We start from the raw sequence: 57,671 nt of genomic DNA on the forward strand, positions 1-57,671 counted from the left end.
ATCCAGTCGATTTCGGTTTCTGTCACACGGCGTTCAAACTGCAACAGCTCATCGGATTTACAGGCGTGATAAACCTGCGAAAAACGTTCGCCGAGGTACTTTTTCAGCGCCGGTTGTTCATCAAAATCATACAGGGCATCGCTCTGGCGGATGGGCAGCGGAATACCCTCCTGCTCCAGACCGTTCCCGGTGACCGGTTCCGGCAACGGCAGATCGTTATCAAGCCCGAACAACATGCCCGCCAGCACGGTGGCGACCACTAAATAAGGGTTGGCATCCGCACCGGCAACGCGGTACTCAACGCGATGATCGGCCACGCCGCCGCAGGGTACGCGCAGCGCGACGGTGCGGTTGTTATGCCCCCATGACGCCTGCGTCGGCACATACATGCCCGGCTGGAAGCGGCGGAACGCGTTGACGTTCGGCGCTAAAATCGCCATCGACGCGGGCATCAGTGCGATCATCCCGGCCAGTGAGCGTTTCATCAGTTCTGAATCCTGACCATCCGCATTGGCAAACAGGTTTTTGCCATTGTCATCGAGCACGCTGAGGTGGATGTGCATCCCGCTGCCCGCGTAGTCGTCGTAAGGTTTCGCCATAAAAGTGGCGTCCATCTCATGATTTTCCGCCACCAGGCGCACCAGACGCTTAAGCATCAGGGCGTAATCACAGGCGCGCAGAATATTTTCGCTGTGCTGCAAATTGATTTCAAACTGTCCCGGTGAGGACTCCGCCACGGCACCCGAGGCCGGTAAGCCCTGAATGTGTGCCAGACGGTCAATGTCACTCAGCACATCGGCGAAGTGATCGAGATTATCCACGGAATAGACCTGCGTATGCATGCTGCGCTCTTGCGTACCGGGCGTGCACGGCGGCTGGATATAGCCTTCCGCATCGCGCTGCCTGTCGAGCAGATAAAACTCCAGCTCTACCGCTACCACCGGGAATAATCCCCGCTGGCGCAATGTTTGCCAGATATGATTCAGCACATTGCGGGGTTCAACGTCAAAGGGAGTGCCATCTTCGTCAAGCATGGTCAGCAACAGCTGGCCGGTGTGTTCGGGGTCAGACGCTGACGGCGTTAAGGTGCCGGGGACGGGAATACAGTTACGATCGGGTTCGCCAAGCTCCTGCCCAAGACCCGCTTCTTCCACAACATTCCCGAGAATGTCCATGGCAAAAACCGATGCCGGGAAATAACAGCCTTTTTCAAGTTTGCGCAGGGCGGAGATGGGAACGCGTTTGCCGCGGAAGGAACCATTGAGATCAGTGAGCAGGACGTCGACGTGAAGGGTTTGCGGGTGACGCTCCAGGTACTGAGTTACTTCATCCTGGAACGCGCTACTTCGCTCTTCAATGTGCTTAGCAAGAGAGGTGTTCTCGCTAATCTCTTTCTTAATTTCATTCATCAGTTCAGTCGCTTGCATAGGTTTTCCGCCATTTGCTGGATTCCGGCGTCAACGGCACCACCATGATGCCTGCCGGTTAAGCCTTACCGTTTGGTTGCTCTGTTCAACGCAGTTTTCTCATTTGTCATCTTCTTCTGGTGTGTCTGTTACCCGCCCGGCCATGCTCAAAATATAGGCCATATGATTAACCCTAGCCTTAACATAAATTTTTTGCAACACATACAATTCAGTAACAACTCTGTTTGAAAAGCCATCATGGCGCTGCTAAATTGGACAGGAGAAGGCCATCATCACTGATCAAATGCGTTAAAACAGCGTGCGGGGAGGCACGACCTGTTATTCCATTCACTTACTCAACGAGGCGGGACTATGGGCAATATATTTTCCACGGCATCAGCGGGGAAACAGACCAGCTACAGACCGATCATTGGGGTAGTCATGTGTGAGAATTCTGTTGATGAAAACCCTGCACTCACCGTTCACGAAAAGTATCTGGACGCCATTTTCAACGCCGACGCCCTGCCCGTCTGCCTGCCGCATGAGCTGGCAGCGCGTGAAGGCGCGATAGACCAGATCCTGCAAGGCCTTGACGGCATCTTCCTCACCGGCAGCCCCAGTAATATTGAGCCTCATCAGTACGGTGAAGAAGGTGTCGAGGAGCTTGCCGATCCGGGGCGGGATCGCCTGAGTCTGCAACTTATCCGCGCCACACTGGATAAGAAGATCCCGCTGTTCGCGGCCTGCCGCGGTTTGCAGGAGTTAGTGGTGGCCACCGGCGGCACGCTGCATCGCAAGGTACAGGAGGTGCCGGGATATATGGATCACCGCGAAGACACCACCCTGCCGCATGATGATCAATACAACGTTGTGCATCCGGTTCACATTGCGCCGGGGGGATTACTTTCGGAATTGTTACCTGATTATCAGCAGTTTCAGGTGAATTCCCTGCACGGTCAGGGGGCGAAAAGTCTGGGCGCAGAACTGAATGTGGAAGCCCGTGCGCCGGATAATCTGGTGGAAGCCGTGAGTGTGCGCGACCATCCCTTTGCTCTGGGTGTGCAATGGCACCCTGAATGGCACAGCCTGACGGACCCGGTGTCCCGTCAGTTGTTCAACGCATTTATCAATGCCTGCCGCAAAGGCCATCAGGCCCGGAGCGCTCGCGAGGAATAGACGGATGAGCGAAGTCAGTCTGGCGCCTGGTCGCCGGCTTTCTGAAATTCGTCAGCAACTCGGCATGTCCCAACGTAAAGCCGCCGAGTTGTCTGGCCTGACGCACAGCGCCATCAGCACCATCGAGCAGGATAAAGTCAGCCCCGCCGTGAGTACGCTGCAAAAGTTATTACGGGTATATGGGCTGTCGTTATCGGAATTTTTTGCTGAAAAACGGGAAAGTGACAAACCGAGAATTGTCATTGATTCGGCGGAATTGATTGAAATCGGCAGCCGGGGAGTGTCCATGAAAATGGTGCACAACGGCACGCCAAACCACGCGGTTGCCATGCTGCTGGAAACTTATCAGCCCGGCAGTACCACTGGCGACAAAATCAAACATCAGGGAGAAGAAGTCGGTACGTTGTTAGAAGGAGAAATCATTTTAACCGTCAACGGTCAACGTTATCCGCTGCGTGCGGGGCAAAGCTATGCCATTAACACCGCTAACCCCCACAGCTTCAGTAATATTTCTACGCGGATTTGCAGGATAGTCAGTGCACATACCCCTAATACCTTCTAGTTGTCACCGGCTCCGGGCGTGGCAACGGGAACCCAAAGAAGGATGTCATTATGAGTGCTCAAACAGGAAGTCCCCGCGCCGTCGGCGCGCCTCACACCGACAGCTACTACGCCAGCTCCGTCAATGCGCATGCGCCCTGGCCGGAGCTGACTGACAATATTGAATGCGATGTCTGTATTGTCGGCGCCGGTTACACCGGCATCTCTTCCGCCTTATACCTTTGTGAAGCCGGTTATGACGTGGTGGTGTTAGAAGCCGCCCGCGTCGGCTGGGGCGCCAGCGGGCGCAACGGCGGCCAGGTGGTCAATTCCTACAGCCGTGATATTGATGTGATTGAAGATCGTTACGGGCGGCAGACCGCAGATATGCTCGGCAGCATGATGTTTGAAGGCGCAAACATTATCCGTCAGCGCATCGACCAGTACGCTATTGACTGCGACTATCGCCCCGGCTGCGTGTTTGCAGCGCTGAGTTCACGCCAGCTGTCAAAACTGCGTGACCAGCAAAACCTGTGGAACCGTTACGGGCATACCGAATTAACCCTGCTGGATGAAAGTGCCATCCGCCGCGAGATCGCCACCGACCGTTACGTCGGCGGGCTGCTGGATAAAAATGGCGGCCATATTCACCCGCTTAATCTGGTGCTGGGCGAAGCCGAAGCGGTGCGCCGTCACGGCGGGCGTATTTATGAAGGCTCGGCGGTAACGCGCATCGATCACGGCGACCCGGCGTTGGTCCACACGGCGAAAGGTCAGGTCAAAGCCAAATATGTGATCCTGGCGGGCAATGCGTATCTGAGCCAGCAACTGGCCCCGCGCCTTACGCGCCTCAGCATGCCGTGCGGTTCGCAGATTGTTGCCACCGAACCCCTGTCGGACGATATGGCGCTCTCCCTGCTGCCCAATAATTATTGCGTGGAGGACTGCAATTATCTGCTGGACTATTTCCGCCTCACTGCCGACAACCGCCTGTTGTATGGCGGAGGCGTGACCTATGGCGGCAAAAATCCGCCGAATATTGATTCAGTGATCCTGCCCAAGCTCAACCGCACCTTCCCGCAGCTCAAGGGCGTGAAGATTGATTACCGCTGGGGCGGCAATTTCCTGCTGACGCTCTCGCGCCTGCCGCAGTTCGGACGGCTGGAAAATAATATCTACTATATGCAGGGAGACAGCGGGCACGGGGTGACGCTCACGCATCTGGCCGGAAAGCTCATCACCGAGATGTTGCGCGGCGACGCCGAGCGGTTTGACGCCTTCGCCCGTCTGCCGCACATGCCCTTCTTCGGTGGCCGCAACTTCCAGGTGCCGTTCACCATGCTTGGTGCCGCTTACTATTCACTGCGTGACCGTTTAGGCGTGTAAAAAAGGCGTTCCCCGCGCGTGCGCGGGGCGGGGATTCAGCCTTTGCCGGATACCGGAAATTCCTCAGAGGTGCCCACTTCGGGCAACTCATCGAGTTCCGGCTGGATCCCTTGCGAAATGTAATCTTTTGCGGCCATTGCCTGCTCATTGCCCGCTGCATCACGGATAACCACATGTTTGATGCTGCCATCTTCCAGCACTTCACGGTGTACGCCGGTAAATTCACTCATTTGCTGCTCCTGTTGGCTGATTGCAGATAGACTTCTCTCATCATTAAGCATAGTTTTTTATTCTTAAGTGCAACTAATAAAAATCCGAAATGACCCCAGCAAGGGGCTCATTTTCCTGATAAATTAGTCACCTCGTCACTGATGATGAAACCGCACTTCCCCCGCGCCACTCATGCTTTACAAGGAGAACACTCTTGGACGCCAGCACGATCAACACACTTTTCTTTATTGGCGCCCTGTTAGTCGCAGCGAGCATTTTGCTCAGTTCGTTCTCTTCTAAGCTTGGCATCCCTATTTTAGTCATTTTCCTTGCCATCGGTATGCTGGCGGGGGTGGACGGCATCGGCGGGATCGCATTCGATAATTATCCGGCAGCGTATCTGGTCAGTAACCTGGCGCTGGCGGTGATCCTGCTCGATGGCGGGATGCGCACACGGGCCTCGTCGTTTCGTGTTGCGCTGTGGCCAGCCCTGTCACTGGCCACCGTCGGCGTGCTGATCACCGCCGGGCTGACCGGCATGGCGGCGGCGTGGTTGTTCCACATCGATCTGATGCAGGGCCTGCTGATTGGCGCGATTATCGGCTCGACCGATGCCGCCGCCGTGTTCTCACTGATTGGCGGTAAAGGCCTCAACGAGCGTGTCAGCGCCACGCTGGAGATAGAATCCGGCAGTAATGACCCGATGGCGGTGTTCCTGACCATCACCCTGATCGACATGATTTCCAAAGGTGAACACGGGCTGAGCCTGATGTTTATCGTGGATGTGGTGCGCCAGTTTGGCCTCGGCATTGTGTTTGGCCTCGGCGGCGGCTGGCTGCTGCACAAACTCATCAACAAAATCACCCTGGCCGCCGGTTTATACCCGCTGCTGGCCTTCAGCGGTGGCCTGCTGGTTTACGCCGCCACCATGGCGCTGGAAGGCAGCGGCATTCTGGCGGTTTACCTGTGCGGGCTGATGCTGGGTAATATGCCGATCCGCAACCGCCACGGGATTATGCAAACCTTCGACGGGCTGGCGTGGCTGAGCCAGATTGGCATGTTCCTGGTGCTGGGATTACTGCTGACGCCAAGCGATCTGTTGCCCATCGCCGTCGCTGCCCTGGCGCTCTCGCTGTGGATGATCCTGCTCGCGCGGCCGCTGTCGGTTTTCGTCAGTCTGATCCCGTTCAAAAACTTCACCCTGCGCGAACGGTTCTTTATCTCGTGGGTAGGCCTGCGCGGCGCGGTGCCGATCATTCTGGCGGTGTTCCCGATGATGGCCGGATTGCCGAACGCCACGCTGTTCTTCAACGTCGCCTTTTTCATCGTGCTGGTTTCCCTGCTGGTGCAGGGGACGTCGCTGGGTTTTGCGGCGAAAAAGGCGAAGGTACTGGTTCCGCCGCAGCCGACGCCCATTTCCCGCCTCGGGCTGGATATCGATGTGTATAACGACTGGGAACAGTTTATTTATCAGCTGGGCTCGGAGAAGTGGTGCGTCGGCGCAGCGCTGCGTGATCTGCAAATGCCGAAGGAAACGCGAATTGCCGCCCTGTTCCGTGGCAAAGAGATGTTGCACCCCACCGGCAGTACGCGGCTCAAAGAGGGCGATATTCTCTGTGTCATTGGTCAGGAAAAGCACCTGCCGGAGCTGGGTAAATTGTTCAGTGACAGCAATAAAGTGGTGCTCGACGACCGGTTCTTCGGTGATTTCATCTTGCAGGCCGATGCCCCTCTGGACGCGATTTCACAGCTTTACGGGCTGAATCTGGAAGACACGGTGGATCAGTCGCAGTCGCTGGGGCACTTCGTGATCAGGTTACTGGGCGGTGAGCCGGTGATCGGTGACCATATTGAATGGGATGGTCTGACGTGGACGATTGCCGAAATGGACGGTCATCAGGTGAGTAAAGTCGGTGTGAGGATTGTGACGGAGAAAGCCTGATGTCTGATTCTTTCCCCTCTTGCGAGGGGAAAGCCGGGATGGCCGGTGAGCCTTCCCAGATAATTCAAAGCAGATTACTGAGCAGCTTGCGGGTCTTTGTCGTAGTCAGAACAAGACTGGTAGCCTTTGTTCATGACATGACCGGTGTCGTTATAGCTGACGAAGTAAGTCTGTGCTTTACCATCACGCGGAGCCACTGCATACGTCTGGCAAGTGCCTTTCGCATGGATAAGCGTCGCTTCTGTTGATGGTGGCCCTGCAATAGCGCGAACCTGAGTTTTCGTCATACCAACTTTCACATCGCTGACCACAGGCTCTTTAACGTAGCTCGCTGCGCGGTCGTAAGTCTGACACCCTGCCAGTACAGAAACGGCTGTCGCCACCACAAGTAACATTTTCTTATTCATAACATCTCCTCCTGAGTACTTTTTCTATTTTTGTATAAGCAAGTTAAGCATAGAAGAGATAAGGCATTTATCCACTGAATATGACTTCTATTTGTTGAAAGCTACAGTTTTTAAGTTTTATCTGATAAGCCGCCTGCGGGTTTCCCCTCTTAAATCTGTCTGACGAAGATGATTTTCAGACAGTTATGTTCTATACATGAAAGAGGTAAGCCATTGAGAGAAAAGGAGCCCGGCCTGATGCCTGTGGATCGACGTCGGTTTGTCACGTTGCTGGGTGTCATCGCTCTGATGCCACTGCCGCGTATTGGATTTGCCACCCCACGGGAGGTTGCGATGGAGACTTTGCTGATTGATAAGCCGTCAGGCGGCGTGCCTAACAACCGGCTGCCGGTGATGATTTATCATCGCGTTATTCCGCCAAATGTTGCCGATAATGCCGACTATCTCGAGCACCTGTTCCGTTCCAACGGCTGGCCACCCCAGTGGCGCTACCCGGTCTACACCTTCACTCACTTCCATTCGAATACCCATGAGACGCTGGGCGTGTTCGCCGGTTCCGCCACGCTGCAACTTGGCGGGGAAAAGGGAAAACTGATTGAGGTGAAAACCGGCGATGTGTTGCTGCTACCGGCAGGGATCGGTCATAAACAGATTTCCGCCGACGAGGATTTTATGCTGGTAGGCGCCTATCCGCCCCAGGTGAAAGCCGATCTCTGCCATGATGAGCCGTCACAACTGGCGGCGCGCACCAAAGCGGTCAGCGCCGTACCGCTGCCCGCCAGCGATCCGGTGACCGGGCACAGTGAAGGCAGCATGATTACCTGGCACACGAAATAAGCGGAATGTGCGCGCGGCAGAGGCTTATCCGACTGCCCCCAGCGCAAAGCGCGCCACGGCTTTTTCCAGCCGTTGCGACTGACTCAGCAGTTGCCGCGAAGAGGCCGCGGCGTGATCGGCCAGCTTACCGTTTTGCAAAGTGACCTGATTGAGCGCGGAAATGCGTTCGGAGACATCGTGAACACTTTGCCCCTGATACAGGGTGGCGGCTGAGATCTCTTCCACCAGCGCGCTCAGGCCGTTAAAGATCGCGATAATTTCTTCCAGACTTTTCCCCAGCACCGTCACCGAGGCCGAACCGCGCCCGATTTGCTGCACGGAGTCATCAATCAGCTGATGAATGCCGCGTGTTGAATGGCTGCTTTTCTGCGCCAGCAGGCCAATTTCTTTCGCCACCACCGCAAACCCGCGCCCGTGCTGCCCGGCGTGCGCCGCTTCAATTGCGGCGTTCAGCGCCAGAATATTGGTCTGAAACGCCACGTTATCGATCATCGAGACAATTTCACTCATCTGTGAAGACTGGCTGACGATCTGCCTCATCGCCGTGTCTACCTGCCCCATCACCTCACCGCCGCGTGTCGCCACGTTTTTGGCCTGCCCTGCCCGCTGGCTGGCCTGTTGTGCGTGGGCGGCGTTTTCTTTCACCCGTTCATTAAGCTGGGTGATATGCCCGGTGGCCGCATTCAGCTCCTGGCTCTGGATCGCCGCCTGTGCCGACAGCGCCTCGTTACCCTCGGCCATCTGATTGATGTTCACTAAAATATGCGCTGACGCATCGCGCACTTCGCTGACCAGCTTTTGCAGGCCGCGTTGCATATCGCGCAGGCTCACGCCCAGTTCGCGCATTTCGGTGACCCGCGAGTGATCATCTTTCACCTCGCGGGATAAATCCCCGGCGGCCAGCACGCTGATGTGGCCGATCATCCGCTGTAACGGGCGGATAACCCAGGCGGAAACACCGCGCCAGACCAGCACGGCGATCACCGCCAGCACGGCAAGGGCAGCCATAAACAGGGTTTTCGCCTGAGTCAGCGCGTTAAGCAGCCGGTCGCTGAGTGAAACGGCGGTGTGCTCGTTCACGGCCAGATAGGCGTAATACTTCTGGCTAAAATCGTCCTGAAATGCCTGAACCGGCACTTCAAAGAAGGCATCAATATTGTTGTTTTTTTGCAGTCCGTCCGACTGTTCGCGCAGCCCGTCGTAGAACATCTGATAGCTGGCTTTCAGTTCTGTCGCGGCCTTGTCACTCTCTTTCGTCATCTTGCCGAAGCGGGCGAAGGCTGTCCGGGAGGCGCTGAGTGACGCGAGAGATTCCTCCAGCAGGCTGTTCCAGCTGCCCACTGAGCCGCTTTCTTTATCCTGCATGTAATAAATACCGGCGCGGTTCAGCTTGTCGCTCGCCATCAGCAATTCCATACGGGCTTTGTCCATCACGGCTTGTTGCTGACGCAGACTTTCGGTGGCAATGACGTTGTTACGGGCATCCCTGAGGATGTTGGTGAGCACCAGCGTGGAGAATATTTGCAAAGCAGAAAACAGGGTGATAACGCAAATTACCCCGAAAAGTATGCCGCGCGGACGCTGAGTGAAAACGGATCGAAATAATCTGCTGAATCTGGCTTTGCCAGGCAAAGAGCTGAGCGTTAATATCATGATTATTCTGCATTATTTTAAGGAAGTGGCAGAATTTTACGCTCAGGAAATGACAGAAATATTTCACGGACAGCAGGAGACTGTCCGCAGAAGAAAGCAGGCAGCCGTCAGTTCAGAGGGCGCTGCATAATACTGACCCGCTCGCCGTTCACTTCTCGTTGTTCCACTTCCTGCCAGCCGAGACGCCCGTATAATCCCTGCTGATCGGGGGTATACAGCCACAGCGTATCAATGCCGGCCGCGCGTGAACGCGCAATGCAGGCTTTCACCAGCGCCGTGCCGATGCCTTTTCCGCGCAAATGATGACAGGTAAACACTTCGCCCAGCCAGTATTTGCGTTCCGCGACATCGCTGAGTTCATAACGCATCACGCCCGCCGTGCCCACCACCTGCTCTTTCTCATCAAGTGCGATCAGCACGCACTGACGGCCACGGCTGCCAATCCGTTGCACAAGGCGTTGGCGGATATAATCTTTTTGTGCCCAGTGTGCGAAGTCAGACCATTCGCCGTGCAGATATTCGGTGACCGTCTCGAGGTAGTGCGGAACATCGGCAAGGCTGGCGATTTTTACGGTGTCGTTGCCGTCGGGAGAGGTGTTTTGAGTCATGGAGAAACCGTTTTAAACAATCAGGGGGAACCAATTTGCGGATTCCCCCTGAGCCTGTCAAGTCGTTGGCTTAAGTTAACTCATTAAACTTTAGGGAAGATCCACACATGCTGTTCCGGTAAGGCCAGATGGCAATGCTGCGGATCGCGCACTTCCGCACCGTAGGCGCGGATAACGAAGTCATCTCCGGCAGTGCGGAACAGATACTCCCAGCGGTCACCGAGGTACATGCTGGTCAGCAGCGGTAATTCCAGCTGATTATCCCCCGGCCCGCCGGCCAGCACCACGCGCTCGACGCGGATCACTGCCGTCCCCTCCTGCCCGCTTTGCACCCCTTCGCCCGCCTGCCCCCATAATACCCAGCCTTTCCCTTCTATCCGCGCTTTACCGTCGCGGACTTCGGTCACTTTGCCGTGCAGGCGGTTGTTGCTGCCCATGAACTCGGCGGTAAACAGCGTTTTCGGCGAACCGTACATTTCCTGCGGTGTGCCCTGCTGTTCGATTTTGCCGTTATTGAGCAGCAGAATGCGATCCGAAATCGCCATCGCTTCGTTCTGATCGTGGGTCACCATCAGCGCTGACAGCCCGAGTTTGATGATCAGTTCGCGCAGGAAAACCCGTGCTTCTTCGCGCAGCTTGGCATCGAGATTCGACAGCGGTTCATCAAGCAAAATCACCGGCGGGTTGTAAACCAGTGCGCGGCCAATCGCCACCCGCTGCTGCTGCCCTCCGGAAAGCTGATGCGGATGGCGTTTGCCCAGATGCCCCAGCCCGAGCTGATCCAGTACCGCCTGCACGCGCCGGGTAATTTCCCCGGCAGAGACTTTGCGCAGCTTCAGCGGATAGGCCACATTCTCAAACACGGTTTTGTGCGGCCACAGCGCATAAGACTGAAAGACCAGCCCGAGATTGCGCTCTTCGGCAGGAATTTCGCTGCGCGGCGTGCCGTCGTAGACTCTGTTTTTGCCGATGATAATGGTGCCCTGCGTCGGTTTTTCCAGCCCGGCAACCGCACGCAGTAAGGTGGTTTTGCCACTGCCGGAAGGCCCGAGCAAGGACACCACTTCGCCACGCTTCAGATCCATCGACACGCCTTTGAGCACCGGATTGTCGCCGTAGGTTAAGTGCAGATTCTCGACCGATAATTCAATCATGTAATTTGACTCCAAAACGAAGGGCAATACCCAGACCTAACACCACCAGCAGGATGTTAATAAAGGAGAGCGCGGCGACGATATCAATGGCACCGGCCGCCCACAGGGAAACCAGCATCGAGCCAATGGTTTCGGTACCCGGCGAAAGCAGATACACACCGGTGGAATATTCACGCTCAAAAATCAGGAACATCAGCAACCACGAGCCGATCAGCCCGTAACGGGACAGCGGAATGGTGACGTGGCGGGTGATTTGTCCGCGGGTTGCACCGGCACTGCGCGCAGCCTCTTCCAGCTCCGGCCCGACCTGCAACAGCGTCGAGGAGATAAGCCGCAACCCGTATGCCATCCACACCACGGTATAGGCCAGCCAGACGCTGAAAATGGTGCTGCGCAGCGATCGCAACCAGACCACCAGATTGTCACGCAGCCACTGCGACCACGGCATACCGGAAAGCCAGCCGGATTTGAGGGCGTTATCGAGCCACATCGGCAGGAACAGGAATACCCACAGGAAAGCCAGACCGGCCAGCAGGCCCGGTACGGCACGCGGCACCAGTACGCTGTAATCGAGGAAGCGGGTGACACCGTCCGGTTTACGGTGCATGGCGATGCCGATAAACAGGTAACAGGCCACCGCCAGCGCGCCGCCGATAACACCAATTGCCATTGAGTTGACGATGGCGCGCAGCAGGTTCGGCTGCTCCCAGATGGTACGGAAAGTATTGAGCGACAGCTCATCCCACAGCGACACGCCAACCCCCCAGTTGGAGATAAACGCGCGCAGAATTACACCCAGCAACGGCACGCCAATGGTGACCGTCAGCCAGAATGCCACCACCGCACCGGCCACCCAGCGCCATTTACCGAGCGGCAACGCGCGTGCCTGCGACGCTTTACCTTTCACGGTGACAAAACGGTTGGCGGTGCGCATCAGGCGGCGCTGCAACATCACCAGCGGAATAGTGATGCAAATCAGCACGACCGCCACGGCAGCCATCAGGTGATAAGACGGCGTCCCGAGCTTGTTGGTCAGCTGATACAGGTAGGTCGCCAGCACCATGTTGCCTTCCGGATCGCCCAGCACCAGCATCAGGCCGAACACTTCCAGCCCGAGGAAAAACAGCAGCACGGTGGCGTAAAGAATCGACGGGCGCACCATCGGCAGACTGACGGCGGTCATCACCTGGAGCGGCGAAGCACCGGCGGTTCGCGCGGCTTCCTCGACATCCGACCCGACGCTGCGCAGCGCCGAGGATATATAAAGATAGGCGTGCGGCACGTGCGTCAGACCCGCAATCACCACGATGCTCGACATGTCGTAGATGTTCCACGGCACGAAACCGAGGATCGCCTGCGCCCACAGCGAGAAGAACCCGACCGGCCCGGCGGCAACCACGTAACCGAAACCCAGGACCATCGGCGAAACGAAAATCGGCACCAGGATCAGCGGCTCAATCAAACGTCTGCCGGGGAGATCGGTACGCACCATCAAAAACGCCAGGATGCCGCCGAGTGGAATGGCGATCACCACCAGCCCGAACGCCAGAATAAAGCCACTTTTCAGCGCCTTATAGAAATCAGGATCGGTGAAGATAAATTCAAAAGACTCAAGGCTCCATTCTTTGGACGGGGAAAAGAACGGCGCGGAGAGAAAACTTTGTATCACGATGAACGACAACGGAATGTAGATAACCAGAGCGGTTATCAGCACCACGATGCCACGCGGCAGGCTTTGCCACTTTCTGCGCAATGCATTCATGTTACTTCCCTTCGGTTAGCAGCGAAATCAGGCAAGAGAAAGGGAGGCGCGCAGAGCTGATGCGCGCCCCAACTGCTATTTTTGGGCAGCGGCGCGCCACTCTTTGATGTAATCGAGGCGTTTTTTCTGTTGCAGGTATTCCAGCAGGGTTTCGTCCACCGGAATGGGCTTGAGGGCGTTGCCTAACATTTTGGTCATGCCGTCGATGTCGTTTTTACCTTCGATATCGTTACGGATGGACGGAATGTCGGCCTGATTCGCCAGAATGCTTTGGCCTTTTTCCGACAGCACATAATCCAGCCACAGTCTGGCGGCGTTACTGTTTTTTGATTCCTGGCTGATGAAGGAAACGCGGGAAAGCACCAGGGTGTAATCCTTCGGATAGGAGATGCCGAGCGACGGATCCGTTTTGGCGCGGGCTTCTGCGTAAGAACCGAGGATGTTAAAGCCGATCAGGTTTTCGCCGGAAGAAACGCGCTCCATCATGGTGCCGGTTGACGACTGCACCGCTAAACCGCCTTTGGCGACGTCAGCCAGCGTTTTGAAATAGTTCGGATCGGCTTTGAAATCCTGCACGGAGAGCATGAAGCCGAGGCCGGATTTCTCGATGTCGTACGTCGTGACCTTTTTCCTGAATTTATCGGTCTGGCTGGCAATCAGTTTCGCCAGCGCTGCGTGGGAATCAGGCACGTCACCGGCCGGGATCAGGCGCTTGTTATAGATAAACACCACAGGTTCGTAAGTCGTGCCGTAGGCTTTGTCTTTCCACACCGCCCACTTCGGCAACTGCCCCTGTTCCGGCGATTTATATTCCTGCGCGTAATCGGTGGCCAGTTTCAGCGCGGTGTCCATGGAGGAGCTCCAGACCACATCGCCGCTGGTACCGCCCGCCGCCTGTTCGCTGATATAACGGTTGTACAGTTCGGTGCTGTTCATGTCGTTATATTCAACTTTAATGCCGGGATAGGTGGCCTCAAAGCCCTGAATCAGCGGGCCTGCCGCTTTGGTATCGGTGGTGGAATACACCACGACTTTGCCTTCTTTGGTCGCCGCATCGACGATTTTTTGATAGTCGGCAGGGTAGCCCTGAGGTAATGCAGACATGGCAGAGGAAGACATCATTACAGCCGCAGCAATCAGAGAGAATCGTAATTTGTTCGTCATTATTGTTAACCTCTAGTTACATTTGGGAAACTAAAAATCAACATAGCGCATAACATCTGGCAGGCAATAGGGTAAATTTTTTATCTTCCCGAAGTGTGATTCGGGGCGTTTTTTAGGCAATTAACTCCATTAACACCACGACAAAAAACACAAACAGGTCAGCGGCGTGACCTGTTTGCGTGGCTGTAAAATACGATTATTTGAAATAGCCGGCGGTGTCGATATCGGTCAGGAGATCCTGATGTTCAGGTTTCCAGCCCAAAACCTCGCGGGTGATCTGGCTGGAAGTCGGGTTGTTCAGCGAGGCGAAATGGGTAAACCAGCCAAAATGTTCTCCCGCCTCCTGCGCATTTTTACTCACCACCGGCAGGTTAAGGTGTTTGCCAATCAGGGTGGCGATCTCACGAAACGGCACGCCTTGTTCTGAATTCGCGTGATAAATGGCGTTCGACGCGCCCTTTTCCAGCGCCAGCACAAACACGCGGGCGGCATCCAGCCGGTGAACGGCTGGCCAGAGATTTTGCCCTGCATCGATATAGGCGGATTCGCCCTTTTCCCGCGCCATGGCAATGATCATCGGCACAAATCCGTGGTCACCCGCGCCATGCACCGACGGCGGCAGACGCACCAGCGAGACGTGCACGCCCTGCTCTGCCAGCGCTGCGGCCGCCCTATCTGACGCTATGCGCGGGTTTTGCCCCTGCGGATCGGGTAAATCGTTTTCCGTCGCCAGGTGACCGTTACTCACCAGCGCAGTGCCCGAGGTCACGATCAGGGGTTTATCTGTGCCTTTCAGCGCGGCGCCTAACGCGCCAATCGCCAGCCGGTCTTTTTCGCAGTTCTCCAGAAATTGTGAAAAGTCATGGATAAACGCGGTGTGGATCACGCCGTCTGCCTGCGCTGCGCCTGAGGCCAGACTCTGCAAATCTTCAATACTGCCGCGATGCACGTCGGCACCCGCGTTGATCAGCGCCTGCGCCGAGGCTTCCGAACGCGCCAGCCCCAGCACCTGATGACCGGCCTGCAGCAATGCCTGCACGACCGCAGAACCGACAAAACCTGTTGCACCTGTAACGAATACACGCATCTCGAATTCCCCTGTTATTGGCTAAATTTGCTGTGGCTGAAAATGGGTATGCCTGAGTGAGCAAACTATAGGCGCTGGAGAAAAGACGATCTATGCGCTAATGTCCGCATTATCTTTGCAATCGTCCGGAGCCGCTGATGGATCCTCTTTCTGATGTGTTGTCACTGCTGAAGCCACGCAGTTATATGTCCAAAGGTTTTGAAGCCGGTGGCGCATGGTCGGTGCAATTCCCCGATCATTATCAGTCGATTAAATGTAACGCGATCATTACCGGTGAATGCTGGCTGGCGGTCGACTCCGTGCCAGGCGCCGTGCATCTGAAAGCCGGGGACTGCTTTGTGTTACCGGCCGGCCGCCCGTTCCGGCTCGCCAGCGATCTGTCTATTCCGCCCGTCGATGCCGGGCCAATTTTCCAGCAGGCGCGGGATGGCGGAACGGTTTCCTGCAACGGCGGCAAAGATTTTTTCCTCACCGGCAGCCGGTTTGCAGTCAGCGGCACCCACGCCTCTACCCTGCTGGCGATGCTGCCGCCGGTGGTGCACATCTCGAAAGAATCTGACAAAGCCAGTTTGCGCTGGGCGGTTGAGCGGATGATGGAGGAGTTGCGTGAGCAGCGGCCAGGCGGATTGCTGATCGCGCAGCATATGGCGCACATGATGCTGGTGCAGGCGCTGCGGATGCACGTCGATAACGCAGCGGAAGGGGAAAGCAGCGGCTGGTTTGCCGCGCTGGCTGACAGGCAACTCTCCAAAGCGCTCAATGCAATGCATGAAAACCCGGCACAGCGCTGGACGGTGCAAACGCTGGCGGAGCAGGCAGGCATGTCGCGCTCGGTGTTCTCGCAGAAATTCAAGCTGGCCGTCGGCAGCGCGCCGCTGGAATACCTGACCCGCTGGCGGATGTTGCTGGCCGGTGACCGGCTGACAAACAGCAAAGAACCGGTATCGGCGGTAGCGTTGTCGCTGGGTTATGAATCAGAAAGCGCCTTCAGTACGGCGTTCAAACGGACACTCGGGTGTTCACCAAGGCAGTACGGGCAGCAGCAGGCGGGCTGACATACTGCTAAGACAACGGGAAGTAACGAATGGATGTGCCGGATTACAGGCACAAAAAAAGCCGCTAATTGCTTAGCAGCTTTGATGTGTTGTTTATGGCGGAGGAGGAGAGATTCGAACTCTCGAATGGTTTCCCATCGCCGGTTTTCAAGACCGGTGCCTTCAGCCGCTCGGCCACCCCTCCGTAAACAACAAGCACTTTGCGACGTCAGTCGTTCAGTACGGAGCGTAGTATACAAGACCGGAAAAAAGATGCAAACATTATTTTCAGGCTAGTTTGTTGATTTTATGAGCATTTAAAACGCATGCCCTGACGCGTGCCTGAATAACAGGCACAAAAAAAGCCGCTAATTGCTTAGCAGCTTTCTTGTGTTGTTTATGGCGGAGGAGGAGAGATTCGAACTCTCGAATGGTTTCCCATCGCCGGTTTTCAAGACCGGTGCCTTCAGCCGCTCGGCCACCCCTCCGCAACGAAGCGAACTATAAACAGTGCCGATCCGCTTGTAAAGCCTGATTCTGTTCGTTTGCCTGAAAAACAGGCATTCTGTTCATAAGCGGCGATTTAAGCATCATTTCGGTGATTCTGACGTCAGGAAACCGCGCCCCGCACGCCCTGAGCAGGTAAAGAAGGGTAAAACGTCTTTAATGACGCGGCGCAACTACTTACACTCCAATCTGACTGTATTTTCACCGACTCCAATCCTTTTATAAGAGTGAGAATTTTATTATGGATCGTTACGTTGCCTCTTCGTCATCGCGCGCAGGCTCGTTGTTAAGCACACACCGGGTATTGCGTAACACCTATTTCCTGTTAGCCCTGACTCTCGGCGTTTCGGCGATCACTGCGACGGCGAGTACGGTGCTGAGATTGCCTTCTCCCGGCTTTCTGCTGACGATCGTCGGGTTTTATGGCCTGATGTTTCTGACTTACCGCACGGCTAATAGCCCGGCAGGTATTCTTTCCGCTTTCGCGTTGACCGGCTTTATGGGTTACACGCTGGGGCCATTGTTAAGTTCACTGCTGGCCGCCGGTGCCGGTGACATTATTATGCTTGCCCTGGGCGGTACGGCGCTGGTGTTCTTCTGCTGTTCGGCTTACGTGCTGACCACGCGCAAAGACATGTCATTCCTGTCAGGCATGATGATGGCGGGCTTTGTGGTGCTGCTGGTGGCGGTTGTCGCCAACCTGTTCCTGCAAATTCCGGCGCTGTCTCTGGCGATCAGCTGCCTGTTCATTCTGTTCTCCGCAGGCGCGATTTTGTGGGAAACCAGTAATATCATTCATGGCGGCGAAACCAATTACATTCGCGCTACCGTGAGTTTGTATGTCTCGCTGTATAACGTGTTTGTCAGCCTGCTGAGCATTCTGGGTCTGTCATCCCGTAACTGATTGCTTTTCTTTGTTGTGGTCCGATGTAAGTTGCAGCCCCGCCTTCCGGCGGGGCTTTTTATTTTTTCAGGCAGACCTTTTTTGCTAAACTGCCTGCTGCATTTTTACAGGTTTGAGGTTCTATGCTGGAGTTTGACGGTCAGGTTATTGAAACCGACGCTCAGGGTTACCTGAAAAACAGTAAAGACTGGCAGGAAGGCATGGCGCCACTGCTGGCAGAAGAAGAAGGGATCGTGCTGACGGATGCCCACTGGGAAGTCGTGCGTTTTGTGCGGGACTTTTACCTGGAGTTTAATACCTCGCCCGCCGTGCGGATGCTGGTCAAAGCCATGGCGCAAAAATATGGCGAAGAGAAAGGCAACAGCCGTTATCTCTTCCGGCTGTTCCCGAAAGGCCCGGCCAAGCAGGCGACAAAAATCGCGGGCCTGCCTAAACCGGTGAAGTGCCTGTAACCCCCGCGCCTCAGTATTTGATTTTGAACTCTTTATAATTGCCGGGTGCGGTCGGCTCACTGAGCACACGATCCACCCGCGCATGTGTCGGCCCGCCGGCTTTCAGCCAGACTAACAGCTGTTCCACCTTTTCCTGCTCCCCGCACGCCACCACTTCGACGCTGCCGTCATCAAGGTTTTTGGCGTATCCGGTCAGCCCCAGCGCGGTGGCCTGATGTTGTGTTGAAAACCGAAAACCGACACCCTGCACCATGCCGTAGACCCAGGCGGCTATACTGACTGTTGACATAATTATCTCTCCGTTAGCGGTATGGTTCGTTGCAATTTCACCTGCATGACCGGACAATGTCGCTCTTTTTTGTCTCCGAACCGACAGAACCTAATTTTATGACTGCACGTTTAATTCTGGCCAAAGGCCGCGAAAAATCTCTTCTGCGCCGCCATCCGTGGGTGTTTTCCGGTGCGGTTTCACGCATCGAAGGTAAAGCCAATTCCGGCGACACTATTGATATTGTAGACAGTCAGGGGAAATGGCTCGCGCGCGGCGCTTATTCTCCGTCGTCGCAAATCCGCGCCCGTGTCTGGACTTTCGAACCGCAGGAAGAGATCGACATCGATTTCTTTATCCGCCGTCTGCAACAGGCGCAAAGCTGGCGTGATTATATCGCCAAACGCGACGGGCTTGACGGTTACCGCCTGATTGCCGGTGAGTCTGACGGCCTTCCCGGCGTGACGATTGACCGCTTCCAGAATTTCCTGGTGTTGCAATTACTTTCTGCCGGGGCTGAATATCAGCGCGCGCCGCTGATTGCTGCCCTGCAACACTGCTACCCGGAATGCGCTATCTGGGATCGTTCCGACGTCGCGGTGCGTAAGAAAGAAGGCATGGAAATGGTGCAGGGTCACGTGCTTGGCGATGAGCCGCCTGCCCTGCTGCCTATCCAGGAGCATGGCATGAGCCTGCTGGTGGACATCAAAGAAGGTCATAAGACCGGTTTCTATCTCGACCAGCGCGACAGCCGCCTGGCTGCACGCCACTATGCGGCAGGCCGTGAAGTGCTGAACTGCTTCTCCTACACCGGCGCCTTTGCCGTGTCAGCGCTGATGGGCGGATGCACGAAAGTCACTAACGTTGATACCTCGCAGGCAGCGCTTGATGTGGCGCGTCAGAACGTTGAGCTGAATAATCTGGATCTGTCGAAAGCAGAATTTGTGCGTGAAGACGTCTTCCAGCTGCTGCGTAAATACCGCACCGAAGGCAGACTGTTCGACATGATAGTGATGGATCCGCCTAAATTCGTAGAGAATAAAAATCAGCTGGCGAGCGCGTGTCGCGGTTATAAAGATATCAATATGCTGGCGCTGCAACTGCTGCGTCCGGGTGGTATCTTGCTGAGCTTCTCCTGCTCCGGTTTACTGCCCACTGACCTGTTCCAGAAAATCCTGGCCGATGCCGCGCTGGATGCGCATCGCGAAATTCAGTTTGTTGAGCAGTTCCGACAGGCGGCCGATCACCCGGTCACGGGCGCTTATCCGGAAGGTCTGTACCTGAAAGGTTTTGCCTGCCGGGTGACTCACTGATTGATCACGGTGTGCCCTGACAGGCGCACACCGGAGAATCTTTAGCGGATTAAGTGGTCAAAACTTGAAACAGCGCGTTTTATCTCCATATAGAAGATAAGACGCTAATTTCAGGAGATGACTATGATTGCCAGTAAATTTGGTATCGGCCAACAGGTCCGCCACAGAATGTTGGGCTATTTGGGTGTGGTAATCGATGTCGATGCGGAGTATTCGCTGGACAAACCTGACGTCGCTGAACTTGCCACTGACGACTCCCTGCGTGCGGCCCCCTGGTACCACGTGGTGATGGAAGATGAGGAAGGCCAGCCAATCCATACTTATCTGGCCGAAATACAGATCGATCACGAAGCGGCGCGGGCGCATCCGGAACAGACGTCTCTGGATGATTTAGCTGCCTCGGTGCGCAGTCAGCTGCAGGCCCCTCGCCTGCGTAACTGATTTCTTCGATTACAGATGTGAAAAACCGGCCTTTGCAGCCGGTTTTTTTACGCCATATGTTTGTGCGTTACCGCTAAAAATCTATTTAATCCCCAGTCGCGGGATTTCAATTTTCGGGCAACGATCCATAACCACTTTCAGCCCGGCTTCTTTCGCCAGAACCGCAGCCTGTTCGTTGATGACGCCGATTTGCAGCCAGAGAACTTTGGCTTTTATCGCGATCGCTTCCTGCGCGACGCCGTAAGCGGCTTCAGCATTGCGAAATACATCGACCATATCCACCGGATGCGCAATGTCAGCCAGCGTGGCGACCACCTTCTGCCCCAGCAACTCTTGCCCTGCGAGTTTTGGGCTGACAGGCGTCACCTGATAACCCTGCGAAAGTAAGTACGCCATGACGCCATAACTAGGACGACCCGGATTATCGCTGGCGCCGACCAGCGCGATGGTTTTCACATCCTGCAGAATGTTGCGAATATCATTATCTTGCACGGGATTTCTCCTTTGACCTGTCTGAGCTAAGTGTAACTCAGCATTGTTATTCCGGCAGGCTGGCGGACAAAAAAGCCAGAAGACCGTCGTGGCGCGCCGTGTGAATTTAAAACATTTTGTAAAACTTTGACACACAATCACCGTTACTGAATAATAGAGGATGAACAACGTTGTGTTTGAGGAGAGAAGAATGAAAGTCTGTCATGCGCTGGTCGCATTAGCGAGTCTCAGCCTGATGGCGTCAGCTTCGGCGACCTCACTCAAACTTTCCCCAGACGTTGACCTGCTGGTGATCGACGGCAAACTGATGTCAGGCGCCATTCTCAAGGGGGCGGAAAGCCTCGAACTCGACGGCGGACAGCATCAGATACTGTTTCAGGTCAGTAAAAATATTCATACTGCCAGCCCGCAGCCGCCTCAGCTTTATCACTCTCCGGCCTTTATTGTGACCTTCAGCGCACATGATAACCGCTCAGTCTCCTTTGTTCTGCCATCGCTAAGTAATGAAAAAGAGATGGCGCAGTTTAGCCACGCGATGAACTACCAGCTGGTGAATGAACAAGGACGTCAGATTAAAACTCAGCGTGATGTGCTGAATATGTTTAATGCAGAACGCCTGGCTGACGCTGAAAAATTGATGATGACCTATAACCTTTCCGGCGCACGCGCCGCGGTGCCTGCTTTTGCCAAAAATAATTCAGACAGAAAAACGGCAATGACGCACGAACGCCCTTCACAAATCGAAATGACCTATCTTCATCCGCTCTGGACCCGTCTCGCCGCCAATGCGGGTATCGAACAGTTTCTGCTCTGGTTCAGACAACCAGAAAAACAGGAACGGGCGTAGTAACGTCATCTGCATCACGCATTTTCTTCCTTAACGCCAAATTCTTGCCCCCGCGCTATGCAGTAAAACCCAGTTTCAGTATTCTGTGAGCCACTTTTACTTTCGCGTTGAAGGGAATTAGATGGAATTCACAACCCGCACGATCGCCAGCCAAAAGCATATTGCGCTGGTCGCCCATGACCACTGCAAAAATACGCTGATGAAATGGGTGGATAAAAACGTCGCTGAGCTTTCAAAGCACATTCTTTATGCCACTGGTACCACCGGAAATCTGGTTCAGCGTAACACCGGAATTAACGTCAAAAGTATGCTGAGTGGTCCGATGGGTGGCGATCAGCAGGTCGGCGCGCTGATCGCGGAAGGCAAAATTGATATGCTGATTTTCCTGTGGGATCCGCTCAATGCCGTTCCGCATGACCCGGATGTGAAGGCGCTGCTGCGTCTGGCGACGGTATGGAATATTCCTGTGGCGACGAATATTTCTACCGCTGATTTTCTGATTCAATCGCCGATGTTTCAGTCGGAAGTTGAAATCACCATTCCTGACTATCAGCGCTATTTGTGGGCACGCCTGAAAGGATGAAGGATAAAAGGCCCGGAGCCAGTTCGCCGGGCCTTTACGTTCAGGGTTTTCTCTGCACCGGTACGCCGATGTCTTCAAGCTGCTCAACAAACACCGAAGGACGCGCTTTATCCTGCAGCAACCAGACCTGATGTTTCGCGCGGGTCATCGCCACATACAGCAAACGCCGCTCTTCCGCGTCCATGAAGTTCTCAGGCTCGGGCAGTAAAACCTGCTCCAGCACCGACTCGCGGGCCGGTGCTGGGAATCCATCATTGCCTTCATGCAACCCGACGATAACCACATAATCTGCCTGCTGACCTTTGCTGGCATGGATAGTCATAAACTCAAGATTGAGTTTCGGCCAGCGCGTGGCGGCTTTCTCCAGTATTTGCGGACGCAGATGGTGATATCGCGCCAGCACCATAATCTGCTCCTGCGCCGTGACGTACCCGCTGAGTTTATCCAGTAATTTTTCCAGCTGGTCCTCAGGAAGAATAACGACATTTTTCTTGTTCCCCTTCGTCAGGCTGTTTAATGGTTTTTTCAGCTGATAAGGGTTTTGCTGGACAAATTTATTCGCGATTTCACCAATACGATCATTGAAACGGTAGGTGGTATCGAGCGCACATTGCGCGCCTTCACCGAAGTTTTCAGCAAATGCGGTAGTCAGCGACAGCTCAGCACCACTGAACCGGTAAATGGCCTGCCAGTCATCGCCAACGGCAAACAGGCTGGTGTGCTTGTTGAGTTTACGCAGGGCAGAAAGAAGCAGCGCACGCTGTGGCGAAATGTCCTGAAACTCATCCACCAGAATGTGTTTCCACGGGCTGACAAACCGCCCTTTCTCCAGAATATTGACGGCCTGATGAATCAGCCCTGAGAAATCCACTGCGCCCTCTTCTTTAAGCGCTGTTTTCCAGGCTTTCAGAAAAGGTGCCATCAGGCGAATACGCTTCTGGAAAAGTTCTTTTACCTCTTCAGGGGCGGCGTCGATCATCTCTGCCTGGCTGCCGCCATGCATACGCATCAGGCCTAGCCAGCGTTCAAGACGGCTGCACAATCTCTCGGCCAGCGCTTTGTTCTTCCAGTAATCCCCCTCCGGAACGGTCCATTCAAGCTCATCGGTCATCCACTGCCGCCAGCCGCTGGCCTGGACTTTTTTCTCTGCACATTGCTGCTGCCAGGTTTTGATCAGTAAACTGCGGCGCGCTTTGGCATCCGTCTCCAGTTTGCTGATTTTCGGCGCTTTTTTGCTGCCTTCCGAAATAATCTGTAATGCCAGCGCATGGAAAGTCTTGGCTTTGATGCCCTCGGTATGCAGACGCTCTTTTATACGGGTGTTCATTTCATCGGCGGCCTGACGTCCGAACGCCAGTAGCAGGATTTGCTCCGGTTGCGCTTCCTGACGCCTTAACAACCAGCCAGCGCGCGCCACCAGTACCGAGGTTTTGCCGCTGCCCGCACCTGCCAGCACCAGCACAGCATCTTCCCCGTTGACCACTGCCCGGCACTGGCTGTCATTGAGCGGAGACACTTCGACGGTATCGAAGAAGTCACGATTACCGGCAATCACCCGATCAGTCCACGCCAGATTTCGTCTGTCGACGCTGCGTTTACCCTGCTCGAGCCAGCGCAGACAGGTCTGATAATCGTCGCGGCAGTTTTCAAATTCATTCAGGCGCTCAACCGGAACCGGTATCGCGGCAAAAGCGTCGGCGATGTCTTTCTGCACATCAGCCAGATCAACACGCTTGAACCATTTGTCCTGCTCTTCAATGCGCTCGATTTTTTCCACCTGCCCGTGCAACACGCCGGCACTGACGTCGCTCATTTCATCGCTCCAGCTCTGCCAGGCTTTAAGCAAATGCTGATAAAAACGCTGAGTTTCCTGCCACTCCGTGCCATGCAGACGCACGACTTTCTCTTCAGGAAGCTCGAATTCAAGCTCCCCCCAAACAATGCCGCGTTTGCAGCGGATCTGGATCAGCTGATTGAAAGGGATCAGGTAGTGATGTTTGTCGCCGCTGACTTCAACGCCCGCGTTAAGCATGCGCACCCGATTGTAAGGGTGCTGAGCCAGATGTTTCCCGAAAGAGGTCGATTTCAATTCCATATCATCACACCGTGTCTTTTCTTGATTCCTGACGGAAAAATAGTATGCGTTATTTTACATGTTCGGATTCGAAAGAGTATTTAGGAGTTCACCTTTGATAACCAGAGGCGATCCGGCCCACGAAACAAGGTAGAATAAAGCAGGTGTTTCCATTTAGTGAACATGAAATCTTTTAACATTTTTAATAACTTCGGGAAGATCCCAACATGCGCACAGTGCTCAATATTCTTAACTTTGTTTTAGGTGGCTTTTTCACCACTCTCGCCTGGCTGTTTGCCACGCTGGTCAGTATTGTGCTGATTTTCACTCTGCCTCTGACCCGTTCATGCTGGGAAATCACCCGTCTGTCATTGCTGCCGTTCGGTAATGAAGCAGTACATGTCGATGATTTATATCCTGAGAGACGTAACGCGCTGCTTGCCGGTGGCGGTACTCTGCTGAATATCTTCTGGCTCATTTTCTTCGGCTGGTGGTTATGTATTTCCCACATTGTGGCGGGGATTGCTCAATGTATCAGTATTATTGGTATTCCAGTGGGCATCGCGAATTTTAAAATCGCCGCTATCGCACTTTGGCCGGTGGGCCGTCGGGTAGTTTCCGTTGAGCTGGCAAAACAAATGCGTGAATCCAATGCTGCACGCCAACTTAATGACCGTCGCAATCGCTGAGCAACCTCGTTCGGCCAATTTTTTTAATCACTGATTATGTTTAACGTGGGGTTTTCGTGCTCTCTATTGCACCAGGGTTAAGGCGTTATGCTTATAACAGCAATGTTCTTTATCACATCAGGATTTTCATTGCGCTGACCGGTGCTGCTGCGGTGCCGTGGTGGCTCGGCCAGACAACGCTGACTATTCCGCTGACGCTGGGTGTGGTGGCCGCTGCGCTGGCCGACCTTGATGACCGGCTGGCAGGGCGTCTGCGTAATTTGCTGATCACCCTGGTATGCTTTTTCATTGCCTCGGCATCAATAGAGTTGCTGTTTCCCCATCCGTGGCTGTTTGCGCCAGGACTGATGCTCTCGACGTGCGGATTCATTCTGCTTGGCGCACTGGGACAACGTTATGCCACTATCGCGTTCGGCGCGTTGCTGATCGCGATTTATACCATGCTCGGCACCAGCATGTATCACATCTGGTATCAGCAACCCTTGCTGCTGCTGGCAGGGGCAATCTGGTACAACGTGCTGACACTTGCCGGGCATTTAATTTTCCCCATCCGCCCGCTTCAGGACCAGATTTCCCGCTGTTTCACCCAACTGGCCGCCTATCTGGAAGCCAAGGCAACGTTGTTTGATCCCGACCAGGAAGATAACAATCAGCAACTGGTGGAACTGGCAATGGCCAACGGTCAGCTGGTTGCGACGCTCAATCAGACCAAGAATACGCTGCAGACCCGGCTTAAAGGCGACCGGGGTCAGAAAGGAACGCGACGCACCCTGCACTATTACTTTGTCGTACAGGATATTCACGAACGGGCCAGTTCCTCTCACGTGAAATACCTGAAGCTCAGCGAACAGTTCCATCACAGCGACATTTTGTTCCGCTTCCAGCGCCTGATGAGTATGCAGGCGCGTGCCTGTTTACAGCTTTCTCAGTGCATTCTTTATCGGCAACCCTATACGCATAACAGCCAGTTTGAACGCGCCTTTGCACGGCTTGAAGAGGCACTTAAGCGTCTGGAAACGCAGGGGGAACACCGGGAGATGTTGCAGGCGTTGCGCCACCTTTTGCGCAATCTGCATGCGATCGATGCGCAGCTGGCGAATATTGAATCCGAGCAATCGTTGCCGGAAAATCAGGCAGGAAAAAGCCCGTTTGTTGAAGACCGCCTCACCGGCCTGGATGATATCTGGCTGCGAATTTCACGTCACTTCACGCCGCAATCGGTATTATTCCGCCATGCAATCCGTATGTCCGTCGTGCTGTTTGTCGGATATGTATTCATCCAGGTCAGCGGGCTGAATCACGGTTACTGGATTTTGCTGACCAGCCTGTTCGTATGCCAGCCTAACTACAGCGCAACGCGCCGGCGGTTAGCGCTGAGGATTATCGGGACCCTGGCCGGTATCGCGCTGGGAATACCCATCCTGTATTTCGTTCCCTCAGTGGATGGTCAGATGATCCTGATCGTAATCAGCGGGTTGCTGTTCTTCGCGTTTCGCACCGTGCAATACGCCCAGGCCACCATGTTTATCACCCTGCTGGTCTTGCTGTGCTTCAATTTGCTGGGCGAAGGGTTCGAAGTCGCGATCCCGAGGATTATTGATACGCTGATTGGCTGCGCCATTGCCTGGGCCGCCGTGACATTTATCTGGCCTGACTGGAAATTCCGCCAGATTGACCGGGTAGTCAGTAAAACCTTTCAGGCCAACTGCCGGTATCTTGATGCCATTCTGGTGCAATATCATCAGGGCAAGGACAACAGTCTTGATTATCGCCTTGCGAGACGCGATGCGCATAACTGCGATGCTGAACTGGCGTCCGTTGTCTCCAATATGAGCTCGGAGAAAAACAATGAGACGGCGACGCTTGAGGCAGCCTTTCGCCTGCTGTGCCTCAATCACACCATGCTCAGTTATATTTCAGCGTTGGGTGCCCACCGCGAAAAACTCCAGGATGCCGAAACGCTGCGCTTACTGGATGATGCTGCATGCTGCGTGGATGGCGCCCTGAATCATATGACAACGGAGACAGACCGGGTACAGCGAGCACTTGATCACCTGACCTCGCGGATTCAGATGCGTACGACAGAATCAGACAGTAAAGAGCAACTTGTACTGCAGCAAATCGGATTGCTGGTGGCTCATTTACCTGAGCTCACCAGCCTGAATAACAAGATTTCGCCGGAACAGCATCACTCCTGATACCGCTAAGCGCCGGGCATTCACTCCAGCCCCATTAATGTGGATCCTGGAGTGGGTGTTCCGATTGCTCTTGCTGATGCCTGTACCATTGAATTAACGACTCACGGGATGACATCGGCAGAGCAGCCTCATGAAATCCAAGAATTGCCCCTTCCAGCGCCATTAATATGTTAATACCCAGATCTTTTTTCACGGTACAGAGCTTTTTGTACGTCAGACATGATCCCAGCGATTTAAGATCGCCCGAATTTTCAATACCCACCTCCCAGAGTAATTTTTCCAGCGCCAGCGTCAAATTGGGGAGATCTTTTAACCGCCCTGCCTCGTTTTTTTTACGTTTATTGATATCATGCTGCATTCCTGTGAGAGAAAGCATGGCCATCTGGCGCAGTTTTCTGGGTTTCTCCCACTGAGCTTTGCTCACTTTGAAATAACGAAGAAAAACGGGCATTCCGCGTTTACGATAAATCAGCCTTTCCATTCCAAGCTCGCAAAAATATTGCTCAGTTTCATCACTGGCACGCAGGTACAACTCGCCGTCGGACACAAGAGCAAACATCACGCGGTCAGCCGATAAACTGTACCCGCCGAACTGCGAGCGTGCACGTATGTTGCCCAATGAGGCAAAGAGTTCCGTACATTGAAGAATCCGTTTTTTTGACTGGCTTATCATTGCGTTATCCTTTTCATATTCATTCCATAGAACCATTTCTGGGTTAGCTAAACAGCTAAAATCAAAATACGCAATGTGGAGCACTGCGCCAAATACAAAATGCATTTGCAGTCAGTTACCTTCAAAATTTGCGAGATATCTTGGAAAAATTGGGTTGATCTTTGTGCACCGCCAGAGTACTGTACATTCATACAGTAACTCACTGGGGTACATCACTATGCGAACTCAACACCATGCAAATCATCATTTTAGTCAGCTTGCTTTGCCGGTAGATCATCAACAGGTAAATACGTCTGCGTCTCTGAATAATGGTCTGATCACTGAGTTCGTCTATAGTGCGAGCCAACCGGCGTTTGCCCAACTGTTACTGCCTCTGCTTCAACATCTCGGCACGCAATCACGCTGGTTGTTATGGCTCACGCCGCAGCAAAAATTGAGCCGTATCTGGTTATCAGAATCGGGTTTGCCTGTAGATAAGATGGTGCAGGTAAATCAGATCACCGCGATGTCGACGGTGGACGCGATGGAGAAGGCATTACAGACCGGAAATTACAGTGTGGTATTAGGTTGGCTACCTGAATTGAACGATCTTGAGAGGGAAAGACTGCAAATTGCAGCCCGTCAGGGGGAGGCTTACGGGTTCGTGATGAAGCCGACAAATGAGCAGAGTTCAGCCAATGGACATCACTCAACCGTAAAAATTCACTCATTTGTATATCATTAGTTCAAATTAGGAATGTTCCGATGAAAATAATGCGGAACTTAGTGATTTGTGCTGGAACTGGCCCCAAAGCCAGTAAAAATGGGCATTCCTGACGCAGATATCCTCCAAGTTTTGTCAACAAAAGGTCAAACACGTTAAGAAATGTGTACATTTTTCCCTTTTTTTCCACAGCGTTAACACTTCAAGCTTGTAAGTTTCGCGCCACGTTGTAGACTTTACAACGCCAAGGTTGCTCTATAATGCCAACGTAAAGTGGCAAGTTCTTAATTGACGCAATAACCTTGGCGCAAGGATTTTAACCAAGGGCTTACAGCTTAAAGCTCAATTGCCTATTTGGATGATAACGAGGCGCAAAAATGAAAAAGACAGCTATCGCATTAGCAGTGGCACTGGCAGGTTTCGCTACCGTAGCGCAAGCCGCCCCTAAAGATAACACCTGGTATACCGGTGGTAAATTGGGCTGGTCCCAATACCATGACACTGGTTTCGCAAATGCTTACGAAGGTATCGGCAACGGCCCTACCCACGAAAGCCAACTGGGTGCAGGTGCGTTCTTGGGTTACCAAGCGAACCAATACCTGGGCTTTGAAATGGGATATGACTGGCTTGGTCGCATGCCTTCTAAAGGCAGCGTAAACAACGGCGCGTTCAAAGCACAAGGCGTTCAGCTGGCTGCTAAATTGAGCTACCCACTGACTGACGATCTGGACCTGTACACCCGTCTGGGTGGTATGGTTTGGCGTGCAGATTCAAAAGGTAACTTCAACAATGGCGCTGCTGGCCGCATCAGCGACCACGACACCGGTGTTTCTCCACTGGCAGCCGTTGGTGTTGAATACGCAGTAACCAAAAACTGGGCTACCCGTCTGGATTACCAGTGGGTTAACAACATCGGTGACGCAGCTACAGTTGGCGCACGTCCTGATAACGGCATGCTGTCTGTGGGTGTTTCTTACCGTTTCGGTCAAGATGAAGCAGCTGCTCCAGTTGTTGCTCCAGCACCAGCTCCAGCTCCAGTTGTAGAGACTAAGAAATTCACTCTGAAATCTGACGTTCTCTTCAACTTCAACAAATCGACCCTGAAACCAGAAGGCCAACAGGCTCTGGATCAACTGTACAGCCAGTTGAGCTCAATCGATCCTAAAGACGGTTCTGTTATCGTTCTGGGTTACACCGACCGTATCGGTTCAGAACAATACAACCAGAAACTGTCTGAGCAACGTGCACAGAGCGTAGTAGATTACCTGGTATCTAAAGGTATCCCTGCTAACAAGATCTCTGCACAAGGCCAAGGTAAATCTAACCCAGTTACTGGTTCTACCTGTGACTCCGTTAAAGGTCGTGCTGCTCTGATCGACTGCCTGGCACCAGACCGTCGTGTAGAAATCGAAGTTAAAGGCTACAAAGATACTGTTACTCAGCCACAGGCTTAATAACACTCTTTAGCTTTTGCTACAGATACTAAAAACCCCGCCTCGGCGGGGTTTTTTTATGTCCTGATTTAACCATCAGAAGCCAAACCAGAACAAATAACGTTGCTAATCAGAAAGGATATGGAGACAGATCAGCTATCTTGTTTACCCAAAATTTGCTGTAAATCTTCCTTCAGTGATGACATCTGATTCGCATATTTCTCTTTACGTTCAGCATCTTCAAGCAACTGTATAATCGTATCCGACAACGTTGCCCCGCGACGTTGTGCGAGCCCTGCAAGACGCTGCCAGACCAAAAACTCCAGATCGATAGACTTCTTACGGGTGTGCTGATGTTCAGCATTGAAATGGCGTTTACGGCGGGCGCGAATGGTTTGCTTGAGACGATTTTCCAGCGCCGGATTCATATTATTAGCAATCCAGTCCATGACCTTTACCGGTTCATTTTCCAGGCTAAGAAGTTGATTCACTGATTCATGCGCAGCGCTGTTTTCTAAATGGCGGGTGATCCGCTCACCTTCCCGGTGTTTTTTCACCAGATACTTCCATTTCCAACCGCTTTCGAGATTTTCCAGTTGCTGATATTTCATCGTGAACTCTTCTGTGACCACGTAACTTTACTAAGCATAACAGTTTTATTTCAATTTTCACTGCAAATAAACCCGCCGATTTGTTTGTTTTTTGCGCACCTGTTCAGCAATGTGCGTTAACTCGGATTTGGGGGTGACTCTCATTGTATGCAGCCGTGTTTATTCTTGTATAATCGCACTTTCCCTTTTTATAGAAAACAGCTAACACATTGACCAATAACCGACTTGACTGGCAGCTTTTACTGCCCGACTCCGCGCCTTATGAGGCAATCTTTGCAACGGCTGCCCAGTTAGCCCCTGTCGATTTCGCTGGAACTCAGCCTCGGCTGGAAAATGGTTTAACGCTGTTTTGTCATCCCCGCTCGCGCCCCCGCTTTATGGTCCTTAAAGCACAGGAAAACCGTGAGTATCTGTCACGTATCTCGAATGTGGTCAGCGAACTGCTCCCTGAGCCGCAAGAAATTGCCGGTAACCGCTATCATATCGAAGGCAATAAAGTGACGCTGCTGGCGGCAAAATCGGCAGAAGATGCCTTTGCAGCCAAATATACCTGTCAGTACCGTGAGTGGGTTGAGCCGGAACAGCTGTTTGGCTGCGTGCGGATCTATAAAGACCAGATTCAGCTTGAACCTGGATTGGTCCATCATCTGAACGGTGGCGTTCTGATTCTGTCTATTCGCAGCCTGCTCGCGCAGCCTCTGATGTGGTTACGTCTCAAGCAGATGATTACCGAAGGGCAATATCACTGGGTTTCTCCCGATGAAACACGCCCGTTGCCGGCAACCATTCCGCCAATGCCGTTGGATATCCGCCTGATTCTGGTAGGTGACCGCCTGTCTCTTGGCGATCTCAGCGACATGGAACCCGAGCTGATGGATTCCTCCATCTACGGTGAATTTGAAGCCGACCTGCCGTTGACTGAAACCAGCGATATGGAAACCTGGTGTGGTTACGTCAATACGCTGGCAGATGAGCTGGATGTCCCGCGTCTTGCCGCTGATGCCTGGCCAGAGTTCCTGAAGATAGCGATTCGCCAGAGCACCGATCAAGGCAGCCTGATTCTGGATCCGGTCTGGCTGAACACGCAGCTTAGTGAAGCCGCGCTCTACAATGAAGATGAATTGCTGAGTGCGAAAGCATTTGAAGCTGCGACCAGCTCCCGCGCATGGCGTGAGAGTTATTTACAAGAACGCATGCAGGATGAAATCGAACTTGGGCAAATTCTCATCGAAACCGATGGTGAAGTTGTCGGGCAGATCAATGGCCTGTCCGTTCTTGAATATCCGGGCCACCCGCGAGCATTGGGTGAACCTTCACGTATTAGTTGTGTCGTACACACCGGCGACGGTGAGTTTACTGACGTCGAGCGCAAAGCAGAACTGGGCGGCAATCTTCATGCAAAAGGCATGATGATCATGCAGGCCTTTCTGATTTCTGAACTGGAGCTCGACCAGCCTCTGCCCTTCTCCGCGTCTATTGTGTTTGAGCAATCTTACGGAGAAGTCGACGGCGACAGCGCCTCCCTGGCTGAACTTTGTGCACTGGTCAGTGCGCTTTCAATGCAGCCGATCAACCAGCAAATTGCTGTGACCGGTTCTGTTGATCAGTTTGGGAACGTGCAACCTATTGGTGGCGTAAATGAAAAAATCGAAGGTTTCTTCGAAGTTTGTCATCGCCGTGGTCTGACCGGGAAACAAGGGGTCATTCTGCCCACCAGCAACGTGCGTAATTTGTGCCTGCATCCGCAGGTTATAGACGCCGTTCGCGAAGGCCAGTTTCATTTATGGGCAGTTGATAACGCAGCCGAAGCGCTGCCTATCCTGACCGGACTGATTTACTCAAACGAAGGTGAAGTTGAAGAAGAACGTCCGAGTTTGTTGGGGTTGATTCAGCAGCGCATTGCGCTGGCAACATCGCAAGGTGGTCCGCGTTATCCCTGGCCTCTTCGTTGGTTGAACTGGTTCAGTCGCAGCTGATCGGAGTTGTTCAGCTTACAGCTGTAAGCTAATCTTCGTCCTTCATTAAAATAAGGCTTACATAGAACATGGTAGATAAACGCGATTCCTATACGAAAGAAGACCTCATAGCTTCCGGCCGCAGTGAACTCTTCGGCGCAGGCGGTCCTCCGTTACCGTCAGGCAACATGCTGATGATGGATCGCATCGTCAAGATGCAAGAAGATGGCGGCACCCATGGCAAAGGCTATGTAGAAGCTGAACTGGATATCAATCCGGACCTGTGGTTCTTCGGTTGTCACTTCATCGGTGACCCGGTGATGCCTGGTTGTCTGGGTCTGGACGCTATGTGGCAGTTAGTGGGCTTCTATCTGGGCTGGCTCGGTGGCGAAGGCAAAGGCCGCGCACTGGGCGTCGGCGAGGTGAAATTCACCGGTCAGGTTCTGCCTACGGCTAAAGTGGTGACTTATCGCCTGAACTTCAAACGCGTGATCAACCGTAAACTGATCATGGGCGTTGCAGATGGTGAAGTGCTGGTTGACGGTGTCGTGATCTATACCGCAACAGATCTGAAAGTAGGTTTGTTCAAGGACGCTGCTGCGTTCTGATTCGGCAAATACTGCAATTAACAGAACGGCGGGTCTTCGGATCCGCCGTTTTTTTATGCCTGATTTATCTCTGATCTCTGATAAGAGATAATTGTGAGTGAGATAAACGTCTCAGTGATGACTGCCCGCATAAACGAAAACCTCCGCGCGTAGCGGAGGTTGTTCCTTTTTCTGCCAGTGCCGCCGCTTAAGCGGTTACGGCCCTGACCTCCATGGCTTGTCGCCAACCCCCGAGCCAATGTGATCGGGCATCTAATGATTGGTAGGGGCAAATCTCTTTTGAGCGCCCGCCAATACCTGCTTGATATCCACGTGATTGTGCCCGTTCCAGGCGATCGCGTTTTTGTCTCTTCATGCCTTGTATCCCTCATTATTCAGGTCAGGTGGAAAGAAAACAGTGGTGCGCTTCTGCGTCCACCCCTAATAAATAGCGGCTATCAGCAAGGAGGTCAATGCTCAAAATTCACGCCAATGTCATAAATATGAGATATTTTATCGGATTGCGCGCAAATGAATCGCGCCTTAAGAATCACATCTGGCTGATCACAAATAAAAAATCCCGGCATCTGAAAATCAGAAACCGGGATTTTTATTATTTAGCTCAAATTAAATTAAGCTTAAAAAGTTTTTATCTTACCTGAGCCGCTATCTGGCTTGCTTCTTGCTGCCAGCCGGTAGCCAGAGTTCTGACCAGTGCGTCATAACCGTCTTCGCCCTGTTTCAGATTCAGCGCAAAATCACGCTGAATTGTCTGGCCGTTTCGGTTCAGCGTCCAGCTGCCGCTCACCACCACGATGCCATCGTACCGGCCATGGAAACCGGTGACATTAACGTTCAACACGTCCTGATCGTCTGAACTGGCGGGCTGACCGGAAACCAGATACCCCGGTAAATCACGGCGCAGATAGGTCACCAGAGACTGCTGTAGCTGCTGATCCAGCGGGCTGGCCCACAGGTTATTTTGAGTCAGCGTGTATTGCACATCATTGGTCTGATACACCAGCCCTGAACCTGCCAGGTAATCAGCGACACTCACGTGCTCTACCCACAGCTTACGCTGCTCGGTCATGCCGGACGACATTACGCTACCGGCGGCCGTTGTACTGCTTAGCAGCGGCAGCTGGTAGTAGGTCTTCTGATTACTGCTGCTACAGGCAGTCAGGAATAATGCTAAGACGACAGGTATCCATTTTTTCATTATTTGGCCTTCTTCGGCTGAGGATCATCTTGCCCAGGGGCTGCGAAAATCAGAGCGTTACTTTTCTGGTTCAGCGTTTTCAGGACTGGCTGTAGCTCGCGCAAGGTCTTGTCCAGACTTTGCATATCGCCTACCAGATTGCCGTACGCCGGAGAACCAGGCTGGAATCCTTTCAGACTGCGGTTCAGCTGGATTAGCGTCTGCTGCATGTCTTTCGGCAGATTCTTCATCTCTTTGCTGCCAACGATCGCATTAAGAGATTCGATCGTTTTCTGCGTTGCCCGCATCGTTTTCTGACTTTCCGCCAGCGTGCTGGTGGCTTCACGCATCATCGGTTCGATAGGCAGATTGTTGATTTTATCCAGTGTGGCAATGAGTTTCTGCTGGATCTGCGCGAACCCACCGCTCACCGTTGGCAGCAGTTTGTGCCCGGCCAGTTCCAGCGGCCCTTTCCACGGTTTCTCATTAGGATAGAAATCAAGATCGATGTACATCGAGCCCGTCAGCAGGTTAGCGGATTTCATCGACGCACGAAGACCATGAGCAATGCCATCACGAATGTGATCTTCAATATTGAAGTTACTGCCGAGCAGTTGAACAAAGCGATCGGGTTCAATGCGGATCAGTACCGGAATACGATAATCGTCGGACATCTGCTGATTCAGCACATTCATCGGATAAGGAACTTCTGCTACTGTCCCCAGACGTATGCCACGGAATTCGACCGGCGCGCCAGGTTGCAGACCACGAACGGAGTCAGAGAAGAACATCACATAATCCATGTGACGGGTATACAGCGATTCCTGAATACTTTTCTGGTCGTCAAACAGCTGATAGTTATCGCCGTTTTTAGCCGCCTGCCCCTGCGTCCAGCCATTAGGAATATCGAAACTCACGCCACCGCTGAACAGCGTGGTCAGAGAGCCCATTTCCACACGCATTCCGGCAGCTGACATATCAAAATTCACGCCGCTGTCTTTCCAGAAGCGGACATTGTCGGATACCAGCGTGTCGTAGGGCGCACGAATGAACAGCTGATATTTGATATTGCGGGCTTTAGGATCGAAGTGGCTGGTTTCCACTGTACCGACCTGGAATCCACGGAACAGCACCGGGTCACCCGGACTTAGCTGACCGGAGCGTTCACTTTCCAGGACGACACGGATCCCTTTGGCATCCGGTGACGCCAGTGGCGGGGAGTCATCGAGTTTATACTCCGTTTTCTCGCCGCCTTTATTTCCCGGCTGAAGCTGAATATAAGCCCCGGATAACAGTGTCCCCAAACCAGAAACGCCTTCACGGCCGATTTGCGGTTTCACCACCCAGAAGACGGAGTCATCGTGCAGCATTTTTTCCATGCCGGTGTTAAGACGCGCCTTGATAATCACCTGCTGAAGGTCATCGCTCAGGGTGACTGATTCCACTTTGCCGACGTCCACGTTACGGCTTTTGATGGTGGTTTTCCCGCCCTCAATGCCTTCGGCCGTCGCGGTGATGAGCGTCACTTCCGGTCCCTGGTGGCTGTAATGATAAAACAGGATCCATGCCCCGATCAGCGCAGTAACGATCGGGACAATCCACACCGGTGACCAACGTTTAATCTTTTCTACTTTGGCAGTTCCGTCATGCTCTGCCATGTTATTTCCTGCCATCTTGTGGCTCCTTTGTAGACTTCATTCCGGCACGATCCCAAATGAGCCTTGGGTCAAACGTCATTGCAGCGAACATAGTGAGGATGACGACGCCAGCAAACAGCAGCGCGCCGATGTCCGGATAAATACTCATGAGCTGCCCCATTCTTACCAGTGCAGAAAGTACCGCAATCACAAACACGTCAATCATCGACCAGCGGCCAACAAATTCAACAAGTTCGTAAATCACATGCAACCTTTCACGGTCAATTTCTTTATTACTGTTCGCATCCCAGCACAGCCAGGCAATCGCGATCATTTTTAACGTCGGCACCATAATACTGGCGATAAAAATCACCATCGCCACCGGATAAGAACCATCACTCCACAGCAGCACCACACCAGCCATGATCGTCGAAGGCATCGGGGTTCCCAGCACCTGAGTGATCATGATCGGCAACAGATTGGCCGGAAGATAAAGCAGAACCGAGGTGACCAAAAGCGCCATCGTCCATTGCAGGCTGTTTTTACGCCGTGCATGGCCATGGCTCTTGCAGCGGCCGCACTCTTTTTGATCAACGGGCAAAATCGCCATACAGCAGTGACATGAACGCAGCCCCTGTCGCAGGCCGCTTTCGCCCACGCGAACAGGGTGTTCAACCGCCGGAGCAGGCTCGATATGCTGCCATAACCAGAAGCGGTCAGTGCACTGGAACGCGCGTAGTTGCAGTAAACAGAACAGAACATAGGGGATGAAACTGGTCCCGACGCCAACGTCGCCGTAGGCCATCAGCTTAACGAAGCTGACCAGAACACCGGCGAGAAATATCTCCACCATGCACCAGCTTTTCAGCCTGAACAGGGTACGCGCGATACTCACTTTCCAGTGAACGGGGATGTTTATGCCCTGATAGAGAATAATGATAGACACCATGCAGATGGCCGGGAGCAGTTGCACCACGATCATAAACAGTGACGCCATACTGGCGTAATCTTCTGACACCAGCACCTGCGGGATTTGCACCAGCGTAACTTCGCTGCTCAGTCCGGCAACGTTCATATTCACAAAGGGGAAAAGGTTGGCGAGCAACAGCATAAATAACGCGCTGATTGCGTAACCGACAGGACGTCTGCGAGGCTCATTCCAGCGGGTTGTCAGCGTCGTATGGCAACGAGGACAAACGGCCTTTTGCCCGATATTCAAACCAGGTATTGCCACCAGCATGTCGCATTGGGGGCATAAGATGTGCGGACCATGGGCATCAGAACACACAAGCGACTCCTCAATAGCGGAAAGGCCAAAGATATCGGCAACCGGTATTCCCTATAGCCGGTTGCCGATAAGCGTGCAGTGTTAGCCGTTTTTCTGCGCTTCCAGCGCTTCCCAACGTTCGAACGCCTGCTCTAACTCCTGCTCTGCAGCAGCGAAAGCCGCAAGCACTTGCTGAGTTTCTTCATGAGGAAGTGTGAAGAAGTTCGCATCGCTCATCTGCTGTTGCAGTGCTTCAATTTTTTCTTCCAGTGTGCTGATTTGCAGTGGCAATTGTTCAAGCTCACGTTGTTGATTATAGCTGAGCTTGTTCGCCGTGCGTTTGGCCTGTTCTGCTTTCGGCTGCGCAGGTGCTTTGTTTTCAGCTGCCGCAACCTGACGGATTGGCTTCTGATGACGGCGTTGATGCTGCGCGTCATGGTAACCGCCGACATAGCTGTTGATCACGCCGTTGCCTTCGTAAATCCAGCATTCAGTGGCCGAGTTATCAACAAATTCACGGTCATGGCTCACCAGCATTACGGTGCCCTGATAGGAATCGATCATCTCTTCCAGCAGCTCGAGAGTTTCCACATCCAGGTCATTGGTTGGTTCATCGAGAATCAACAGGTTGCTTGGGCGCAGGAACAATTTTGCCAGCAGCAGACGGTTACGTTCGCCGCCCGAGAGTGCTTTCACCGGGGTCATTGCACGTTTTGGATGGAACAGGAAGTCCTGCAGGTAGCCCAGAACATGGCGTGAACGGCCATTGACCATCACTTCCTGCTTACCTTCCGCGAGGTTATCCATCACGGTACGTTCAGGATCCAGCTCGGCACGGTGCTGATCGAAATATGCGACTTCCAGCTTAGTACCGCAGTGAACACGGCCACTGTCAGCCTTAATCTGGCTTAACATCAGTTTCAGCAGCGTCGTTTTGCCACAGCCGTTCGGACCGATCAGCGCAATTTTATCGCCGCGCATCACCTGAGCCGAGAAGTTGCTGACCAGTTGTTTACCGGCCACGCTGTAGTTAACGTCTTCCATTTCAAAGACGATCTTGCCGGAGCTTGCGGCTTCAACCACCTGCATTTTGGCGGTGCCCATCACTTCACGGCGGTCGGAGCGCTCTTTACGCAGGGCTTTCAGGGCGCGTACGCGGCCTTCGTTACGGGTACGTCGGGCTTTGATACCTTGGCGGATCCACACTTCTTCCTGCGCCAGTTTTTTATCGAACTCGGCATTTTGCAGCTCTTCAACGCGCAGCGCTTCTTCTTTCGCCAGCAGATAAGCTTCGTAGTTACCCGGGTAGGAAACCAGTTTGCCGCGGTCGAGATCGACAATGCGGGTCGCCATATTGCGAATGAAAGAACGGTCATGGGAAATGAAGATTATGCTGCCCTGGAATTCTTTCAGGAACTCTTCCAGCCACGCGATACTTTCGATATCCAGGTGGTTGGTCGGTTCATCGAGCAACAAAATCTGGGGAGCGCTGACCAGCGCACGTCCCAGCGCGGCTTTACGCAGCCAGCCGCCAGACAGCGCTTTCAGTTCGGTGTCGGCATCCAGACCCAGTTTCAAGAGCACTTCGTTGATGCGGCTGTCGAGCTGCCACAGGCCCTGGTGATCGAGGATCTCCATCACTTGCGCCAGTTTGTTCAGGTTCTTTTCGCTCGGATCGGTTTCGACCAGATGCGAAATAGCGTGATACGCCTTCAGATGTTCAGCCTGCTCGAAGACGCCTTCAGAGACGAAGTCAAATACGGTACCGGCAACGTTACGCGGTGGATCCTGTTGCAGACGCGCCACAATCAAATCCTGCTCGTACACGATGCGCCCGTCATCCAGCGGCACTTCACGGTTGAGAATTTTCATCAGCGTCGATTTACCGGCGCCGTTACGTCCAACCAGACACACGCGCTCGTTCGGCTCGATGTGCAATTCGGTGTTATCCAACAGCGGCGAGTCACTGAATGACAGCCAGGCACCTGACATACTAATTAACGACATAAACTTTATTTTTCCTCGCCAGCGTGAGAAAGCAGCCAGCAGTTATGAATTTGACGATTACGGGCGAAATCCTGTGACAGGGTTTGGCTGGTGATTTCTTTCGCGCTCAGACCCAGTTTGCTCAGTCCGTCGAGATCCATCTGGAAGCCGCGCTTGTTGTTGGAGAACATGATGGTACCGTTGCGACGCAGGATACGCTTCAAATCTTTCATTAATGAAAGGTGATCGCGCTGCACGTCGAAACTTTCAGCCATACGTTTGGAGTTTGAGAATGTCGGCGGATCGATAAAGATCACATCGAACTGTTCGTCGCACATGCCGAGATAGGACAGGCAATCCGCCTGAATCAGACGATGCTGACGACCGGTCAGGCCGTTAACGCGCAGGTTTTTCTCGGCCCACTCCAGATAGGTTCGGGACATATCTACGGTAGTCGTACTGCGTGCGCCGCCCAGACCTGCATGAACACTCGCCGTTCCGGTATAAGCAAACAGGTTCAGGAAGTCTTTACCGTTACTCATTTCGCCCAGCATTTTGCGCGCGATACGGTGATCGAGGAACAGACCTGTGTCGAGATAATCGGTCAGGTTCACCCACAGCTTAGCGTTAAATTCTTCTACCAGCTGGAACTCACCTTTTTGCGCGAGTTTCTCATACTGGTTAGTGCCCTTCTGACGTTCACGGGTTTTCAACACCAGCTGGCTGGAGGAGACATCCAGCACCGCGAGCGTAGCGTTGATCACGTCAAACAGACGCTGACGGGCTTTTTGCGCATCCACGGTTTTTGGTGGCGCGTATTCCTGCACCACGACTTTACTGCCGTAGCGGTCAACCGCCACGTTGTAATCCGGCAAATCAGCGTCATACAGGCGATAGCATTCGATCCCCTGCTGTTTGGCCCATTTTTCCAGCTTTTTGACGTTCTTACGCAGACGGTTGGCATAGTCTTCTGCCATCTGCACGCCTGCAGCACCGGTTGGGTTTTCCGACAACTGATAGTTTTTCTGCACGCATTCCAGCGGGCCGTTCTTCGCTTTGAACTGGCGATCGGCGCGCAACTGCACACAGCTCAGCAGCTCAGGCGATGCGCTGAACAGGGACAACTGCCAGCCGCCAAACTGCATCTTCATGATGCGGCCCAGCTGATTATGCAAGGCAATCAGCGCCGGTTCACTTTCCAGACGCTCGCCGTATGGCGGGTTACTGATGACAGTACCGGTCGGGCCTTCAGGCAACGGATTAACCAGTTTGCCCACTTCAGCCGCTTCGAAGCTGATAATTTCTGACACACCGGCGCGACGGGCGTTGGAGCGCGCCATCTCGATCACACGGCGGTCGATATCAGAACCGAAGAAACGAGAGGACGTTTCCTGCACGGCGCGGCGGGTACGAACCTGCGCTTCCGTTGTCAGTTCACGCCACAGCTCGGTATCGAATTTGTTCCACCCGGTGAAACCCCAGTGTGGACGGTGCAGACCCGGTGCACGATCGGCGGCGATCATTGCGGCTTCAATCAGCAAGGTGCCTGAACCACACATCGGATCCAGCATCGGCGTGCCCGACTGCCAGCCGGAGCGCATCACGATAGCGGCAGCCAGATTTTCTTTCAGCGGTGCCTGACCGGCAAGGTCACGGTAGCCACGCTGATGCAGGCCTTCGCCGCTCAGATCCAGCGCGACGCTGGCGGTATCACGTTGCAGAAATACGTTAACGCGGATGTCGGGCAACTGCTTCGCCACATTCGGACGTTCATCCATTTTGCGGGTAAAGCTGTCAACGATGGCGTCTTTCACTTTCAGCGCACCGTACTGACTGTTGCGGATTTCGTCGTTCAGGCCGCTGAAATGCACCGCGAAGGTTTTATCAACGCTGAAAATTTCAGGCCAGTCGATGGCCATCACGCCAAGATAAAGATCTAAGTCACTGTGGACTTTAAATTCGTTCAGAGGCAGCAGGATGCGCGAAGCCAGGCGGCTCCACAGCAAGCTTTTATACATCAGGCGATCGTCACCTTCAAAATGCACCCCTCCCTGCACAACTTTGCAGGCTTGCGCACCCAGCGTTTCCAGTTCGCTTTTTAACAGTTCTTCCAGTCCACGCGCCGTGCTGGCAAACAAAGAGTTCATATCGACATATCACCAAAAATAAAATTGTTGCGCATTATAGCTAATCCCGGGCGCTTGTCATAAAGTCTCTGGTTCTCTTTTAAGATCGAAAATCAGAGAGGCGATGTTAAGTGCCCATTCTTTCACGTTTATTTGTTCACCCGATAAAATCCATGCGTGGCCTGCAAGTGTCTCATTCGCTGGTCACCGCAACGGGTCTGGCGTTTGATCGCCAGTTTATGCTGACCGACCCTCAGGGCATGTTTATTACCGCCCGTCAGTATCCGAGTCTGGTGTTGTTCACCCCGGTTCTGTTACCGGATGGCCTGATGATTGTCCCGCCGGAAGGCGAGAGCATCAGCGTCAAATTCAGTGAATTCAACGGCCAGAATCAGCCGACAGAAGTCTGGGGCAATCAGTTTACCTCACTCATCGCACCAGAACCGGTAAATCGCTGGTTGAGTGGTTATTTAAAGCGTGACGTTCAGTTGCGCTGGGTAGGTGACGAACCGACCCGCCGGGTCAAAAAACATCCTGAAGTGCCGCTTTCGTTTGCCGACGGATTCCCGTATTTACTGATCAATGAAGCTTCGATGCAGGATTTACAACGTCGCTGTCCGGGTGGCGTCAGAACGGAGCAGTTTCGCCCTAATATCGTTGTGAGCGGCGCAGAAGCTTACGCCGAGGACACGTGGCAGACGATCCGTATCGGCGAAGTGATCTTCGATCTGGTGAAACCTTGCAGCCGCTGTATTTTCACTACCGTCAGTATTGAGCGAGGGCGTAAACATCCGGGCGGGGAGCCGCTGAAAACCCTGCAAAGCTACCGTACGGCCAGCGACGGCGATGTGGATTTCGGTCAGAACATGATTGCCCGCAATTCCGGCGTGATCCGCGCCGGCGACAGCGTGGAGATCCTGACGACTAAACCGCCCCGCCCTTACGGCGCGGGTCAAGTGATTGAAAGTGTTGAAGCGCCTAAAAACAGCGCACAGACTCTGACCATTAATTATCAGGGCACCGAATTTACCGGCAACAATCAGCAGATTTTACTCGAACAGCTGGAGTTACAGGGGTTACGCATCCCTTATTCATGCAGGGCGGGAATTTGCGGAGCCTGTAAAATGACGTTGAAAGACGGGCAGGTGTCACCGCTGAAAGAAAGTGCGGTAGGTAAAGACGGGACGATTCTGGCGTGCAGTTGTATTCCGGCCTCGGATATCGTGCTCAGCTAGAACTGTTTGAGTTAGGAAATTTGAGATCGGATCGGAAAGAACAGGCGGTTTTATCAGAGCGTCGCTGATAAAGCGATTACACCGCCTGGTCATACACATCGCGGCTGCTGGTTCTGATCGTTGCGGGCATCAGCCGGTCATGCATGATTTTAATCGCATCCCCCAGCACCATGCCGCGCCCTGCCACTGTCAGCCTTTCCTGCGCCAGTAAGCACAAGCTCGCATTATCGCCTGATTCAACAATCAGCAGCGTGGCCTGTTCGCCGCTTTCCATCACCTGCACTTGTGCAAGCTGGCCGTTACCCGGCTGGAACGGACGAACCTGCTGACTGAAATGCCAGCTCTTGGGCATCAGCGGCTTTAAAAAACGAAAAGCGACCAGAGCATTTAATACTAATTCGGCGCGCTGCTCTGCCCCGAGTTTAATCTGTTTACATTGTTCTTCGAAATCGAAATACAGCGCCGCATCATCGACGCAAAAAGTCATTTCGCCAAAAGCATCAGGCGTGAGCATTTTAGCCGGAAAACGGGAACGGAAAATCATGCCATTGGCGAGATCCAACATCAGTCGGTCATGTTCAGCATCAAAATACCAACGCCAATTATCATCTGGTTTGATTTTCATTTCGTCATCCTGTTCACCCTCAATGCCCGCAATCTGACTTCATTACCTGCTATCCCGATAAGAATAGATTTTTTTATAATGAAAAGAAATCAGACAAATCCTGAGCCTGAATTAAACTCAGTGGACAAAATATAGACGAGCCGGGTTAATAAATAAACCCCTGACTCGTCATGAGGAAGAAAAATATTAGATGTGGGTAACAATATCTTTGATCAGACCAGGGCCTTTGAAGATAAATCCGGAATAGATTTGAATTAAGGATGACCCGGCAGCCATCTTTTCACGCGCCGCGGTTAATGAATCAATCCCGCCCACGCCAATAATAGGCAGACGGCCTTGTAATTCATTCGACAACATGCGAATGATTTCTGTACTGCGAAGCTGCACCGGACGCCCGCTGAGGCCACCGACCTGCTCACAATAATTAAGCCCCTGAACGAGTTTACGATCGAGCGTGGTGTTAGTCGCAATTACGCCATCCATATTATGACGCACCAGACTGTCAGCTATTTGGATCAATTCTTCCTGAGAAAGATCGGGCGCGATCTTCACGGCAACAGGAACATATTTCTGATGACGCTGTTGGAGTTCGAGCTGTTTATTCTTGATCGCTGCCAGTAAATCATCCAGCGCTTCGCCGTATTGCAGCGAACGTAATCCCGGTGTGTTGGGGGATGAAATATTCACGGCGATATAGCCCGCATACGGATATACCTTCTCCATACAGGTCAGATAATCGTCTTTGCCCTGCTCGACAGGTGTATCTTTATTCTTACCGATATTAATGCCGATGATGCCGCCAAAATGGGATTTTTTGACGTTATTGACCAGATTATCAACACCGTGGTTATTAAAGCCCATGCGGTTAATCAGGCCTTCCGCTTCCACTATACGGAATAAACGCGGTTTATCATTTCCGTCCTGCGCACGCGGAGTCACGGTTCCGACCTCAATAAATCCAAAGCCCATGGCACCAAACGCATCAATACATTCGCCGTCTTTATCAAGACCGGCGGCCAGCCCTAGCGGGTTTTTAAAAGACAGCCCCATACAGTTCACCGGTTTCGTCGGTACTGACTGGCGGATCAAAAATTCAAGGGGTGTGCCGGAAATACGGCTCAGCTGACGAAAGGTTAACTCGTGGGCGCGCTCTGGATTGAGCTGAAACAGTGCTTTCCTGACAAGAGGATAATACATGGAGACTCCTGGATTCCCGGTGGCTAGACGGGGCAGTATTATCGACTAACCGCCGGTCAATTGGAAACGATAACCGGCCAATTGCAGTAATAAATGCCCACGCGCGCAAACGATTACTTTTTATTTACTTCTGATTCACGTTTTCCTCCGTTCCTGCCCAAGGGTGCCCCTCCCGCTGAGGGCGCTTTATCCGTTTTGCGACTATTGATAGCCAAAATTGAGATTTCCGCTCCGCCGCCTCTGCCTGTTACGTTAATTTCACTTTGTTAATGAAAACAATGGTTCTATAACTATTTGTTATAAGGAATAGAGATGCGCGTTATAACTCTGGCAGGCAGCCCGCGACAACCCTCCCGCTCTTCTTCCCTGCTGGCGCTGAGTCACCAGTGGCTGGCGAGCCGTGGCGTGGAGGTCTTCACCTACAATCTTCAGGATTTTTCCGCCGATGACCTGCTGTTTGCAAATTTCTCCAGCCCGCAGCTGAAACAACTGATTGCCGAGCTGGCTAGTGCGGATGGTTTGATTGTCGCGACGCCGGTCTATAAAGCGTCGTTTTCAGGTGCGTTAAAAACGCTGCTGGATCTGCTGCCGGAACGCGCACTGGATCACAAAGTCGTTCTGCCCCTGGCCACGGCGGGTTCCATCGGCCACATGCTGGCGGTGGATTACGCACTCAAACCGGTGCTCGCTTCGCTGAAAGCGCAGGAAGTTCTGCAAGGTGTTTTCGCCGATGACAGCCTGATCACTGATTATCAAACGTTCCCGGCCACGCTGGACCCGGCACTGGCGGAGCGTCTTAACGAATCGCTGGAAAACTTCTATCTGGCACTCAGCCGCCGCCGTCCGGTTGCCACGCCCGCAGCCTCTCTTTCAGCGCAAGTTCTGCGCGTCTGACAAAAAGGAATTCGCCATGACTGCGTCATTTTCGTTCTCTTTATCGTCTCTTCGCCGTCTGCCGGTGGTCGCCAGCTTGCTCACCAGCCTGCTCCTCAGCGGTCACGCGGTGGCTGACGAAAAGGCGCCGGAGCAACTTCGCATCGCCTATCAGAAAGGCTCGGTTGGTCTGGTGCTGGCAAAATCGCACAAATTACTGGAAACACGTTTTCCGAATACCAAAATCACCTGGATTGAGTTCCCGGCCGGGCCGCAAATTCTGGAAGCCCTTAACGTCGGCAGTATCGATTTAGGCGGCACCGGTGATTTACCCCCGTTGTTCGCTCAGGCGGCGGGCGCCGATTTGCTCTATATCGGTTCGGAACCGCCGAAGCCGAAAGCCGAAGTTATTCTGGTTGATGAAAACAGCCCGATCAAAAGCGTCGCCGATCTGAAAGGTCACAAAGTAGCGTTTCAGAAAGGCTCCAGCTCGCATAATTTGCTGATCCGCGCCCTGCAACAGGCCGGGCTAAAACTCAGTGATATTCAGCCGGTATACCTGACGCCAGCCGATGCCCGCGCTGCCTTCCAGCAACATGACGTGGATGCCTGGGCCATCTGGGATCCCTATTATTCCGCCGCACAGGTACAGGGAAATGTCCGGGTGCTGACCGATGGTTCCTCATTGCATCAGACCGGTTCGTTCTATCTGGCCCCAAAGAAATATACCGAAGCCAATCCGCAGTTTATTCAACAGGTTCTGACGGTGTTAACGCAGGCGAATGCGCTGACCAAAACCGATCGTGAGCAAAGTATCAAACTGCTTTCCCAGTCGATGGGACTGCCCGAAAAAGTGGTTGCGTCATATCTGGATCATCTGCCGGATCTGCCGATTACGCCGGTCAGCGCTGAAACAGAAAAGCGCCAGCAGCAAACCGCCGATCTGTTCTATGAGAATCACATTTTGCCTAAGCAGGTCGAGATCAAAGACCGCATCTGGAAACCAACAGCTCAGGCTAATTAATTATCTGACGACTTAACCGCCATCACGAGCGGAAACAAACGAGAGAGGAGTAACCCTATGAGTCTCAACGTATTCTGGTTTTTACCTACCCACGGTGACGGTCGCTATTTAGGCACGGAAGAAGGTGCACGCGTCGTTGATCACGGTTATTTGCAACAAATTGCGCAAGCGGCTGACCGCCTCGGTTTCGGCGGCGTATTACTGCCGACCGGCCGTTCCTGCGAAGACTCATGGTTAGTGGCTGCTTCACTGATTTCTGTCACGCAACGCCTGAAATTCCTGGTGGCGCTGCGTCCCGGCATTATTTCCCCGACACTGGCCGCCCGTCAGGCGGCGACGCTTGACCGGCTTTCCGGCGGCCGGGCACTGTTTAATCTGGTTACCGGAGGCGATCCGGCCGAGCTGGCTGCCGAGGGGCTGCACCTCAATCACAAAGAACGTTATGAAGCCTCGGCAGAATTCACCCGCATCTGGCGTCGTGTGCTGGAAGGCGAAACGGTGGATTACGAAGGCAAACATATTCAGGTGAAAGGCGCGAGCCTGATGCACCCGCCGGTTCAGTACCCTCGCCCGCCGTTATACTTCGGCGGTTCTTCTGACGAAGCGCAGGATCTGGCCGCAGAACAGGTGGAACTGTACCTGACCTGGGGCGAGCCGCCGGCGTTAGTGAAAGAGAAAATCGAGCAGGTGCGCGCAAAGGCCGCCGCAAAAGGCCGCACGGTGCGTTTCGGCATTCGTCTGCATGTGATTGTGCGCGAAACCAATGAGGAAGCGTGGCGCGCCGCCGACAAGCTGATCGCAAACGTTGATGATGAAACCATTCAACGCGCACAGGCTGCGTTTGCCAAAACCGACTCCGTCGGCCAGCACCGCATGGCGGCTTTGCACGGCGGCGATCGCAATAAACTGGAAATTTACCCGAATCTTTGGGCCGGTATTGGCCTGGTGCGTACCGGTGCAGGCACTGCGCTGGTGGGTGACGGTCCAACCGTTGCGGCGCGGATGCAGGAATATGCTGATCTGGGCATCGACACCTTTATTTTCTCCGGCTATCCGCATCTGGAGGAAGCGTACCGCGTCAGCGAACTGCTGTTCCCGCATCTGGATCTGGCGAAACCGGAAGACGAGAGCGTGGTGAAGAAAGCCATTTTGCCGCGTGGTGAACTGGTCGCTCACGACTTTGCCAATAAAAGCGTCACCCGTCAGCATTAAGGAGAACGGACATGAACGCATCACAACGCTGGCTGCACCGTATTTTGCCGTGGATTGTGCCGGTGGTGCTGATCGGGGGCTGGCAGGTGGCGGTCGAGGCGGGCTGGTTATCCAACCGCATCCTTCCTGCGCCCAGCGCCGTGGTCGAAGCCTTCTGGACCTTAGCGAAAAGCGGCGATCTTTGGCAAAACCTGAAGATCAGTACGTTTCGCGCGCTGACCGGTTTCGCCATTGGCGGCAGCCTGGGTTTACTGCTCGGCTTTGTTACCGGACTCTCCCGCTGGGGCGAGCGTCTGCTCGACAGTTCACTGCAAATGCTGCGCAACATTCCCCATCTGGCGCTGATCCCGCTGGTGATTTTATGGTTCGGCATCGACGAAACAGCCAAAATTTTCCTGGTGGCACTGGGTACGCTGTTCCCGATCTATCTCAATACCTATCACGGCATCCGCAATATTGACCGTGGTTTACTGGAGATGTCCCGCAGCTATGGGTTGTCCGGTTTTCCGCTGTTTATTCAGGTGGTTTTACCGGGCGCACTGCCGTCCATTATGGTCGGTGTGCGCTTTGCACTGGGTTTCATGTGGCTGACGCTGATTGTCGCCGAAACCATTTCTGCTAACTCAGGCATCGGTTATCTGGCAATGAACGCGCGCGAATTTTTGCAAACTGACGTTGTGGTCGTCGCCATCGTACTTTATGCCATCCTCGGCAAACTCGCCGATATTCTGGCCCGTCAGCTGGAAAGTGTCTGGTTGCGCTGGCACCCCGCTTATCAGAAAAAACAAGGAGACGCCGCATGAGCGCACCTGCACGCATACCGCAAGGCACGCCGGTCACGTTGTCTGGCATCACCAAAAAATACGGCACCCGCACCGTGCTCAATGACATCAACCTGCGTATTCCTCCCGGCCAGTTTGTGGCGGTGGTGGGCCGCAGCGGTTGCGGAAAAAGTACGCTGTTGCGTCTTCTGGCCGGACTGGAAAAAACCACGCAGGGCGAACTGCTCAGCGCCAGCGCCCCGCTCAGTCAGGTGCGTGACGACACCCGTCTGATGTTTCAGGACGACCGCCTGCTGCCGTGGAAGCGGGTGATTGATAACGTTGGCTTAGGCTTAAAAGGCAAATGGCGCGATGCAGCGCTGGCGGCGCTGGAAGAAGTCGGGCTGGCCGATCGCGCTGACGAATGGCCCTCGGCGCTGTCGGGTGGACAAAAACAGCGGGTGGCGCTGGCGCGTGCATTGATCCATCGCCCACGCCTGCTGTTGCTCGACGAACCGCTGGGCGCGCTGGATGCCCTGACGCGCATCGAAATGCAAAGTCTGATCGAACGACTGTGGCAGCAACATGATTTCACCGTGCTGCTGGTGACGCATGATGTCAGTGAAGCGGTGACTGTCGCCGACCGGGTGATCCTGATCGATCAGGGGCAGATCGGTCTGGATTTGACGGTGGATTTGCCACGCCCGCGCCGTAAAGGCTCGGCGAAACTGGCTGAACTGGAAGCCGAAGTGCTGGAACGCGTACTGACGCCGCAATCTCAGCAAACCGTTACGCCGCAGGCAAAACGCGCACAACACTGATCCTGGCATTCTGTGAATTCACAATGAAAAAAGGGCGATGTTTCCATCGCCCTTTTGCATTCCCGCTATTTACCGTTAACGGTGATTACGCATCTAACGCTTTGGTAATTTTCTCGAACAAATCACCGGACAGGTTTTCCAGTCCTTTCAGCTGTTCCAGCGCCTTGCGCATTTGCGCCTGACGGCCTGCGTCATAACGTTTCAGGCGGATCAGCGGTTCAATCATGCGTGCCGCCACCTGCGGGTTACGCGTATTCAAATCGGTCAGCATTTCGGTAAGGAACTGATAACCGCTGCCGTCGGCAGCGTGGAACGCTGAAGGGTTTGCAGACGCGAAGGCACCGACTAAAGAACGCACACGGTTCGGGTTGCCCATGCTGAATGAACGGTGGTTAAGCAGTGAACGCACTTTTTGCAGAACATCCGCAGACGGGCTGGTCGCTTGCAGGATAAACCATTTATCCATCACCAGGCCGTCGTGGTGCCAGCGCTCATCGTACGCCGCCATCAGCGCTTCACGGCAAGGCAACTGAGCCGACACAGCGGCCGACATCGCCGCCAGTGAATCGGTCATGTTGTCGGCCTGTTCGAACTGGGTTTTCACCAGCTGATCGGCCAGCGTCATATCGGCGAAGGCCAGATAACGCAGGCAGGTGTTACGCAGGGTACGTTTACCGATATCCTCGTGCACCACGCGGTAGGCTGGCAGACGGTTAGCGTTGTAAACCGCCAGGAACTCATCGGCCATTTCGGTTGCCAGACAACGGGTAATGGCTTCATGCACGGCGCTGATCGCTTCGGGATCGATAATCTCAAACAACTCTGCGATTTCGTTATCCGTCGGCAGCGTAAGGATCTGCGCCGCCAGTCCCGGATCGATGCTCTCATCCAGCAGTACTGCGCGGAATGCGTCAGCAACGTGCAGCGGCAACGACAGCGGTTGTTTCTGCTGGTGACGCGCGACGTTCAGTTTGATGTAGATCGCCAGCAGGCTTTGCGCCGCATCCCAGCGGGCGAAATCGTTGCGTGCGTGTTTCATCAGGAAAGTCAGCTGATGATCGCCCCACTTGTAATCAAGTTTTACTGGCGCGGAGAATTCACGTAACAGAGAAGGCACCGGTGGCGCTTCGACGTCGTCGAACACAAACGTCTGCTCAGCTTCAGTGACATTGAGCACGTTGCTGACAGTCTGACCATTTTGTTTCAGCGCAATCACGTTGCCCTGCGGATCGTACAATTCGATGTCCAGAGGAATATGCAATGGCAGCTTTTCACTCTGATCTGGCGTCGGCGGCGTTTTCTGGCTGACGGTCAGGGTGTACTGCTGTTTTTCCACATCATAGTCGTCACGAACGGTCAGCACCGGCGTACCAGACTGACTGTACCAGCGGCGGAAAAGCGATAAATCCACATTGGAGGCATCTTCCATGGCCTGTACGAAATCGTCACAGGTCGCCGCGCTGCCGTCATGGCGTTCGAAATAGAGCTGAATGCCGGCCTGGAATTTCTCTTCGCCAAGCAGCGTATGCAGCATACGTATGACTTCAGACCCTTTCTCATACACCGTCAGGGTGTAGAAGTTATTCATCTCAATGACTTTATCGGGACGGATCGGGTGCGCCATCGGGCTGGCATCTTCCGAGAACTGGGCGCCACGCATAACGCGGACGTTATCAATACGGTTGACCGAGCGCGAACCGAGATCTGAGCTGAATTCCTGATCACGGAAAACTGTCAGGCCTTCTTTCAGGCTCAGCTGGAACCAGTCGCGACAGGTCACGCGGTTACCGGTCCAGTTATGGAAGTATTCGTGGCCGATCACCGCTTCGATACCCAGATAATCTTTGTCGGTGGCGGTTTCGGCTTTCGCCAGCACATATTTGGAGTTAAAGACGTTAAGGCCTTTGTTTTCCATTGCGCCCATATTGAAGAAATCAACGGCGACAATCATGAAGATGTCGAGGTCGTATTCCAGATTGAAACGGGTTTCGTCCCATTTCATCGATTGTTTCAAAGATTCCATCGCCCAGCCGGCACGATCCAGATTGCCGCGGTCGACGAACAATTCCAGCGCCACATCACGGCCTGAACGGGTTTTGAAGGTGTCACGCAGAACGTCGAAATCACCGGCCACCAGCGCAAACAGGTAGCAAGGTTTCGGGAACGGATCCTGCCATTTGATCCAATGTTTACCGCCTTCCAGTTCTCCCTGATCGATACGGTTACCGTTCGACAGCAGGAAAGGATAACGGGCTTTATCGGCCACGATGCGGGTCGAGAAACGCGCCAGCACATCCGGACGGTCAAGATAATAGGTAATGTGGCGGAAGCCTTCAGCTTCGCACTGAGTACACAGTGCTTCACCCGACAGGTACAACCCTTCCAGCGCGGTGTTTTTCGCCGGATGAATTTCGTTGACGATGGTCAGTTCAAACGCTTCCGGCAGGCCGTCGATCGCCAGCGCACCTTCCTGTAGCTGATACTTCGGCCAGTCCTGACCGTTAATTTTCAGGCTGATCAGCGTCAGATCTTCACCATTGAGCACCAGGGAAGCGCCTTCGGCACCAAGACGTTTGATCTGGCTGACTGCGGTCACCAACGTCTTCTGTGCATCAAGTTCGAAATTAAGGTCGATATCCGTGATCGTAAAGTCCGGCGCACGGTAATCGTGGCGAAACTTGGCTTGCGGCAGTTGAGTCATAAAAAACCTTTTAGCGTTTTCATAGTTAAGGATGATGACAATTTATGGCGATGAAGGGAGGCTCCTGTCATCAGCGCACGGCTGCACAGAACCTGAAACGACCTTCAGCTTTCTCTCTAAACTCTAACACAGGCATCAGGAAATCCCAGATTGTTGCAAGGTTGTGAGTTCGTATGCGCACCTTTCAACCAAAACACAGAGTTTTCCACAAAGTGAAGGGAAAGAACCCGGATTTGCGCGCAAGAATGTAATCAATTTGTGCCTTATTTATTGCGAAGAATGGCGTAAACAGCCTTTCAGGCCGCCTGTGAGCACATTTAAGCCTCGACCGATCGCGGACAATTATGATGTGATGTGGGTTCTTTAGCGGGATATTACGGTATACTTCACAGACTTTTGCTGTTTTATTCAGAACGTTTTTTTACGGAACGGTTGTTTGTGTTCAAACACTCAGTTTCTGACGAGGATGCTGTAAAGCGCTATGACTCCATACGCCTCCCCGATTTTGACTTCGCTGTTAGATACCGATGCCTACAAGCTTCATATGCAGCAAGCGGTTTTCCATCGCTATCATCATATCAACGTGGTGGCTGAATTCCGATGCCGTGGCGATGAACTGCTGGGCGAATACGCCGACGACATCCGTCAGCAAATCCAGTTGATGAGCGAACTGGCGCTGACAGACGATGAGTTTACTTATCTCTCCGGACTGCCGTTCTTCACGCAGGACTACCTCAGCTGGCTGAAAACGTTCCGCTATAATCCGCAACATGTCACGGTTTCTGACCGAGACGGGCATCTGCATGTGCGCATCGAAGGGCCATGGCGCGAAGTGATCATGTGGGAAGTGCCCCTGCTGGCCGTGATCAGCGAAGTGGTGCATCGTCATCGTTCACCGCAGATAACCGCCGGGATGGCCGTGGAACAACTGCGCATGAATCTGGCCAGCTTTAGTGAACAAGCCGCTGATGTTGATCTTTCCGCTTTCCGTCTGATGGATTTCGGTACACGCCGTCGTTTTTCAGGTGAGGTGCAGGAAGCCATTGTCAGTACCCTCAAAAACGAATTCCCCTACCTGGTCGGCACAAGCAATTACGATGTCGCCCACAAATTGCAACTGGCTCCGGTCGGTACGCAGGCGCATGAATGGTTCCAGGCGCATCAGCAGATAAGCCCGGTGCTGGCCAACAGCCAGCGTGCTGCGTTGCAGGCCTGGCTGGATGAATATCCTGACCAACTCGGCATCGCCCTCACCGACTGCATTACGATGGATGCCTTTTTGCGGGATTTCGGGCCGAAATTTGCCAACGCCTATCAGGGCCTTCGTCATGATTCCGGGGATCCGTTTGAATGGGGTGAAAAGGCTATCGCGCATTATCATGCACTTGATATTGATCCGATGACCAAGACGCTGGTGTTCTCCGATAATCTCGATCTGGATAAAGCGCTGCATTTATATCGCCATTTCCACAAGCGTGTGAATCTGGTCTTCGGAATAGGAACGCGGCTGACCTGTAATATTCCCGGTGTGAAACCGCTGAATATTGTGATCAAGCTGGTGCAATGTAATGGTAAACCGGTGGCGAAATTATCCGACAGCCCAGGTAAAACCATTTGTCAGGATAAAGCGTTCGTGAAAGCGCTGCGCAAAGCATTTGATCTGCCTCTGGTCAAAAAAGCCTCCTGATCTCCCCCCAACGCCGGATCGCAAACATCCGGCGTTTTGCTGCTTTTTTCCTCTCCTTCATTCTTTCCTTTATATAGATGATATTTAATTCGCTCGGCTTTCATTCATTCCATCCATAATTTCTGTTTATCGCAGGCCCGGCCTGATAATTCTTATCCCGCGACGATGATTTCTGCTTGTGTCCTGAGAAAGGCTAAGTAACATAGCAAAATCCCTTTTTACAGGGTGTCCATTATTTCTTAATCAACATCTGTATATAAAGAAAGAGAGAAATCTATGAGCGTTGTGCCTGTAGTCGACGTACTGCAAGGCCGTGCTGCGGTTGACAGTGAAGTCACCGTACGCGGTTGGGTACGTACCCGGAGAGATTCTAAAGCTGGTATCTCATTCCTCGCCGTTTATGACGGCTCCTGCTTTAATCCATTACAGGCCGTCGTCAATAATTCTCTGCCCAATTATCAGGACGATGTTCTGCACCTGACGACCGGTTGTTCTGTTGAAGTGACCGGCAACGTGGTGGCCTCCCCTGGCGAAGGCCAGAGTTTCGAACTGCAGGCGACCGCGATTAAAGTTGTAGGCTGGGTGGATGACCCTGATACCTATCCGATGGCAGCGAAACGTCACAGCATCGAGTATCTGCGTGAGGTGGCTCACCTGCGTCCGCGCACCAACCTGATTGGCGCAGTGGCTCGTGTGCGTAACACCCTGTCTCAGGCGATTCACCGTTTCTATCATGAAAACGGCTACTTCTGGGTGTCGACTCCGCTGATTACCGCATCCGATACCGAAGGTGCGGGTGAGATGTTCCGCGTATCTACACTGGATCTGCAAAACCTGCCGCGCACTGACAAAGGCGAAATCGACTTCAGCGAAGACTTCTTTGGTAAAGAATCCTTCCTGACCGTATCCGGTCAGCTGAATGGCGAAGCTTACGCTTGCGCACTCTCCAAGGTGTACACCTTTGGCCCGACGTTCCGTGCAGAAAACTCCAACACCAGCCGTCACCTCGCTGAGTTCTGGATGGTCGAACCGGAAGTGGCATTTGCCACGCTGGACGACATCGCCTCTCTGGCTGAAAACATGCTCAAATATGTTTTCCAGGCAGTATTGAACGAACGTTCAGACGATATGGCCTTCTTCGCTGAGCGCGTAGACAAAGATGCGGTTGCCCGCCTTGAGCGTTTTGTAACCTCCGATTTCGCGCAGGTGGATTACACCGAAGCAGTAGAAATCTTAATGAATTGCGGCCAGAAATTCGAAAACGCGGTTTCATGGGGTGTCGATCTTTCTTCCGAGCATGAACGTTATCTTGCTGAGCAACATTTCAAAGCTCCGGTGGTCGTGAAAAACTATCCGAAAGATATCAAGTCCTTCTACATGCGCCTGAACGATGATGGCAAAACAGTTGCCGCAATGGACGTGTTAGCACCGGGTATCGGCGAAATCATCGGCGGTTCACAGCGTGAAGAACGTCTGGACGTATTGGACGCACGAATGGTCGAAATGGGACTCAAAACTGAAGATTATTGGTGGTATCGCGATCTTCGCCGTTACGGCACAGTGCCTCATTCCGGCTTCGGTTTAGGCTTTGAACGTTTAGTGGCCTATGTCACCGGGGTTCAGAACGTTCGTGACGTGATTCCGTTCCCGCGCACACCACGTAATGCAACCTTCTAATAAATTAAACTATTTTTAATTTACAGAATAATTACAAAACTAAGGCCAGCATTGCTGGCCTTAGTCATTTTTAAAAATAGATCCCCGTCACAAAGTTCCCTAAAATACACATTTTGTAATACATTCTTTCCCGCTGAAACATATTTAGTAATTTAGTAGCATTTTCGCTGTAGATTAAGCGAACCTCGGATGGAATAGTGCGTTCAGACACAGGAGACACCAAACTTTCATGAATAGTTCCCCAAAGAATTATTGACGGCAGTGGCAGGTGTCCGAATAAAACCAATGAGGGTAATAATAATGATGAAGCGCAACATTCTTGCAGTAGTAATCCCAGCATTGTTAGTAGCTGGCGCAGCTAATGCAGCAGAGATCTATAACAAAGACGGCAACAAACTGGATTTGTACGGTAAAGTTGACGCACGCCACAACTTCTCTGATAACGCCAGCGATGATGGCGACCAGACTTATGTTCGTTTCGGCTTCAAAGGCGAAACCCAAATTACTGACCAACTGACCGGTTACGGCCAGTGGGAATACAACGTTCAGGCTAACCATGCAGAAAGCGCTGGTGACGAAGGCAACAAAACTCGTCTGGGCTTCGCAGGTCTGAAATTTGGCGATGCAGGTTCATTCGACTACGGTCGTAACTACGGCGTAATCTACGACGTAATGTCCTACACCGACCAATTGCCAATCTTTGGTGATGACACTATGTACCAGAACAACGACAACTTTATGGTTGGTCGTGGTAATGGTATGGCAACTTACCGTAACAGCAACTTCTTCGGTCTGGTTGATGGCCTGAGCTTCGCTGTACAGTACCAGGGCAAAAACGACGAAGGTCGTGATAGCCGTGGCCCAATTGATTCCAATGGCGACGGCTGGGGTACTTCTGCAGCATACGCACTGGGCAACTCCGGTGTTAGCCTGACAGGTGCTTACTTCTCTTCTAACCGTACCTCTACTCAGAAAGCAGACGGTAACGGCGACAAAGCTGACGCATACGCATTCGGCGCGAAATACGACGCTAACAACCTGTACCTGGCAACCTTCTACGGTGAATCACGCAACACCACCGATTACGGCAACCCGGCTGCAATTGCTAACAAAACTCAGAACTTCGAAGTGGTTGCACAGTACCAGTTCGACTTCGGTCTGCGCCCATCAATCGCTTACCTGCAGTCTAAAGGCAAGCAGCTGAACGGCTTCACCGACAACGGCTCTACTTACACCGGCGGCGATGCTGACCTGGTTAAATACGTAGAAGTTGGTACTTACTACTACTTCAACAAAAACATGTCTACCTACGTTGACTACAAAATCAACCTGCTGGACGACAACAGCTACACCAAAGCCGCCGGTCGCAGCACCGACGACACTGTGGGTGTTGGCTTGCAATACCAGTTCTAATATCGCTTAACGATGCACTTACGGGTGCATCAAAGTGGATATCAAGGCAGAGCTTCGGCTCTGCCTTTTGCATTTATGTCTTCCTGAAAAGCCTCTTTACCCGCGGCTTGCCATAAAATATTTTAATCTCGGATTCGCCCTCACAACTCTGCTTACTTTTTCCCGCAAACGGTTGGCAAATAACCCTCTCTGGCGTTACCCTTAAAGCCTCTTTCGCACTATCAGGCTAATGGAAATTTCCAACATGTTTGAAAAAATCACAGCAGCACCCGCCGATCCTATTCTGGGTCTTTCCGATCTTTTCCGCGCTGACGACCGCTCTGATAAAATCAATCTTGGGATTGGTGTTTATAAAGATGAAACCGGTAAAACGCCGGTTCTGGCCAGCGTGAAAAAAGCCGAACAATTCCTGTTGGAAAATGAAACGACTAAAACCTATCTGAGCATCGACGGGTTGCCTGATTTCGCACACTGCACGCAGGAATTGCTGTTCGGAAAAGACAGTGCCGTGATCGCGGAAAAACGCGCCCGCACCGCGCAGACCCCAGGCGGCACCGGCGCGTTGCGTATTGCTGCTGATTTCATTGCCACGCAGACCAGCGCTAAACGCGTGTGGGTCAGTAACCCGAGCTGGCCAAACCATAAAGGCGTGTTTAATGCCGCCGGTCTTGAAGTCGCTGAATACAATTATTACGACGCGCCGAATCACACCCTTGATTTCGACGGTATGCTGAAAAGCCTGAGCGAAGCCCAGGCCGGTGACGTGGTGTTATTCCACGGCTGCTGCCATAACCCGACCGGTATCGATCCTACGCCAGCGCAGTGGGCGCAACTGGCTGAACTCTCCGTCAGTAAAGGCTGGTTGCCGCTGTTTGATTTCGCCTATCAGGGCTTTGCCAAAGGTCTGGAAGAAGATGCGGGTGGCCTGCGCCTGTTCGTGGAAAAACACAAAGAGTTACTGGTTGCCAGTTCCTACTCCAAAAACTTTGGTCTGTATAACGAACGAGTGGGCGCATGTACTTTAGTTGCCGCAGATGCCGACACTGCAGATCGCGCCTTCAGTCAGGTGAAATCCGTTATCCGTGCAAACTACTCTAACCCACCGGCACACGGCGCAGCCGTTGTGGCGACCATA

Annotated in this window: 51 protein-coding genes and 2 tRNA genes (2 of these 53 only partly in view); 28 read left to right on the top strand and 25 right to left on the bottom strand. The window is 53.2% G+C overall.

Annotated features, from left to right (window positions below; genetic code table 11):
- Positions 1-1,409 carry the 5' portion of a glutamine synthetase family protein gene (locus ABSH60_RS02055; protein WP_136376455.1) on the bottom strand. It extends 16 nt beyond the left edge of the window, so 1,409 of the gene's 1,425 nt are visible here — the first part of the coding sequence; it begins with the start codon at positions 1,407-1,409; the stop codon falls past the left edge of the window.
- Positions 1,410-1,778: 369 nt separating this feature from the next.
- On the opposite strand from ABSH60_RS02055, the gene puuD reads away from it, so the two are divergent.
- The 3 genes from puuD to ABSH60_RS02070 are packed head-to-tail and all read left to right on the top strand — an operon-like array spanning position 1,779 to position 4,508.
- Positions 1,779-2,582, top strand: a complete 804-nt coding sequence (gene puuD / locus ABSH60_RS02060) for a gamma-glutamyl-gamma-aminobutyrate hydrolase (protein ID WP_056769388.1) — start codon at positions 1,779-1,781, stop codon at positions 2,580-2,582.
- A gap of 4 nt (positions 2,583-2,586) precedes the next feature.
- Positions 2,587-3,144 carry an HTH-type transcriptional regulator PuuR gene (puuR, locus tag ABSH60_RS02065; RefSeq protein ID WP_390972489.1) on the top strand — a complete coding sequence of 186 codons (558 nt, stop codon included), beginning with the start codon at positions 2,587-2,589 and terminating at the stop codon, positions 3,142-3,144.
- 50 nt (positions 3,145-3,194) lie between these two features.
- Positions 3,195-4,508: an FAD-dependent oxidoreductase gene (locus ABSH60_RS02070; protein WP_390972491.1), complete on the top strand. Its 1,314-nt coding sequence runs from the start codon at positions 3,195-3,197 to the stop codon at positions 4,506-4,508.
- A gap of 35 nt (positions 4,509-4,543) precedes the next feature.
- Here ABSH60_RS02070 and ABSH60_RS02075 read toward each other — a convergent pair whose 3' ends face one another.
- Positions 4,544-4,738 (bottom strand): hypothetical protein, encoded by a 195-nt coding sequence (locus ABSH60_RS02075; RefSeq protein WP_056769381.1) that lies wholly within the window; start codon positions 4,736-4,738, stop codon positions 4,544-4,546.
- Positions 4,739-4,932: 194 nt separating this feature from the next.
- On the opposite strand from ABSH60_RS02075, the gene ABSH60_RS02080 reads away from it, so the two are divergent.
- Positions 4,933-6,660 carry a potassium/proton antiporter gene (locus ABSH60_RS02080; RefSeq protein WP_390972493.1) on the top strand — a complete coding sequence of 576 codons (1,728 nt, stop codon included), beginning with the start codon at positions 4,933-4,935 and terminating at the stop codon, positions 6,658-6,660.
- Positions 6,661-6,734: 74 nt separating this feature from the next.
- Here the strand turns inward: ABSH60_RS02080 and osmE are convergent, their stop codons facing one another.
- The gene (gene osmE / locus ABSH60_RS02085; protein WP_056769377.1) at positions 6,735-7,067 is read right to left on the bottom strand and encodes an osmotically-inducible lipoprotein OsmE; all 333 of its coding nucleotides are present in this window, start codon (positions 7,065-7,067) and stop codon (positions 6,735-6,737) included.
- Between the two features lie 237 nt (positions 7,068-7,304).
- On the opposite strand from osmE, the gene ABSH60_RS02090 reads away from it, so the two are divergent.
- Entirely contained in the window at positions 7,305-7,904 is a 600-nt protein-coding gene (locus tag ABSH60_RS02090; protein ID WP_390972495.1) for a cupin, read from the top strand.
- Between the two features lie 24 nt (positions 7,905-7,928).
- On the opposite strand, the gene ABSH60_RS02095 is transcribed toward ABSH60_RS02090, so the two are convergent.
- The 6 genes from ABSH60_RS02095 to ABSH60_RS02120 all read right to left on the bottom strand — a co-directional run bounded on the left by ABSH60_RS02095 (position 7,929) and on the right by ABSH60_RS02120 (position 15,332).
- Positions 7,929-9,557, bottom strand: coding sequence for a methyl-accepting chemotaxis protein (locus tag ABSH60_RS02095; protein WP_390972497.1), 1,629 nt, complete (start codon positions 9,555-9,557; stop codon positions 7,929-7,931).
- A gap of 107 nt (positions 9,558-9,664) precedes the next feature.
- Positions 9,665-10,165, bottom strand: a complete 501-nt coding sequence (locus ABSH60_RS02100) for a GNAT family N-acetyltransferase (protein ID WP_082465670.1) — start codon at positions 10,163-10,165, stop codon at positions 9,665-9,667.
- Positions 10,166-10,248: 83 nt separating this feature from the next.
- On the bottom strand, positions 10,249-11,319 hold the full coding sequence (locus ABSH60_RS02105; RefSeq protein ID WP_056769371.1) for an ABC transporter ATP-binding protein: 1,071 nt from the start codon (positions 11,317-11,319) through the stop codon (positions 10,249-10,251).
- On the bottom strand, positions 11,312-13,081 hold the full coding sequence (locus ABSH60_RS02110; RefSeq protein WP_390972500.1) for an ABC transporter permease subunit: 1,770 nt from the start codon (positions 13,079-13,081) through the stop codon (positions 11,312-11,314). The genes ABSH60_RS02105 and ABSH60_RS02110 overlap by 8 nt, the downstream gene beginning before the upstream one ends.
- Before the next feature lie 75 nt (positions 13,082-13,156).
- On the bottom strand, positions 13,157-14,245 hold the full coding sequence (locus tag ABSH60_RS02115) for an ABC transporter substrate-binding protein (protein WP_056769367.1): 1,089 nt from the start codon (positions 14,243-14,245) through the stop codon (positions 13,157-13,159).
- Between the two features lie 196 nt (positions 14,246-14,441).
- On the bottom strand, positions 14,442-15,332 hold the full coding sequence (locus tag ABSH60_RS02120) for an NAD-dependent epimerase/dehydratase family protein (RefSeq protein WP_390972502.1): 891 nt from the start codon (positions 15,330-15,332) through the stop codon (positions 14,442-14,444).
- Positions 15,333-15,469: 137 nt separating this feature from the next.
- On the opposite strand from ABSH60_RS02120, the gene ABSH60_RS02125 reads away from it, so the two are divergent.
- Positions 15,470-16,387, top strand: a complete 918-nt coding sequence (locus tag ABSH60_RS02125; RefSeq protein WP_056769363.1) for an AraC family transcriptional regulator — start codon at positions 15,470-15,472, stop codon at positions 16,385-16,387.
- Positions 16,388-16,483: 96 nt separating this feature from the next.
- Here the strand turns inward: ABSH60_RS02125 and ABSH60_RS02130 are convergent.
- Together ABSH60_RS02130 and ABSH60_RS02135 are read right to left on the bottom strand one after the other, a co-directional pair.
- Positions 16,484-16,571: transfer RNA gene (locus tag ABSH60_RS02130), tRNA-Ser, on the bottom strand.
- A gap of 195 nt (positions 16,572-16,766) precedes the next feature.
- Positions 16,767-16,854, bottom strand: a tRNA-Ser gene (locus tag ABSH60_RS02135).
- A 260-nt stretch (positions 16,855-17,114) separates the two neighbouring features.
- On the opposite strand from ABSH60_RS02135, the gene yccA reads away from it, so the two are divergent.
- Both yccA and tusE read left to right on the top strand, forming a co-directional pair.
- Entirely contained in the window at positions 17,115-17,777 is a 663-nt protein-coding gene (gene yccA / locus ABSH60_RS02140; RefSeq protein ID WP_056769361.1) for an FtsH protease modulator YccA, read from the top strand.
- Between the two features lie 122 nt (positions 17,778-17,899).
- Positions 17,900-18,229, top strand: a complete 330-nt coding sequence (gene tusE / locus ABSH60_RS02145) for a sulfurtransferase TusE (RefSeq protein ID WP_056769359.1) — start codon at positions 17,900-17,902, stop codon at positions 18,227-18,229.
- 10 nt (positions 18,230-18,239) lie between these two features.
- On the opposite strand, the gene yccX is transcribed toward tusE, so the two are convergent.
- Entirely contained in the window at positions 18,240-18,518 is a 279-nt protein-coding gene (gene yccX / locus ABSH60_RS02150; RefSeq protein ID WP_390972505.1) for an acylphosphatase, read from the bottom strand.
- A 98-nt stretch (positions 18,519-18,616) separates the two neighbouring features.
- Here yccX and rlmI point away from each other — a divergent pair, with 98 nt between their 5' ends.
- Positions 18,617-19,810, top strand: a complete 1,194-nt coding sequence (gene rlmI, locus ABSH60_RS02155; protein WP_056769356.1) for a 23S rRNA (cytosine(1962)-C(5))-methyltransferase RlmI — start codon at positions 18,617-18,619, stop codon at positions 19,808-19,810.
- 123 nt (positions 19,811-19,933) lie between these two features.
- A complete protein-coding gene (hspQ, locus tag ABSH60_RS02160) occupies positions 19,934-20,251 on the top strand; it encodes a heat shock protein HspQ (protein ID WP_056769354.1) in 318 nt (105 codons plus the stop codon).
- Positions 20,252-20,332: 81 nt separating this feature from the next.
- Here hspQ and ABSH60_RS02165 read toward each other — a convergent pair whose 3' ends face one another.
- Positions 20,333-20,743, bottom strand: coding sequence for a CoA-binding protein (locus tag ABSH60_RS02165; RefSeq protein ID WP_056769352.1), 411 nt, complete (start codon positions 20,741-20,743; stop codon positions 20,333-20,335).
- A 190-nt stretch (positions 20,744-20,933) separates the two neighbouring features.
- On the opposite strand from ABSH60_RS02165, the gene ABSH60_RS02170 reads away from it, so the two are divergent.
- A complete protein-coding gene (locus tag ABSH60_RS02170; RefSeq protein ID WP_056769350.1) occupies positions 20,934-21,590 on the top strand; it encodes a DUF2057 family protein in 657 nt (218 codons plus the stop codon).
- Positions 21,591-21,711: 121 nt separating this feature from the next.
- Entirely contained in the window at positions 21,712-22,173 is a 462-nt protein-coding gene (mgsA, locus tag ABSH60_RS02175; RefSeq protein WP_390972508.1) for a methylglyoxal synthase, read from the top strand.
- Between the two features lie 40 nt (positions 22,174-22,213).
- Here mgsA and helD read toward each other — a convergent pair whose 3' ends face one another.
- Complete coding sequence (gene helD, locus ABSH60_RS02180; protein ID WP_390972510.1) at positions 22,214-24,268, bottom strand: DNA helicase IV; 2,055 nt, start codon at positions 24,266-24,268, stop codon at positions 22,214-22,216.
- A gap of 206 nt (positions 24,269-24,474) precedes the next feature.
- On the opposite strand from helD, the gene ABSH60_RS02185 reads away from it, so the two are divergent.
- Together ABSH60_RS02185 and yccS are read left to right on the top strand one after the other, a co-directional pair.
- Positions 24,475-24,936, top strand: coding sequence for a YccF domain-containing protein (locus ABSH60_RS02185; protein ID WP_056769344.1), 462 nt, complete (start codon positions 24,475-24,477; stop codon positions 24,934-24,936).
- Positions 24,937-24,992: 56 nt separating this feature from the next.
- Positions 24,993-27,134 (top strand): YccS family putative transporter, encoded by a 2,142-nt coding sequence (yccS, locus tag ABSH60_RS02190; RefSeq protein ID WP_056769342.1) that lies wholly within the window; start codon positions 24,993-24,995, stop codon positions 27,132-27,134.
- 34 nt (positions 27,135-27,168) lie between these two features.
- Here the strand turns inward: yccS and ABSH60_RS02195 are convergent, their stop codons facing one another.
- The gene (locus ABSH60_RS02195) at positions 27,169-27,912 is read right to left on the bottom strand and encodes a TfoX/Sxy family DNA transformation protein (protein WP_371414278.1); all 744 of its coding nucleotides are present in this window, start codon (positions 27,910-27,912) and stop codon (positions 27,169-27,171) included.
- A gap of 112 nt (positions 27,913-28,024) precedes the next feature.
- On the opposite strand from ABSH60_RS02195, the gene sulA reads away from it, so the two are divergent.
- A complete protein-coding gene (gene sulA, locus ABSH60_RS02200; RefSeq protein ID WP_056769338.1) occupies positions 28,025-28,531 on the top strand; it encodes an SOS-induced cell division inhibitor SulA in 507 nt (168 codons plus the stop codon).
- Between the two features lie 356 nt (positions 28,532-28,887).
- Positions 28,888-29,964: a porin OmpA gene (gene ompA, locus ABSH60_RS02205; protein WP_056769336.1), complete on the top strand. Its 1,077-nt coding sequence runs from the start codon at positions 28,888-28,890 to the stop codon at positions 29,962-29,964.
- Positions 29,965-30,095: 131 nt separating this feature from the next.
- On the opposite strand, the gene matP is transcribed toward ompA, so the two are convergent.
- Positions 30,096-30,554, bottom strand: a complete 459-nt coding sequence (gene matP, locus ABSH60_RS02210; protein ID WP_056769334.1) for a macrodomain Ter protein MatP — start codon at positions 30,552-30,554, stop codon at positions 30,096-30,098.
- 209 nt (positions 30,555-30,763) lie between these two features.
- Here matP and ABSH60_RS02215 point away from each other — a divergent pair, with 209 nt between their 5' ends.
- Both ABSH60_RS02215 and fabA read left to right on the top strand, forming a co-directional pair.
- Entirely contained in the window at positions 30,764-32,530 is a 1,767-nt protein-coding gene (locus ABSH60_RS02215) for an AAA family ATPase (protein WP_390972514.1), read from the top strand.
- Positions 32,531-32,598: 68 nt separating this feature from the next.
- Positions 32,599-33,117 (top strand): bifunctional 3-hydroxydecanoyl-ACP dehydratase/trans-2-decenoyl-ACP isomerase, encoded by a 519-nt coding sequence (fabA, locus tag ABSH60_RS02220; protein WP_056769330.1) that lies wholly within the window; start codon positions 32,599-32,601, stop codon positions 33,115-33,117.
- A 187-nt stretch (positions 33,118-33,304) separates the two neighbouring features.
- Here fabA and rmf read toward each other — a convergent pair whose 3' ends face one another.
- From rmf to rlmKL, 6 genes are all read right to left on the bottom strand, one after another.
- Positions 33,305-33,472, bottom strand: coding sequence for a ribosome modulation factor (gene rmf / locus ABSH60_RS02225; protein ID WP_072158021.1), 168 nt, complete (start codon positions 33,470-33,472; stop codon positions 33,305-33,307).
- Positions 33,473-33,745: 273 nt separating this feature from the next.
- Positions 33,746-34,315: a membrane integrity-associated transporter subunit PqiC gene (pqiC, locus tag ABSH60_RS02230; protein WP_056769326.1), complete on the bottom strand. Its 570-nt coding sequence runs from the start codon at positions 34,313-34,315 to the stop codon at positions 33,746-33,748.
- Positions 34,315-35,967: an intermembrane transport protein PqiB gene (gene pqiB / locus ABSH60_RS02235; RefSeq protein ID WP_082465669.1), complete on the bottom strand. Its 1,653-nt coding sequence runs from the start codon at positions 35,965-35,967 to the stop codon at positions 34,315-34,317. Before pqiB ends, pqiC begins: the two co-directional genes overlap by 1 nt.
- Entirely contained in the window at positions 35,954-37,219 is a 1,266-nt protein-coding gene (pqiA, locus tag ABSH60_RS02240) for a membrane integrity-associated transporter subunit PqiA (protein ID WP_056769322.1), read from the bottom strand. The genes pqiB and pqiA overlap by 14 nt, the downstream gene beginning before the upstream one ends.
- Before the next feature lie 81 nt (positions 37,220-37,300).
- Positions 37,301-39,205, bottom strand: coding sequence for an ABC transporter ATP-binding protein (locus ABSH60_RS02245; protein ID WP_056769319.1), 1,905 nt, complete (start codon positions 39,203-39,205; stop codon positions 37,301-37,303).
- A 5-nt stretch (positions 39,206-39,210) separates the two neighbouring features.
- Positions 39,211-41,331, bottom strand: a complete 2,121-nt coding sequence (rlmKL, locus tag ABSH60_RS02250; protein WP_122094804.1) for a bifunctional 23S rRNA (guanine(2069)-N(7))-methyltransferase RlmK/23S rRNA (guanine(2445)-N(2))-methyltransferase RlmL — start codon at positions 41,329-41,331, stop codon at positions 39,211-39,213.
- Positions 41,332-41,441: 110 nt separating this feature from the next.
- On the opposite strand from rlmKL, the gene ABSH60_RS02255 reads away from it, so the two are divergent.
- Positions 41,442-42,545 carry an MOSC N-terminal beta barrel domain-containing protein gene (locus ABSH60_RS02255; protein WP_390972517.1) on the top strand — a complete coding sequence of 368 codons (1,104 nt, stop codon included), beginning with the start codon at positions 41,442-41,444 and terminating at the stop codon, positions 42,543-42,545.
- Positions 42,546-42,621: 76 nt separating this feature from the next.
- On the opposite strand, the gene ABSH60_RS02260 is transcribed toward ABSH60_RS02255, so the two are convergent.
- Together ABSH60_RS02260 and pyrD are read right to left on the bottom strand one after the other, a co-directional pair.
- Positions 42,622-43,170 carry a cell division protein ZapC gene (locus ABSH60_RS02260; RefSeq protein WP_217204009.1) on the bottom strand — a complete coding sequence of 183 codons (549 nt, stop codon included), beginning with the start codon at positions 43,168-43,170 and terminating at the stop codon, positions 42,622-42,624.
- 186 nt (positions 43,171-43,356) lie between these two features.
- The gene (pyrD, locus tag ABSH60_RS02265) at positions 43,357-44,367 is read right to left on the bottom strand and encodes a quinone-dependent dihydroorotate dehydrogenase (protein WP_056769311.1); all 1,011 of its coding nucleotides are present in this window, start codon (positions 44,365-44,367) and stop codon (positions 43,357-43,359) included.
- A 312-nt stretch (positions 44,368-44,679) separates the two neighbouring features.
- Here pyrD and ssuE point away from each other — a divergent pair, with 312 nt between their 5' ends.
- From ssuE to ssuB, 5 genes are read left to right on the top strand one after another with little or no spacing between them, the layout of a single operon-like run.
- Positions 44,680-45,261, top strand: coding sequence for an NADPH-dependent FMN reductase (gene ssuE, locus ABSH60_RS02270; RefSeq protein WP_056769309.1), 582 nt, complete (start codon positions 44,680-44,682; stop codon positions 45,259-45,261).
- A gap of 16 nt (positions 45,262-45,277) precedes the next feature.
- Positions 45,278-46,264, top strand: a complete 987-nt coding sequence (locus ABSH60_RS02275; RefSeq protein ID WP_390972520.1) for an aliphatic sulfonate ABC transporter substrate-binding protein — start codon at positions 45,278-45,280, stop codon at positions 46,262-46,264.
- Positions 46,265-46,321: 57 nt separating this feature from the next.
- Entirely contained in the window at positions 46,322-47,476 is a 1,155-nt protein-coding gene (gene ssuD / locus ABSH60_RS02280) for an FMNH2-dependent alkanesulfonate monooxygenase (RefSeq protein WP_056769307.1), read from the top strand.
- Between the two features lie 11 nt (positions 47,477-47,487).
- Positions 47,488-48,279: an aliphatic sulfonate ABC transporter permease SsuC gene (gene ssuC / locus ABSH60_RS02285; RefSeq protein WP_390972522.1), complete on the top strand. Its 792-nt coding sequence runs from the start codon at positions 47,488-47,490 to the stop codon at positions 48,277-48,279.
- Positions 48,276-49,058, top strand: coding sequence for an aliphatic sulfonates ABC transporter ATP-binding protein (ssuB, locus tag ABSH60_RS02290; RefSeq protein WP_390972524.1), 783 nt, complete (start codon positions 48,276-48,278; stop codon positions 49,056-49,058). The genes ssuC and ssuB overlap by 4 nt, the downstream gene beginning before the upstream one ends.
- Before the next feature lie 85 nt (positions 49,059-49,143).
- Here the strand turns inward: ssuB and pepN are convergent, their stop codons facing one another.
- The gene (gene pepN / locus ABSH60_RS02295) at positions 49,144-51,759 is read right to left on the bottom strand and encodes an aminopeptidase N (protein ID WP_390972526.1); all 2,616 of its coding nucleotides are present in this window, start codon (positions 51,757-51,759) and stop codon (positions 49,144-49,146) included.
- 481 nt (positions 51,760-52,240) lie between these two features.
- Between pepN and pncB the strand changes: the two genes are divergently transcribed.
- The 4 genes from pncB to ABSH60_RS02315 form a co-directional block, all read left to right on the top strand.
- Positions 52,241-53,446 carry a nicotinate phosphoribosyltransferase gene (gene pncB / locus ABSH60_RS02300; RefSeq protein WP_390972528.1) on the top strand — a complete coding sequence of 402 codons (1,206 nt, stop codon included), beginning with the start codon at positions 52,241-52,243 and terminating at the stop codon, positions 53,444-53,446.
- Positions 53,447-53,722: 276 nt separating this feature from the next.
- Complete coding sequence (gene asnS / locus ABSH60_RS02305; protein WP_056769297.1) at positions 53,723-55,123, top strand: asparagine--tRNA ligase; 1,401 nt, start codon at positions 53,723-53,725, stop codon at positions 55,121-55,123.
- Between the two features lie 300 nt (positions 55,124-55,423).
- Positions 55,424-56,536: a porin OmpC gene (gene ompC / locus ABSH60_RS02310; protein WP_390972529.1), complete on the top strand. Its 1,113-nt coding sequence runs from the start codon at positions 55,424-55,426 to the stop codon at positions 56,534-56,536.
- Positions 56,537-56,780: 244 nt separating this feature from the next.
- Positions 56,781-57,671 carry the 5' portion of an aromatic amino acid transaminase gene (locus tag ABSH60_RS02315; protein WP_390972531.1) on the top strand. Its footprint extends 300 nt past the window's final position, so 891 of the gene's 1,191 nt are visible here — the first part of the coding sequence; it begins with the start codon at positions 56,781-56,783; its stop codon lies off the right edge, out of view.

The organism is Rahnella sp. R3(2024), assembly GCF_042920125.1.
Classification (GTDB): Bacteria; Pseudomonadota; Gammaproteobacteria; order Enterobacterales; family Enterobacteriaceae; genus Rahnella; species Rahnella rivi.

Excerpts from the sequence above, each read along its gene's own strand:
- puuD (WP_056769388.1), top strand. The coding sequence starts at position 1,779 with ATGGGCAATATATTTTCCACGGCATCAGCGGGGAAACAGACCAGCTAC.
- puuR (WP_390972489.1), top strand. The coding sequence starts at position 2,587 with ATGAGCGAAGTCAGTCTGGCGCCTGGTCGCCGGCTTTCTGAAATTCGT.
- ABSH60_RS02070 (WP_390972491.1), top strand. The coding sequence starts at position 3,195 with ATGAGTGCTCAAACAGGAAGTCCCCGCGCCGTCGGCGCGCCTCACACC.
- ABSH60_RS02075 (WP_056769381.1), bottom strand. The coding sequence starts at position 4,738 with ATGAGTGAATTTACCGGCGTACACCGTGAAGTGCTGGAAGATGGCAGC.
- osmE (WP_056769377.1), bottom strand. The coding sequence starts at position 7,067 with ATGAATAAGAAAATGTTACTTGTGGTGGCGACAGCCGTTTCTGTACTG.
- ABSH60_RS02090 (WP_390972495.1), top strand. The coding sequence starts at position 7,305 with ATGCCTGTGGATCGACGTCGGTTTGTCACGTTGCTGGGTGTCATCGCT.
- ABSH60_RS02095 (WP_390972497.1), bottom strand. The coding sequence starts at position 9,557 with ATGATATTAACGCTCAGCTCTTTGCCTGGCAAAGCCAGATTCAGCAGA.
- ABSH60_RS02100 (WP_082465670.1), bottom strand. The coding sequence starts at position 10,165 with ATGACTCAAAACACCTCTCCCGACGGCAACGACACCGTAAAAATCGCC.
- ABSH60_RS02105 (WP_056769371.1), bottom strand. The coding sequence starts at position 11,319 with ATGATTGAATTATCGGTCGAGAATCTGCACTTAACCTACGGCGACAAT.
- ABSH60_RS02110 (WP_390972500.1), bottom strand. The coding sequence starts at position 13,081 with ATGAATGCATTGCGCAGAAAGTGGCAAAGCCTGCCGCGTGGCATCGTG.
- ABSH60_RS02115 (WP_056769367.1), bottom strand. The coding sequence starts at position 14,245 with ATGACGAACAAATTACGATTCTCTCTGATTGCTGCGGCTGTAATGATG.
- ABSH60_RS02120 (WP_390972502.1), bottom strand. The coding sequence starts at position 15,332 with ATGCGTGTATTCGTTACAGGTGCAACAGGTTTTGTCGGTTCTGCGGTC.
- ABSH60_RS02125 (WP_056769363.1), top strand. The coding sequence starts at position 15,470 with ATGGATCCTCTTTCTGATGTGTTGTCACTGCTGAAGCCACGCAGTTAT.
- yccA (WP_056769361.1), top strand. The coding sequence starts at position 17,115 with ATGGATCGTTACGTTGCCTCTTCGTCATCGCGCGCAGGCTCGTTGTTA.
- tusE (WP_056769359.1), top strand. The coding sequence starts at position 17,900 with ATGCTGGAGTTTGACGGTCAGGTTATTGAAACCGACGCTCAGGGTTAC.
- yccX (WP_390972505.1), bottom strand. The coding sequence starts at position 18,518 with ATGTCAACAGTCAGTATAGCCGCCTGGGTCTACGGCATGGTGCAGGGT.
- rlmI (WP_056769356.1), top strand. The coding sequence starts at position 18,617 with ATGACTGCACGTTTAATTCTGGCCAAAGGCCGCGAAAAATCTCTTCTG.
- hspQ (WP_056769354.1), top strand. The coding sequence starts at position 19,934 with ATGATTGCCAGTAAATTTGGTATCGGCCAACAGGTCCGCCACAGAATG.
- ABSH60_RS02170 (WP_056769350.1), top strand. The coding sequence starts at position 20,934 with ATGAAAGTCTGTCATGCGCTGGTCGCATTAGCGAGTCTCAGCCTGATG.
- mgsA (WP_390972508.1), top strand. The coding sequence starts at position 21,712 with ATGGAATTCACAACCCGCACGATCGCCAGCCAAAAGCATATTGCGCTG.
- helD (WP_390972510.1), bottom strand. The coding sequence starts at position 24,268 with ATGGAATTGAAATCGACCTCTTTCGGGAAACATCTGGCTCAGCACCCT.
- ABSH60_RS02185 (WP_056769344.1), top strand. The coding sequence starts at position 24,475 with ATGCGCACAGTGCTCAATATTCTTAACTTTGTTTTAGGTGGCTTTTTC.
- ABSH60_RS02195 (WP_371414278.1), bottom strand. The coding sequence starts at position 27,912 with ATGCATTTTGTATTTGGCGCAGTGCTCCACATTGCGTATTTTGATTTT.
- sulA (WP_056769338.1), top strand. The coding sequence starts at position 28,025 with ATGCGAACTCAACACCATGCAAATCATCATTTTAGTCAGCTTGCTTTG.
- ompA (WP_056769336.1), top strand. The coding sequence starts at position 28,888 with ATGAAAAAGACAGCTATCGCATTAGCAGTGGCACTGGCAGGTTTCGCT.
- matP (WP_056769334.1), bottom strand. The coding sequence starts at position 30,554 with ATGAAATATCAGCAACTGGAAAATCTCGAAAGCGGTTGGAAATGGAAG.
- fabA (WP_056769330.1), top strand. The coding sequence starts at position 32,599 with ATGGTAGATAAACGCGATTCCTATACGAAAGAAGACCTCATAGCTTCC.
- rmf (WP_072158021.1), bottom strand. The coding sequence starts at position 33,472 with ATGAAGAGACAAAAACGCGATCGCCTGGAACGGGCACAATCACGTGGA.
- pqiC (WP_056769326.1), bottom strand. The coding sequence starts at position 34,315 with ATGAAAAAATGGATACCTGTCGTCTTAGCATTATTCCTGACTGCCTGT.
- pqiB (WP_082465669.1), bottom strand. The coding sequence starts at position 35,967 with ATGGCAGGAAATAACATGGCAGAGCATGACGGAACTGCCAAAGTAGAA.
- ABSH60_RS02245 (WP_056769319.1), bottom strand. The coding sequence starts at position 39,205 with ATGTCGTTAATTAGTATGTCAGGTGCCTGGCTGTCATTCAGTGACTCG.
- rlmKL (WP_122094804.1), bottom strand. The coding sequence starts at position 41,331 with ATGAACTCTTTGTTTGCCAGCACGGCGCGTGGACTGGAAGAACTGTTA.
- ABSH60_RS02260 (WP_217204009.1), bottom strand. The coding sequence starts at position 43,170 with ATGAAAATCAAACCAGATGATAATTGGCGTTGGTATTTTGATGCTGAA.
- pyrD (WP_056769311.1), bottom strand. The coding sequence starts at position 44,367 with ATGTATTATCCTCTTGTCAGGAAAGCACTGTTTCAGCTCAATCCAGAG.
- ssuE (WP_056769309.1), top strand. The coding sequence starts at position 44,680 with ATGCGCGTTATAACTCTGGCAGGCAGCCCGCGACAACCCTCCCGCTCT.
- ABSH60_RS02275 (WP_390972520.1), top strand. The coding sequence starts at position 45,278 with ATGACTGCGTCATTTTCGTTCTCTTTATCGTCTCTTCGCCGTCTGCCG.
- ssuD (WP_056769307.1), top strand. The coding sequence starts at position 46,322 with ATGAGTCTCAACGTATTCTGGTTTTTACCTACCCACGGTGACGGTCGC.
- ssuC (WP_390972522.1), top strand. The coding sequence starts at position 47,488 with ATGAACGCATCACAACGCTGGCTGCACCGTATTTTGCCGTGGATTGTG.
- ssuB (WP_390972524.1), top strand. The coding sequence starts at position 48,276 with ATGAGCGCACCTGCACGCATACCGCAAGGCACGCCGGTCACGTTGTCT.
- pepN (WP_390972526.1), bottom strand. The coding sequence starts at position 51,759 with ATGACTCAACTGCCGCAAGCCAAGTTTCGCCACGATTACCGTGCGCCG.
- pncB (WP_390972528.1), top strand. The coding sequence starts at position 52,241 with ATGACTCCATACGCCTCCCCGATTTTGACTTCGCTGTTAGATACCGAT.
- asnS (WP_056769297.1), top strand. The coding sequence starts at position 53,723 with ATGAGCGTTGTGCCTGTAGTCGACGTACTGCAAGGCCGTGCTGCGGTT.
- ompC (WP_390972529.1), top strand. The coding sequence starts at position 55,424 with ATGATGAAGCGCAACATTCTTGCAGTAGTAATCCCAGCATTGTTAGTA.